Here is a 57,671-nt window from a genome sequence, read left to right as displayed (position 1 = left end):
TGACAAGGTCAGCAGCGGCGTGGAGCTGTCTACCATCACCCTGTCCGGCTCCATGAAGAACGCGGCGGGTATTGAGGTCGCGGGTACATTCTCCTGGGATGATGGCGACCAGACCGTGGAGCGCGGCAAGTCCTACGCCTGGACCTTTACCCCAGATGATACTGACCACTACAACAAGGCCACAGGTACGGCTGTGGTGTGGCCCAGCTCCTCCGGCGGAGGCTCCAGCTCCGGCCGTTTCACCGTCAGCGTGGACAGCGGAAAAAACGGCTCCGTCACCGTCAGCCCCAAGCGGGCCGAAAAGGGCGACACCGTAACCATCACCGTGAAGCCCAACGAGGGCTATGAGCTGGACAAACTGGTTGTCACCGGCAAGAATGGCGGCGAAATCAAGCTCATCAACGAGGGTGGCGGCAAATACACCTTTAAAATGCCCGCCTCCAGGGCGGAGATTGAGGCGAGCTTCGCAAAAATTGAAGCCGAGCCCAAACTCCCCTTTGCCGACGTGAGCAGCGGCGACTGGTACTATGACGCGGTGGTCTATGTATATAAAAACGGCCTCATGGACGGCACTGGCCCCGCCGCTTTTGCGCCCACTACAGTGCTGACCCGCTCCATGGCGGCCCAAGTGCTCTGGAACCTGGCGGACAGCCCTGCCGTCCCCGGTACGGCAGGCTTCACCGACGTGCCGTCGGACGCGTGGTACGCCGGTGCGGTCAACTGGTCGGCGTCCCGGGGGATTGTGACCGGGTACAGCACCGGGGCCTTCGGCCCGGAGGACGCAGTGACACGGGAGCAGTTGGCGGCCATGCTGTACCGCTATGCGGGCACGCCGGAGCCCACGGGCAGTCTGGACGGCTTTAACGACAAAGACGCGGTTAGCGATTACGCGGCAGATGCCCTGTGCTGGGCGGTGGACGAGGGTCTGCTGACCGGCAAGGGCGGCGGTTGGCTCGACCCCGCCGGCACCGCCACCCGTGCCGAGATGGCCGCCATTCTCATGCGCTTTACAGAATCCCACAACTAAGCACAGAAGCCCCCCGGATCAGGGATTAATTCTTCTAGGGACACAATGCGACCTCTGGACAACGCAGTTGGTGCGGGTAAACAAAAAAGATAGTAAGTCATGAAGTTGACTTACTATCTTTTTTATCTTCTTAGTCCGCAAAAAGAGGAGTAGAGAGATAACGGTCACCTGTATCCGGCAGCAATGCCGTGATGGTCCTTGCCTCTATTTTCGGGCCGCTTGGCGGGTTGGAGCGCAGCCCAAACCGCAGCACCGGAAGAGATGCCAGCCAAAACGCCTTCGGATTGACCAAGCCCCTTACTATTGCCAGAGGTAGGCCCGATGATCACAGAACCGGGCTTTCATTTTCCGCTGGCCGCAGCATCGTCGATCATGGCTTTTGCGATACGGTCCTTGATGCTGCCAGCGGGATTGAAGTATTCGAGTTTGCCGAGCAGGTTGGCCTCCAGCCCTTCGCTCTGCTCAATAGGGACGAGATTCAGAGGCGGTGTTTTCCCGATCAATTGGTCCTCAAAATATAGATATTGCTCATTTTGTCAATAGGGCCGCTCCAAAAAGGCTATTGATTTTCCTATTAACCATGCGCTATAATAGGTTATAATGAGTGCAAGGAGACTTTAAAATGCTGATTTCTACGAAAGGGCGGTATGCACTGCGCGTTATGATTGATCTTGCTGAGCACCAGACGGACGGCTATATCCCACTGAAAGAAGTTGCTCAGCGGCAGGATATTTCAGAGAAATATCTTGAAACCATCATCAGGCTCCTTGTCAAAGCAAATATTCTCAGCGGACTGCGGGGCAAGGGCGGCGGATATAAATTGACAAAGTCGCCTGACCAGTACACTGTTGGCGCTATTTTACGACTTACGGAAGACTCCCTGGCGCCGGTTTCTTGTCTCGGACCAGGCGCAGCGGTCTGTGCCAGAGCAGCGGAATGCCGCACTTTACATATGTGGCAGGGTCTAGATAAAGTAATTAACGAATATCTGGACAATGTTACCATTGCAGATTTGATGAAGTCCGGTGCTGCTGGAGATAATTATGTAATTTGATTAGGTAACAGAATGAGCCGGTAGGATATCCTACCGGCTCATTTTTCCTCATATTGCTCCAAAAATCAGTGCTCTGTACCGTTTTTTTGCAACCGGGCACCGTATCTGGAAAACAGCGTGGATGTTGTTGAATATACTCTTTTTAATGCCGGGATTGCTTCGTTTCAACCCACAGAGCAGTGTTTTGTTTTCCTGACGTTTAGAACTGCCGCCTCCGTTGTCACAGATTGAGCCGTTCTCCTCAAAAAGGTTCCACCCTTTTCGCAAACTCCATCTGAGCCGTAACAATCCAAACAGTACAGGGTGATATTACTGGTAAACTACAGGGGGATATCTTTCCCTTGGAACCGAAAGCTCGCGTCATTGAGCATAGCGGTGGAACCGCAGTCATACTTCGAAATCTGATAGTCCAATGGATTTTTCATGGAACCAACTCTTTGTAACATTGGTCGAACACCTGCAAAAATTCGTCAAGCTCCTCTCGTGTTGTCAAATGACTGAGGCTCACTCGCCAGGAGGACAGCGCATTTTTTCGGTCCCCGCTGACGGCAAATACCGCTTTGGATGGCGTCCCCTCCGCGGAACAGGCCGACTTGACGGAAACACATACGCCCCGCTCACTCAAAACACGTTGAAATACCGTGCCTTTAAGCCCCTGAACGCTGAGGTTGAGGATATGCGGTACCGCGCCTTCCGGACTGTTGATCCGGACTGACGGATAGTGCAGCAGTGCAGTCTTTAGGTATTCGTTCAACTGCCGAACACAGCGGATCCGTTCTTCCTGCTGCGTCAGCGTCAATTGAAGCGCTTTTTCAATGGAAACAGCCAGTGCCAAAGCCGGTGTACCACTACGGTAAAGCGTTGTGCTGGAACCGCCGTGAATCTGAGGCTCGATAATCACACTGCTCTTTTTCAGGAGAAGTCCGCTGCCGTTGAGACCGTAAAACTTGTGAGGAGCGATGCTCATGGTGTCCACACCATCCATCACCAGCTCCGTTTTTCCTATCGCCTGGGTGGCATCCACATGAAGACGGCAGTTTGGAAAATCTTTTAGAATCTCCGTAATTTGACGGATTGGCTGCACTGTCCCCAGCTCACTGTCCACCGCGCAGACTGACACCAGGATCGTGTCCTTCCGCAGCAGATCACCCAGTTGCTCCAGGTCAATGGTTCCATCCCGCTGGATATCCAACAAATCTACTTCCCAGCCCTGCTGCTGTAAAGCCGTAAGTGTGCCGCCCACAGATGCGTGTTCCAGTACGGTGGAGATCATGTGTCTGCCGGTATTTCGGGAAGCCTGGGCAATTCCCTTGATTGCCAGGTTGTTCGACTCGCTGGCTCCGGAAGTGTAGATAATCCCGGCGGGTTCCACACCGAGAAGTCCAGCAATATGATCTGTCACTCGGGCCATCTCCTCGCAGGCTGCACGTCCAGCGCAATGCGTTGAGTTCGGATTTCCGATATACGTTTGCTCCGCTTTACAAAATGCCTCTAGCACAGCAGGATCGACTGGTGTGTTGGCGGAGTAGTCAAGGTAAATCATGGCGTCTCTCCGGTAAAACTGTAATTTTGTCTCCAGAGTGAATCATCCCCTCCTGCAAAACAATGGCGAAAACCTTCTCCCGGCGCCACACTGTCTCCGATCCGCCGCCAAATCACACAGCTTGCATGGAACCTCACCGCCAATTTAAGTAATCCTCAATTGGGTATCACCAGCTTAAAGCGTTGTTCCAACCGGGAGATTATTTAAAGTAATCCCTCTCGTTAAAATGTTGTCCGCAAAGCTCCTTACAGGAACGTTCAGTGAAGCGGATTTCACCTTTTCCACGCTTTCTGCCCCACGGTTTTTCTGGTTGCAAAAGTGTGGCGATTCACACTTGTCCGGCATACCCGTCCATCATCACTCAGACCAAATTCGCCAACGCCGCCAATACCACCCCCAGCAACCCGGGCCTGATACAGTTTTTCCATGTCCTCCCGGTGGAAGAGACGCTGTGTCCTCAAAAATTGATTCAGCATCGTTGCTTATGCCTCAATTCTTGTATTTCCACTCATTCAATCACTGCCTGACCTTTTGTGGTCAGAACCATACTTCCACTCGGAATCTGAGCAGAAAGACGCCGTAAATCGACCTCTGTTTGGGTCAGTTTCAGCGCACCGCAGCTTCCGCAGCAGCAGGCGCCGCAGTGGTCATGTCCGCCGTTCAACATATGGCTGTCCAAGCCTGAGCCTGTATTTTGTGAATCAGCGTTTCGTTGGCGGCGCCTGGCAGATCGTGCCGCCGCCAACAACGACATCTCCATCATACAGAACCACAGCTTGTCCAACGGTAACAGCCCTCTGCGGCGCATCGAATTCCAGCCTAACACGGCCGTGTTGCTCCGGGTACACAGCAGCCCACTGTTCCGCCTGACGATATCGGGTTTTGGCCTTCACCCGCATGGGCTGCTTTAATTGCGGGATGGAGATCCAGTTCATATCTTCCGCAAGAAGCATACTGCTATACAGCGCGTTTTCCGGCCCCACTGTGACCGTATTGGCAGCCATATCCTTTCCGCAAACGTACACAGGTTCACCCATGGCAAGACCAAGTCCTTTTCTTTGCCCCAAGGTGTAACGGACAGCCCCGCAATGTCTGCCGACCGGCTGGCCCTCCAGATCAAGAAACGCTCCTGCCGGGTAGTGTTTTCCGGTATACTGTTCCATAAACTTGACATAGTCCCCGTTCGGAACGAAGCAAATGTCCTGACTGTCGTGCTTCCAGGCGTTGCAGAATCCCAACTGTTCCGCGATCTCTCTCGCTTCCTTTTTCATTTTGCCGCCCAAAGGAAACTGTATGTGGCTAAGCTGATCCTGTGTCAGCATATACAGCACATAGCTTTGATCCTTGCTGTCATCCAGCGCTTTTTTCAAAAGATACCTGCCGGACACTTCGTCATATTCAATGAGGGCATAGTGTCCGGTGGCCACATACTCCAGCCCCTTCTCTTCAGCAAAGCGAAGCAGTTTATCGAACTTCATATACCGGTTACAATCAATGCATGGATTCGGTGTCCCGCCCGACTCATATGTTCGGATGAACTTTCCGATGATCTGGTTCCTGAAGTCCATGGTAAAATCCAGCACTTCATAGGGAATATCCAGTTGAAACGCCACCTCACTGGCGTCGTCGATATCCTTCTGCGAGCAGCAGGTATGGAACTGACTCAAGCCGATGTCCGCGTTGCGGTAAAGACGCATGGTCGTTCCCTCGCAGCGATATCCTTGCTCACGCATCAGCCATGCCGCGACAGAGCTGTCCACACCGCCGCTCATTGCAATCAGGGCACTCTTTTCTCTATTAGCTGACATCTTCTACTGCAGTTCTTCAGGAACCCACCACAGGCCGTCGTTGTTCTCCTCCAGATAGGCCTTAAATCGGTCAGAGTGATAAGCGTCCACAATGGCCTGCGCCCAGTCAGCATTTTTGTTTCCTTCCTTGACAACAACCTGTAGGATAAGGTGATCAAGAATGTCCTCGGTTGCCAGTGCAGCAGAGGGGTCAATCCCGGCATTGTAAACAATGCTGCCGGTAATGATTACATAGTCAAAGTCCTGTATGGCTGCGGGGATGGTTAAAGACTTCATTTCCACAAATTCCAGATTCTTGGGGTTCTCCACGATATCATCCTGTGTCACGGCAGAGGGATCTACGCCGCTATCCAGAGTGATCCAGCCGATCTTTTGCAGCAGGACATAGGCCCGAGCGGTGTTGGAGGCATCGTTGGGGACGGCAATTTTTGCGCCGTCAGTCACTTCATCCAGAGATGTGTGGGTCCCAGAGTAAATACCGGCGGGAACGGTAGGGATGGGACTGATGGGAACCAGATCACCGTTGTTATTGGAGTTAAAGTTTTCGGCGTATGCCGTGTGCTGTTCCACGTTCACATCCACATCGCCGTCGTTCAGGGCGATATCGGCAGTCAGCAGGTCGGAAAAGTCGACTCCTTTCAGCGTGTAGCCCTGCTCCTCTAGGATGGGAACGATCGCTGCTTCGAACAATTCGGTGTAGGGACCTTGAGACTTGCCGTAGACGATCTCCGTCTTTGCGGCGGGATCGGCGGAGGATGCTCCAGAGTCCGGTGCGCTGTCCGTGGAGCTGTCACTGCCGCCGCAGGCAGTCAAACTCAGAATCAGAATCAGGGACAGTACCAATGCAAAAAACTTCTTCATAGGATTAACCTTCTTTCACGACTCGACACTAATATGAATCACACATTATCTGTGCTCACGCAGACGGCGGGAAACACGGTTGCCTGCCATCTGCAATAGTTGTACCAGGATGACCAGAGCAATGACAGTAACTATCATCAACGGGGTATTCATCTTTTCATAACCATAGGTCAATGCCAGATCGCCGATACCGCCTCCGCCGCAGTAACCAGCCATAGCGGAGGCGCCCAACAGGCCGACGGTTCCTGTGGTCAAGGCCAGAACCATCGAACCCAGCGCTTCAGGCATCAGAAAACAGCGGATGATCTGCCAGGTTGTGGCTCCCATAGCCTGGGCCGCCTCCAGAATGCCTGGGGATACCTCCAGTAAACTGTTCTCAATCAAGCGGGCTAAATAGGGACTGATATAGACCACTAACGGAACCAAAGCGGCCGTGCTGCCAATCGTCGTACCCAGAATAGCGCGGGTAAGCGGCATGATGGTAACCAGTAAAATGATGAACGGAACACTCCGTACCACATTGATGTAGAGGCTGACGATACTGTGTAGAACTTTATTTTCCACAAGGCCGCCCTTGCGGCAGAGCACCAGCACCAAGGCGAGCAAGGTACCGAGCACGGTGCCAATCAATAGTGCAATACCCACCATGTATAGTGTTTGACCGCCATTAAGCAGCAGTCGCTCGACAGATACCTTAAAAATTTTTGTTTCCAACAGAGCTTCCATCAGTCGAATACCACCCTTTCGCGGAGAACTCCAGCCGCGTCGATCTGTGCTTCGGCCTGGAGCAGCTTGTCATCGGAACCAAACATTTGCAGGATGAAAATACACATGATGCTTTCCCCAAACTCCTGAACGGTTGCACCAAGGATATTAACCTCCACGCCGACAATCTGGCAAATCTCGGAAATGACCGGTTTTTTGACGCTGGCGCCGATAAATTTCAGCCGGTCAATCACATAGTGCCGCGTTTCTGTCTGGAGCAAATCCAGAATGCTCTTGGGGATCTGATCGTTGATAACCGTGCGGACAAACTCCTGTGTCACCGGAGCATGAGGCTGGCTGAACACATCCAACACTGTTCCCTGTTCCACGATCTGCCCGTTTCCCATGACGGCAACCTTGTTGCAGATCATCTGGATCACCTGCATCTGGTGGGTGATCAGCAGAATTGTCACGCCCATCTTTTTGTTGATGCGCTTTAGGAGGCCGAGGATGGATTCTGTGGTCTTGGGGTCCAGTGCACTGGTGGCTTCATCACACAGGAGAATTGCGGGTTCTGTTGCCAGCGCCCTGGCAATACCCACCCTTTGTTTCTGTCCGCCGGAAAGCTGAGTGACATAAGTATCTCGTTTGTCGTGCAGCTCCACGATATGGAGCACTTCTTTGACGCGTTCAGTGATCTTCTCCTTGGGGATGCCCTCCAGGATCAGTGGAATCGCAACATTCTGGAATACGGTTTTGGACTCCAATAGGTTGAACTGCTGAAATACCATGCCAATTTTACGGCGCATCTTCCGCAGCTCAGCTTTGGAGAGCGTGCTCAGTTCCCGGCCAGCCACGGTGACTGTGCCGGTATCCGGTTTTTCCAACTGGTTGACCATGCGGAGCAAAGTGGATTTTCCTGCGCCGGAGGAGCCGATAATCCCATAGATATCTCCTTTCTCCACATGAACCGACACATCCTTCAGCGCATCCACCGTACCGCTGGGGCCGACATATCGTTTGCTAATATGTTCTAATTGAATCATGGCTTCTCCTGCCTTCCAAGCCACCACAGGGCGTATCCCACATATAAGCCTGCTCCCAAGACAAGTGCATTCTCATCCAAATCAAAGTTTCCGTTGTGGAGGCTGTTCAATGTGCTGGGCAAGTCTGTGTTTGCTGTGCCAATATAGGCGTAGCACCCTGGTACAAAACGTTGATACTCAGCAAAGTTATCGCCGCCCAGGGACAAGGGGCGATTGGTGACGACCTGAATATGGTCTCCCAGCCCCTTTGCCACTTCTGCCGCCTCACGGCTGACCTGCGGATCATTAATCAGAGCGGAGGTAATATCCGACCAAATCACCCTGGCTTCCGCGCCACTGATGGCTGCAATCTGCTCCGCGGTCTGGTCGATCCACTCCCGCACCTGCAGACGCGTCTCCTGAGAGATCGTGCGGGTGGTCCCCTCCAGCTCCGCATATTCCGCAACGGCATTGTAGGTCGTTCCAGCAGCAAATTTCCCGACGCCGAGGAGCACTGGCTCCACAGGTGAAGAACGCCGGGCAACCAATCCCTGGATTGCTACCACGATCTGACTGGCGGCATACAGGGCATCCGCGCCCAACTGCGGGGTGGAGACATGGGCTGCCTTGCCATGGACTAGGATACGGAAATGATCCACTGCGGCATTGTTCAGTCCGGGCGTAAGTCCAATGGTGCCAAGGGGCAGATCCGGAGCACTGTGCAGGCCCAGAATGCGCTCCGCGCCATCCAGGGCTCCGGCATTTATAAAATCCGGAGCGCCTTTGCCGGTCTCCTCCGCCGGCTGGAACAGAAAACGGAGCTCTCCACCAAAGCGGTCACGATTTTGGGAGAGGACTTTCGCGGCACCCAAGAGGCTTGCTGTGTGGGCATCGTGCCCACAGGCGTGCATGATTCCGTCTGTCTGAGAACGGTACTCCACATCGTTGGTTTCCTGAATGGGCAGCGCGTCAATATCCGCCCGTAAGGCTACGACTCCGCTGCCGCTTTGAGTGCCTCGCAAAATCCCCAGAACACCGGTAGCTCCGATCCGAGTATGAGAAATTTCGAACCGCTCAAGCTCCTGTTCGATCACCCCAGCAGTACGCCTTTCCTGCAGGGATAATTCCGGATGACGGTGAAAATCCCGACGTAAGCTAATCATATATTCTTTTTCAGCACATACCTGCTCACGCAATTCATTCAAACTGATACCTTCTTTCGCTGGAATCCTTCCGGTCCAAAAAATTATTACGTTTGGGGACGCTTCCGTACGTACATCGTCCGCACCTAAAACTTTTCCATAGCAGTTCTTTAAATATATATAGACTGCATCTTACGTTTCCTTCCGTGAGAAAATAAAGAGCGGGGCATCCGTTTCTCATGGATACCCCGCTTAATTGCACACAAAGCACAGCCTATCGTATCAAACGCAGGCGAGGTATGGAAATGATTCGATTTTTATAACAGTGCATAATTTGACACATACACATCATAGTCAAAATCCTTTCCAAAACATAAAATTGTGCTTTACTTCAAATTTGCAATCAGCATTTCACAGCGGCAAAGCCCTTTTCCAGGTCGGCAATGATGTCATCAATATGCTCGGTGCCGATAGAGAGGCGGATGGTGTTGGGCTTGATGCCCTGGTCGAGCAGCTCCTCAGCAGAAAGCTGGCTGTGGGTGGTGGTGGCCGGATGGATCACCAGGGACTTCACGTCGGCCACGTTTGCCAGCAGGGAAAAGATTTCCAAACTGTCGATAAACTTGTGGGCTTCCTCCTGACCACCCTTGATTTCAAAGGTGAAGATGGAGCCGCCGCCGTTGGCAAAATACTTCTCATACAGCGCGTGGTCGGGATGCTCGGGCAGGGAGGGATGGTTCACATGCTCCACCTTGGGATGGTTTGCGAGGAACTCCACGACCTTCTTGGTGTTCTCTGTGTGGCGGTCCAGACGAAGAGACAGGGTCTCCACACCCTGCAGCAGCAGGAAGGCGTTGAAGGGAGAGATGGCGGCGCCGGTATCCCGCAGCAGGATGGCCCGAATGTAAGTAACAAAAGCGGCGGGACCGACAGCGTCCACAAAGCTGACACCGTGGTAGCTGGGATTGGGGTTTGCAATGGGCGCGTACTTGCCGTTGGCCTTCCAGTCGAACTTGCCGGAGTCCACGATGATGCCGCCCAGTGTGGTGCCGTGGCCGCCGATGAACTTGGTGGCGGAGTGGAGCACAATATCAGCGCCGTGCTCAATAGGGCGGACCAGATAGGGCGTGCCGAAGGTATTGTCGATGACCAGAGGCAGACCGTGCCTGTGGGCGATGGCTGCAATGGCGTCGATGTCTGGAATGTCAGAGTTGGGGTTGCCCAGAGTCTCCAGATAAATTGCCTTGGTGTTATCCTGAATGGCATTTTCCACTTCTGTAAGATCATGAGAGTTGACGAAGGTAGTGGAGACACCGAACTGGGGCAGGGTGTGGGCCAGCAGGTTGTAGCTGCCGCCGTAAATGGTCTTCTGCGCCACGATGTGGTCGCCAGCCTGGGCCAGCGCCTGAATGGTATAGGAGATGGCGGCGGCACCAGAAGCGGTAGCCAGAGCCGCCACGCCACCCTCCAATGCTGCGAGGCGCTTTTCCAGCACATCCTGGGTAGAGTTGGTCAGGCGGCCATAAATATTGCCGGCATCCGTCAGCCCGAAGCGGGCCGCCGCATGGGCGCAGTTGCGGAAGACATAGGAAGTGGTCTGGTAAATCGGTACTGCACGGGAATCCGTAGCGGGATCGGGCTGTTCCTGACCAACGTGAAGCTGCAGGGTTTCAAACTTATAATTGTTATTCATGGTTTATACCTCTTTCAGTTTATAGTTTGATTTTAGATACAAAAAGACCGGGGCGTTATTCGCTCCCGGACAAAGAGATATGGCCATGTAATGATCTTATCAAATCACAACAAAGTGAGTGGAGGACATACCGATCCACCCGGCCAAATCCAGTGCCCGGGAGTTCAGCATTCGTCCACAGCGGAAATTGCTGCGCAACAGTTGTTGAAACAGATTGCTCATTTTGCACGCCCCTCTAAAAACCAATTTACTCAGTTGGTTTATGGGATTATACTACCACCTATTTCCTATGATGTCAATAGGTAATTTCATGATTGATTGATCTGATATAAAGACCTGTTAAAGAACCGACCAGGGCAAAAAAGGAGCTATTCACACGAACGGCCCCTTTTCCTTGCTTATGAAATGCACGATTGCTGAATATTTTGAATAATATGCTCCATCAGCGCCACCCGGCGGAACGGGGTCATGAGGTAATAACCGTCGGTGTAGGGGAAGATCTCTTTGGCAATCGCCGTCGAAACGGTGACCGCCAGAGCTTCCGCTGCATCACGGTCCTTCCCTTCATATAAATGAATGATCTCATCGCACACCCGCATGCCTGAAATCTCATTGTTCAGAAAACAGGCGTTTCGGTGGCTCACCACGGGGAATATCCCGCCCAGAATCTTGCCCTGCAGAGTCTTGTGTGCCAATTTCAGGTTGTCCAGCGCCTCGGCGGACAACACCGGCTGTGTCAGAAAGCCGGAAACACCACATGCCTCTTTCTCCTGTGCCCGCCGCAGTTCCACATCAAAATTGCGGGCGTTCAGATTCAGAGCGCCATAGATACGAAAGGGGGTACGCAGGGTATTTTCATTCAGCATATGGACAAAGCGGGCCAGCTTGCGGGAGTTGAAATTGAATACGCTTTTGACTTCGTTCCGATCCTCGGTAGGGATAGGGTCGCCGGTGACCACCAGCACATTGTGTACCCCTTCCATGGACAAGCCCAAAAGCAGAGCCTTGGTAGCATTCAGATTGCGGTCACGGCAGGTCATATGGGGCAACGGCTCTATACCAATATCCCGCTTGATTTTACAGGCCAACAGGCTGCTGTCCGCCCGTGGGCGACCGATGGGACAATCTGCGATCGTCACCGCATCGGCCCCCGAGCCCCGCAAGGCCTGCACCCCCTCCCAAAAGCCCGCGCTGTCGTCATCTACGGGTGGGTCCAGTTCCACGGCAATGACACGCTTACCCGCCTCCAACTTCTCCCAAAGGGAGTTGGACGCATTGGCCGCAGGTTTGAGCAGCTTTTTCGGAGCAGAAACGGTGCACTTAGGAAGCGGCTCTTTCAAAGCCTGCGCCGTCTGGGCAATATGTTCCGGCGTAGTACCGCAGCAGCCGCCTACGATGGAGGCGCCAGCCTGAACGATTTGTGCAATCTGCCCTGCAAAGTAGTCAGGCTGACCGCCGAATACCGTGCGGCGGCCCAGCACGGTGGGGTAACCGGCGTTGGGCATGACAGTCAGAGGCTTATCGCTCAGCTCCAGGGTCTGAATGTATTTCAGCAAATGGCGGGGGCCAGAAACACAGTTAAAGCCCACTGCATCCACCCCAGCCAGTTCCGATGCAAAGCGATACAGCTCGCTGCCCAAACGTCCGGCGCTGGTCATCCCACTATGGTCCACGGCAAAGGAAACCATAAGAAACGCATCCGGATTTTTTTTCTTGAGCCAGCCAGCCAATTCCGGGAGCCCCTCGTCACCAGACAGCGTTTCCACCAGAAAATGGGTCACCCCCTGTTCCAGAAACCACTGCGCCTGCGTCTGGTATAGATCTGCCGGGGCGCGGCTGTGGTCACGGGGCGCGGGGCCCAGATCTGCAAATACATAAGCCCCATAGGGTTGAGCGGCTTGCCGTGCCAGGTGGCAGGCCGCATTTACGATGTCGCAGGCGGTTTCATCGTTCCCATCGGAGAGATCTCCACTGATGGCAAAGGTATTGGTCTTGATGGCCCGGCAGCCGGCCTGCAAATAAGCGCGGTGGATGCGCAGAATTTCCTCCGGGCGGGTCAGGTTGGCCCGTTCACAGCGTTCCTCAGCCCGGCCCGGATGGGCGGCGAAATAAGTGCCCATAGCCCCGTCAAACAGCAAGGGCTTTCCCTGCGATAAATAGGTGCGGATATCCATCATCCCATGACCTTTCTGGTGATCTCCACCGACTGGTGGGCATCCTTGGCGTAGTAGTCCGCATTCATTTGTTTGGCGCATTCCGGCGTCACCACCGCGCCGCCCACAAAGATGACCGGGGGCTCCTCCATAGTGTGCAGCAACCGGATGGTCTTTTCCATGGCGGGCAGTGTGGTGGTCATCAGGGCGGACAGGCCCACCAGGTGCACCCCCTGCTCCTGAACCGTCCGCAGGATGGTCTCCGGCGGCACATCCCGGCCCAGATCCAACACCTCGTAGCCGTAATTTCCCAGTACGGTTTTCACAATATTTTTGCCAATGTCATGAATGTCACCCTGCACAGTGGCAACGATGAGTTTTCCCTTCTTCACGGGCACACCGCCCTTGGCGGCGATAGAGCTCCGGATGACCTCGAATACTGCCTGTGCCGCCTGGGCGGCGCTGAGCAGCTGGGGCAGGAATGCCGTACCCTTGTCATAGTCCTCTCCCACCTTGTCCAGTGCGGGGATCAGGTGGTTTTCTACCAGAGACAGCTCATCCTCGGTCTCCAGCGCTTTGGCAGCCAGCTTTCCGGCATCGGCCTTCAACCCACGGATGACCGCATCGCCCAACGTCAGGGCATCCGCCTTCGGCGCTGCCTGCACGGCAGGGGACTCCGCCGCGAAACGGGCAACATAGGCTCGGCACTCCCGGTCCTCTCCGGAGAGTACACGGTACGCCGCCACCGCGTCCATCATCTCCGTTTGATTTGGGTTGATGATGGGCAGAGTCAGCCCGGCATGCATGGCCTGAATCAAAAAGTTCTGCGTGATCAGCTTGCGGTTGGGCAGGCCAAAGGAGATGTTGGACACGCCCAGCACCACCTGCAGCCCCAGCTCCTCCCGGATGGTCCGCACCGCTTTCAACGTCTCCGCAGCCTGCTCCTGCTGGGCCGAGACCGTCAGGGTCAGGCAGTCAATCCACACATCCTCTCTGGGGATGCCGTGGTCCAAAGCAGCCTGCAGAATGCGGCAGGCGATGGCGACCCGCTCTTCCGCTGTTTTGGGGATGCCGTTTTTATCCAGCGTCAGACCCACCACGGACGCGCCGTACTTCTTCACAATAGGCAGCACACGCTCCAGAACCTCCGGCTCTCCGTTGACAGAGTTCACCGCAGCCTTGCCGTTATAGACCCGCAGCCCTGCCTCCAGTGCGTCCGGGTTGGAGGAATCGAGCTGAAGCGGCACAGCGATCGCGCTTTGCAGCTTCTTTACCACTCTGGGCAGCATAACCACTTCATTCACACCGGGGAAGCCTACGTTCACATCCAGGATGTCCGCTCCGGCATCCTCCTGCTGGACACCCACATCCAGGATATAGTCCAGGTCATTTTCCAGCAGCGCCTGCTGGAAACGCTTTTTCCCGGTGGGGTTGATACGCTCACCAATCACCCGCACACCATTCAGTCGGATGGGTGTCACAGGGGTACAGACAAGACCGGTGTTGTTATAGTGCCGGGATACGGGCTTTTTTCCTTCCAGAACTGCCGTCAGCCGACGAATGTATTTCGGGGATGTACCGCAACAGCCGCCCACGATGGAGATACCAGCCTCCACGCAGGTCAGCAGAGCCTGGGCAAAGTCCTCCGGTCCCATATCATAGTGTCCATCCACCGGGTCCGGCAGGCCCGCGTTAGGCTTGGCAATGACCGGCAGGCGGGTATTCTCACACAGTTCTTTCAGCAGCGGCGCCAGCAGGTCTGGCCCCAGCGAACAGTTCAGTCCAATAGCGTCCGCACCCAGGCCCTCCAGTGTACGGGCCATGGAGGCGACCGTACAGCCGGTGAAAGTCCGGCCGCCGGCATCAAAGGACATGGTGACAAACACCGGCAGGTGGGCGGCCTCCTTGGCCGCCAGCAGGGCAGCCTTGGCCTCGTACAGGTCTGTCATGGTTTCCACCACGATTAAGTCCGCGCCGGCCTTTGCACCAGCTTCCGCCATTTCGCGGAACAGGTCATATGCCCGCTCAAAAGACAGCGTACCCATAGGCTCCAACAGCTCGCCAAGCGGGCCCACATCCAGCGCCACCAGGGTACCGGTACCGGCCGCCGCTTTCTTTGCCACGGCGATGGCCGCACCCACGACCTCCTCCACACTGTGGCCCGTCTTGGCCAGCTTTAAGCCGTTGGCACCGAAGGTGTTGGCATAAATCACCTGGCTTCCGGCGGCGATGTACTCTTTATAGACGGAATCCAGCAGCTCCGGCTCCGTCAGATTCAGCAGCTCCGGCCGGCCTTGGGGAGACAGTCCCCGCTGCTGGAGAACGGTGCCCATAGCGCCGTCCAGGATCAAAAATTTGTTTTGAGGTATCTCAATTCCCACAGTGTTTTCCTCCCACGCGCAATTTGCAGGTCTCACGCATCGAACAATATGCGCATCCACGGATGCGGGCCATCTGGGGCCAGTCGGACAAGCCGATGATGGCGGTGACTGACTTGGATGGGTTCATCAAATAGCTCTCTGTTACATACAGTCCAAGCCGCCTTTGGGTATCCAGTGCGGCGCAGATCTTCGGCTGCAAAGACAACGGCAGATCTCCGTACCCGGGACTGAACCGGTCCGTTCTGTAGCGGTTCGGAAGACAATGCGCCAGTTCCTGCTCCACCTGGTCGCACCCGGCCTCCACCCAGGCGCTGCCGCAGGCAGCCAGAATGACTGCCCTGGACATATCACGAGCCTGTTCCCTGCGCAAAAGGGTTTCAAACTGCGTCCCCAGAGTGCACGCCATCAGCACGGCCTGATCGCACTGCTCCAGCATTTTCGCTGCGTCCGCGCCCGGAAGGGTCAGCTCGGCCTCCGGCAGCAGGAATCCGGCCTCTGTTTTTTGAAGGGAACACACGCGGTAGGTGTATCTGGGCTGTATAGCAGCCGTTAACTTGTCTGCGACAGCAGCCACACTCGCCCGAATGGACTCGGCTGCTTGTCCGCCGATGCCCAGATAACGCAACGCCTCGTCCACATTCAGCTTCACACGTTTCCCCTCCTTTTTCTTCTCTTATCACTGCTTCCATGCAGCGCAAGCTTTCCCACCAATCAATATGGATTAAATTAGTATAGCAACAATCTCCTACTACGTCAATGGGTTATCCGGCTTCGGTTTACTTGTTTTGCACGAAACCTACTTTGCGCACCTATAAAATTATATAAAGAGGGCGGTTGTCTCTCATTCCCCGCCCTCTCGCACAGCTCGGTTCCATTTGTATCCCTATAATCCTCAACAGAAAAAGTTCCGTGTGTTTCACTTAATCTACATATGTTGTTTATCTTGACATTTGTTTTTGTCTGTGCTACACTTCTTCCCATCCCAGAATAAGGAGCGGATCCCATTGAAACAAACCAGCCAGCCCCGGGAAGATCTGCGGCAGCGCCGTACCCGGAAGCTCCTCGCCGACGCCCTGCTCTCCCTGCTGGAGGAGCGTCCGCTGAGTGAAATCTCGGTGGTGGATATCTGCCAGCGCGCCATGGTCCACCGCACCACTTTCTACGCCCATTTCGATGACAAGCTGGCCCTGCTGCGCTATGCTGTGGACGAACTACAGAAATACTTCGAGCCGGTGGACCCCTCCCTGGACCCACGTACCGGGCCCCGGGAGTATTTTATGGTCCTTTTTCACAACGCGCTCTCCTTCCTGAAGTCCCACAGGGGGATGTTCCTCACCGTCCAGGGCGCAGCAGAGTTCTACGTGCTGGACGAGATCATTACGGATGCGCTGAAGCGAAAGCTGTCGGAGAGCGCCCCGGCCGCCGGGTTTGACCCGGAGCTGACGGCCCGCTTCTATGCCGGCGGCCTGCTCGCCCTGATCCGCTGGTGGCTCTCCAGCGGTGCAGACGTTCCAGACGAAGTGCTGCTTCGGCATGTAGAGCACTTCATTCCTCAACCCGAGCTCCCGGTTTAGAAAGGCGGAATCCCACCCATGTCACAAACATCAAGCTCTGAAACCCCTGTAACCAAGCTGGCGCGGTTCATTGTCGACAAGCGAAAGGCCTTCTTTCTGGTCTTCCTGGCGGCGGTGCTCTTTTGCGGCAGCTCTATTGACAAGGTGGTGGTCAACAATGACATCACCTCTTATCTCCCCGCCGAAACCGAGACCCGACGGGGGCTGACCCTTATGGACGAGGAGTTCACCACCTACGCCTCCGCTCAGGTCATGCTCTCCAATGTGACCTACCGCCAAGCCGAAAAGGTAGCCGCTCAATTAGCGGAGCTGGATGGCGTGTCCTCCGTCGCCTTTGACGACAGTACCGACCACTTTAAGGACTCCTCCGCCCTCTTTTCCGTCTCCTTTACCGGTGAGGAGGGCAGTCCGGAGGCGGACGCCGCCCTCGCGGCCGTAAAGGAGCTGGCAGCGCCCTACGATCACTACGTCTTCCCCAGCGGCGATCCGTACGACTCAGACAGCCTTATGCAGGAGATGACGGTCATTCTGGCCATTGCCGCCGCCGTCATCGTAGCGGTACTCCTGTTCACCTCCAAGAGCTATCTGGAGGTCCTGGTCTTTCTCATTGTGTTTGTGGTCTCCGCCATCCTCAACATGGGCACCAACTTTCTCTTTGACTCGGTTTCCTTCATCACCAACGCCATCGCCGTGGTGCTCCAGCTTGCCTTGGCCATCGATTACGCCATTATCTTCTGCCACCGCTATATGGAGGAGCGGGACAACGGTCTGGACGCCCGAGAGGCGGACATTGCCGCCCTGAGCAAGGCCATCGTGGAGATCTCCTCCTCCTCCCTCACCACTATCTCCGGCCTGGTGGCCCTGATGCTGATGCAGTTCCGCATCGGCTTCGACATGGGTATCGTCCTGTCCAAGGGCATTGTCTGCTCCATGCTGTCGGTGTTTCTGCTCATGCCCGGTCTGCTGATGCTTTTCAACCGGGGCATCGAAAAGACCCGCCACAAAAACCTAGTGCCCTCCATCGCAGGCTGGGGCCGCCTCATCATGAAGCTGCGCTTCGTGCTTCCGGCGGTGTTCGCCGTGTGCGTCATCGGCGGCATTTACTGCTCCAACCAGTGCGACTATGTATTCTCCACCAATTCCACCAACTCAGGCAACCGTCCGGAGACCCGTATTGCCATGGACAAGATCAACGAGACCTTCGGCTATACCAACACCATTGCCGTACTGGTTCCCCGTGGGGACTACGACAGCGAGGGTGCGGTGCTCCGCCGGGTGGAGGCCCTGGACAACGTGACGACCGCCACCGGCTTGGCCAACATTGAGGTGGAGGACGGCCGCTACCTCACCGACAAGCTGACCCCCCGGCAGTTTGCCGAGCTGGCGGGCGTGGACATCGAGCTGGCCCGGCTGCTCTACCAGGCTTACGGCCTGAGCGTGGAGGAATACGGCGCTATCTTTCAGGACACGGACGACTATTCCGTGCCCCTGCTGGATGTGTTCCAGTTCCTGCTGGAGCAGAAGGACAAGGGGGTTATCCGCCTGAGCGGAGAGCAGGCCAGCCAGGTGGAGGAATTGCAGGATACCCTGGACGACGGACTCCAGCAGCTCCAAGGGGAACAGTGGACCCGGATGGTCTTTACTGCCGATCTCCCCGAGGAGGGGGCGGAGACCTATGCCCTCCTGGACCAGATCCGCGCCATTGCCGCGGAATACTACGGAGACGATGTGGTGCTGGTGGGCAATTCCACCAACGCCCGGGATCTGGCCGCCTCCTTCACCGGGGACAACCTGAAAATCAGTGTGCTCACCGTGCTCTTTGTGGTGGTCATCCTGCTGTTTACCTTCAAGTCCGCTGGGCTGCCCATCCTGCTGGTGCTCACCATCCAGGGCTCCATTTGGATCAACTTCTCCTTCCCCTTCCTGACGGGCACCAACCTGTTTTTTATGAGCTACCTGATTGTCAGCGCCATACAGATGGGCGCTACCATTGACTACGCCATCGTCATCACCAACCGCTACTTACAGCTCAAGACCGTGCTTGACCGTCGGGCCGCCGCCGTGGAGGCGCTCAACCAGAGCTTCCCCACCGTGCTTACTTCCGGCTCCATCATGACTGTGGCCGGCTTTCTCATCGGCAAGCTGTCCACCGACACCATTATCTCCTCCATCGGCGATACCCTGGGCCGTGGCACCCTGACCTCCATCGTCCTGGTCATGACTGTGCTGCCCCAGCTCCTGGTGCTGGGCGACGCCCTTATCGAGCGCACCGCCATTACCCTCAACCGGGACCGGAAACAGCGCTTCCAGAACGGCACCATGCGTCTGGACGGACATGTCCGGGGCCACGTGTCCGGTTTCATTGACGGCGAGTTCAAGGGCGTGCTCCACGGCAGCGTGGATGCCCTCATTGAGAGCAAGCGGCAGGAACTGGATGAAACGGAGGAATAACGCCATGATGAACTATGCAAAACGGGGCGCCGCCCTGCTGCTGGCCCTGGTATTCTGCCTGGGACTGCTGCCCCCCGCCGGCGCGGAGGGGGATACCATCACCATTCATGATGCCAGCGGGCTGCTCAAGCTGGCCCAAAGCTGCACCTCGGATACCTGGTCTCAAGGGGTAACCGTGGTGCTGGCCGCCGACATTTCCCTGGCTGGTACCGGCTTTTCCACCATTCCCGTGTTCCGCGGCACCTTTGACGGGGCCGGACACACCATTTCCGGCTTCGCCTGGCTGGACAAGGGTTCCAAGGTAGGCCTGTTCCGCACGCTGGGCGAGGGGGCTGTCGTAAAAAATCTGACTCTGGACGGGGTAGTGGCCCCTGGCGGCTCCCAGTCGCAGGTGGGCATCCTGGCCGGTGAGAACCACGGCACAGTGGAACAAGTCACCGTCACTGGCGATGTGACGGGAGATGAGGACGTGGGCGCACTGGTAGGCGTCAACGGGAGCTCCGGCGTGGTGCGGAGCTGCACCAACCGGGCCTCTGTCACCGGAAACACCAACAGCGGCGGCATTGCCGGGCGCAATGAGGGCATGATCCAGAGCTGCACTAACCTGGGGGAAGTCAACACTGGTGGAAACGATGCCGCCACCAACAGCGGAGGCATCGCCGGGCGCAATACCGGCACCGTGGCCGACTGCACCAATCACGCCGCTGTGGGCTACGCCCACACCGGATACAACACCGGCGGCATCGCCGGGATTCAGAACGGCGCGCTGCTTCGCTGCTTCAACGATGGTGAGATCCTGGGGCGTAAGGACGTAGGGGGCATCGTGGGCCAGTTTGAGCCCTACGTGACCCTCACCTACGGAGAGGACCCCATGGAGCGGCTGGACGGCGCCCTGGCCTCCCTTTCCACCCTCATGACTCAGCTCTCCGGCCAAATCCATTCCTCAGCCGGAGATGCAGTGGACGATATCTCCGCTATCCATGGCTCCCTCTCCGCCATCCAGGACGTAATCCACGGAACGGGCAGCGATTTCAACACAGACACCTCAGCCGCCGCCGACCAGGTCTACGACGCGGTCCAGACCATCAACGGGGCCATGAGCGGCCTGCTGGACGAGGTGGACCGCCTCACCCGGCGGGCCAGCGCCGATCTGGACGAGGTGGGCAACCAGCTCACCGCCCTACGCAAGGGGCTGAAAAATCTGACCGGCACTCTGGAGGACAGCCTGTCCGACACCGGAGACAGTCTCTCCTCCACGCTGGACGCACTGGAGCGGGAACACAGCGGTCTTGTGTCGGAGCTGCGTCAGATCGCGGACGAGACCGACCGGCTGGAGTCCTTTGTCAAGGACGCCCTCCAGGCTGCGGCCCGCCTGGATCTGGCTGGCATCCTGGATGCCTATAAGCGCTGGGATGTGGGTTCCATCGATTTCAACGGGCACCTCAGCCGCATCAGCGGCCATCTGGAGGCCATGGGTTCCGACACGTTCCACTTAGCGGACCGTCTGACAACGCTGTGGCAAGAGGCCGGAGATGAGATGGGCGACGCCCGCCGTGACATGGACCGGGCCGCCCGGGCGCTGGAAAAGGCCCTCGATGCCCTGAACGGCCATGTCAAGGACTTCAGCCAGGGCAGCGTGGAGCAGCTCCGGGTGGTTAACCGCCAGGCCGATATCATCGAGGATGTCCTGAACGGCTATCTGGACACCTTGGGCGACAAGGGACAGGAGCGCCTGGACGAGCTGGACGGGCACTTGGATGACATCAGCCAGCGGGTGGATCAGATGACCCAGGGGGCCGGCCAGGCCAACCAGGAGCTGCATGCCACCACCACTACTATCATCGGGCAGCTTGACGAGGCCCGGAAAGCCATTGTGGAACTGACCGAGGTTCCGGAAAAGACGGTGAAGGAGAACACTTCGGCCGAGGGGGCCCAGAGCGGCCCGGGCCGGGTGGTAGGCTGCCGGAATGAGGGCGGCATCCAGGCCGACACCAACGTGGGCGGCATTGCGGGAGCGGTCTCCCCTGAGCTCTCACTGGACCCCGAGGAGAATCTGGAGCTGGACAGTGAAAATCTGCTGGTGGATACCACCGCTCTGCTCAAAGCGATCCTCTACCAGTGTGACAACCGTGGCCCCGTCACCGCCAAGAACGAGTGCGCCGGCGGTGTCCTGGGCCGGGGCGAGGTGGGCGCTGCCCTCTCCTGCACCAGTATGGGACCCGTGGGGGCCGACGACGGCTCCTTTGCGGGCGGTATCGCGGGGCTCTCCCGGGGAGTGCTCCGCTCCTGTGCAGCCCAGGCCGACGTAACCGGGGACAGCAGCCTGGGCGGCATTGCCGGCGAGGGCAGGGATATCGCGGACTGCATCGCCATGACCCGCATCGACGGCAGCGGCGAACGTCTGGGCGCGGTGGCCGGCTGGGCTGACGGCACAGTTTCCGGCAACTATTACCTTCAGGAGAAGGCAGTCGGAATTGACGGCATCGACTATGCCGGACAGACCGCCCCCCTCTCCTTTGGCGCCTTCTCCGCCCTGGAGGGAATTCCGGCGGACTTTCTCACCTTCCGCGTCACCTTCCAGGCCGGGGAGCAGGTGGTGGACACAGTGGAGGTGCCCTACGGCGGCAGCCTGGACCCCGCCGCCTTCCCGGAAGTACCCAGCGACGGCGGGCGCTATGGCGCCTGGGCTCCCTTTGACCACAACCACATCACCCGGAGCCTGACGGTGGAGGCGGTCTACGAGGACTGGGTGACCACTATCTCCTCCGGCGGAGAACGCCCCCTGCTTCTCGCCGAGGGAGCATTCTCTCCCGATGCACGGCTGGAGCTGGCACAGCGGCCGGAGCCGGTAGACGGCGCTGCCGCCTATGACTACCAGATCACGGACGGGGCGGAGCTCCCTGACACCGTGACGCTGCGGGTATGCGCCGACGGTCTTAGGGGCTCTGTGCGCGCTGCCCTGCTTCAGGACGGCTCCGCCGTCCCTATCGAGGCGGAGCGGGATGGCAGCTATCTGGTGCTCACCGCCCCCACCGCCGGTACTCTGCTGCTCAGCGCCTCCGGAAGCGGAACCCTTCTCCCCTGGGTACTGGCCGCCGCGGCTGCGGCGGTACTTCTCGCCCTGCTGTTCCTCCGCCGCAGACGGAAAAAAACAAACGCAGCTGCCTCTGTTTAGGCCAAAACAGCGCCCCGTGGCAAAAGCCATGGGGCGCTGTTTCATGCTACAGCAGCAGAAGAAGGGTGCCGCAGGTGAGCACGAGCAGCCCGGCGGCAGCCCGCCGGCTCAGCCGCTCACGGAGCACCAGGCAGGAAAAGCCAACCGTCACCAGAATGCTCAGCTTGTCGATGGGGGCCACAACGCTGGCCGGCCCCTCCTGGAGCGCCCGGTAGTAAAACATCCAGGACAGCCCGGTAGACACGCCGGACACAGCCAGAAACCCCCAGTTTTTCCGGCTCAGCGTCGAAATCTCCCGCTGGAGCCCCAGCCCGAGCACCAGAGCCCAGGCCATTGCCAGCACTACCATGTTGCGGATGGCGGTGCCGACATAGGAGTCCACGCCGGTCATGCCGACCTTGCCCAGGATGGAAGTCAGGCTGGCGCACACGGCGGAGAGCACCGCCCAGGGCAGCCACCCCCAGCCGGAGGAGGCCCGTTCCCGGGGCTTCCGCTGGAGCATCCCCAGGGTGCCGGCCAGGATCAGCCCCATCCCCAATAAAGTATTCCAGTGGGCCGCCTCTCCCAGTAACAGGATGGAGAGCAGCATGGTCAGCACAGTGCTGGATTTATCCACGGGGGCCACCTGGTTGACCTCCCCAAGCTGGAGCGCCCGAAAATAGCACAGCCAGCTCCCTCCGGTGGCCAGACCGGACAGGATGAGAAACAGCCAGCTCCGCGGTTCAAGCGCCCCGACTGCGCCGCTGGAGCCCGCCACCCAAACCATTGCCCAGCCGAAGAGCGCCACCACAATGGTGCGCAGTGCCGTGGCCAGATGGGAATTGACTCCCTCCATGCCCAGCTTGGCCAAGACGGCGGTCACTCCCGCAAAGAACGCGGAGGCAAAGGCATATAGAATCCACATACGCGCCTCTGGTCAGCCCTGGCCGCTGTAATCCCTCCAGCGGCCGCTGACGGACTCAATACAGATTTTCCAGATGGCCACCCGGGCAAAGCTGTCGTCAATCACCTGTTCCACCCGCTCCAGGCAGTCCGGGCTGTACTTGCGGCAGAGAGCCCAGAGGGCCTCCCGCATCTCCGTCTCGTCTGTGGCCTCTCCGGCGGTGCCGCGTACCACTGCGCACTGGTACTCCGTCTCATAGATGGCCTGGATCACCCGCTGGTGTCCCACCGCGGTCAGGCAGACCTGCGGATGGGTCCGCAGACAGTCCACCTTCTCCCCCGCCTTTGCGCAGTGGAAATAGATCTTCTCCCCCACCCGTACCCCGTTGAGGGGGATGCAGTAGGGCTTTCCCTCTCCATCGGTCATGGCCAGAACCATGTATTCACACTGATCCAGAGCCTCCAGCCCCTTCTCCGGATTTGCGTCTCGCTTCATTCGTGTTTCCCTCCTTTTTTCTAATCATACCGCCAGATCACCTGGTGGGCAATAAAAATATTTTTGCAAAACCTATTGACATTTGAACAATCAAGCATATAATAACACATGAACAATAGCTCATATGTTTTAGAACGGATGTGATCGGATGCCGGAACCCAAGGATGTGGAACGCTGCGAGTACATGCATGTGCATGAGGCCATCGTGAACCAGGTCAACCAGAACATGCCGGATGAGGAGGTTCTCTACGACCTGGCGGAGCTGTTCAAAATCTTCGGCGACTCCACCCGCATTAAAATCCTGTACGTCCTCTTTGAATCAGAGATGTGCGTCTGCGACATCGCCCAGCTCCTGGGCATGACCCAGTCCGCCATCTCCCACCAGCTCCGCTCTCTCAAGCAGAGCAGGCTGGTCAAGGCCCGCAGGGAGGGCAAGACCGTATTCTATTCTCTGGCCGACGGGCACGTGCGCACCATATTGGACCAGGGGATGGAGCACGTGGCGGAGCTGCTGCCTCTGCATATTCTATAAAGAAATGGAGACTTTACCATGAAAAAGCACTTTAAGCTCATTGATCTGGACTGTGCCAACTGCGCCGCCAAGATGGAGGCCGCTATCAAGAAGCTGGACGGCGTCCACGACGCCACCGTCAGCTTCATGACCCAGAAGCTGACTCTGGACGCCGACGACACCCGGTTTGATGAAATTCTGAACGAGGTCGTCAAGGTGTGCAAAAAGGTGGAGCCAGACTGTACCATCGTCCGCTGACCGCACCAGGGACGGCCTACGGCGGCCGTCCCGGATTTTTTCAAAGGAGCGATGTCCTATGTCCAAGAAGCAGAAGCGAATGCTCTTCCGCGTCCTCGCCAGCGCAGTGCTCTTTGCGGTCGCACTTCTCCTGCCCACGGAGGGATGGCTGCGGCTGTTCACCTTTCTGATCCCCTATGCCGTCATTGCCTGGGATGTCCTGTGGCGGGCCGTGCGCAACATCGCCCACGGCCAGGTCTTTGATGAAAACTTTCTGATGTCCTTGGCCACTGTGGGCGCCCTGGCCACCGGTGAATACCCCGAGGCCGTATTCGTCATGCTGTTCTACCAGGTGGGCGAGCTCTTCCAGAGCTATGCCGTGGACCAGTCCCGCAAGTCCATCACCTCCCTGATGGATATCCGGCCCGACTACGCCAACATTGAGGTGGACGGTCAGCTCCGGCAGGTAGACCCCGAGGATGTGGCGGTGGGTGACACCATCGTCATCAAGGCCGGCGAGCGCATCCCCCTGGACGGCGTGGTGCTAGAGGGCACCTCTAATGTGGACACTGCGGCCCTCACCGGCGAGTCCCTCCCCCGGGAGGCCCAGCCCGGCGACGATGTGATCTCCGGCTGTGTCAACCTGTCCGGCCTGCTGCGGGTTCGGGTCACCAAGGCCTTTGAGGAGTCCACTGTGGCTAAAATTCTGGATCTGGTGGAGAACTCCTCCAGCAAGAAGGCCAAGGCAGAAAACTTCATCACCAAGTTCGCCCGATACTACACCCCCGCCGTGGTGCTGGCCGCAGTGGCTCTGGCCCTCCTGCCCCCCCTGTTTACCTCCATCCAATGGGTGGACTCCATCCAGCGGGCTTTGAACTTCCTGGTGGTCTCCTGCCCCTGCGCCCTGGTCATCTCCGTCCCCTTGTCCTTCTTCGGCGGCATCGGCGGGGCCTCTAAAAACGGTATTCTGGTAAAGGGCGGCAACTATCTGGAGGTACTGGCCAAAACGGAACTCGTGGTCTTTGACAAGACCGGCACTCTGACCCGCGGCGTGTTTAACGTCACCGCCATCCATCCCGACCACTGCGGCGAGGCGCAGCTTCTGGAGCTGGCCGCCCTGGCGGAGAGCTACTCCGACCACCCCATCTCCCGCTCTCTCAAGGAGGCCTACGGCAAGGAATTGGACACTTCCCGGGTATCCAATGTGGAGGAGCTGTCCGGCCGGGGCGTGCGGGCCACAGTGGACGGCCGCCAGATCTGCGCCGGCAACGACAAGCTGATGGAGGACATCGGCGTGAGCTGGCACCCCTGCCACCGGGTAGGCACCACCGTCCACGTGGCCTCCGATGGGGTCTACCTGGGCCACATCGTCATCTCCGACGAGGTGAAGCCCGACGCGAAGGAGGCCATCACTGCGCTGAAGGCCTGTGGTGTGCGCAGAACCGTCATGCTCACCGGCGACGCCAAAGCCGTGGGTGAGTCAGTGGCACAGGAGCTGGGCCTGGACGAGGTACACACCCAGCTCCTCCCCGCCGACAAGGTGACCCGTGTGGAGGCTCTGCTGGGCGAGGTCTCCCCCAAGGGCGCCCTGGCCTTCGTGGGCGACGGCATCAACGACGCCCCGGTGCTCTCCCGGGCCGACATCGGCATCGCCATGGGCGGCCTGGGCTCCGATGCCGCCATCGAGGCCGCCGACATCGTGCTGATGGATGACAAGCCCTCCAAGCTTGCCGACGCCATTCGAATCGCCCGGCGCACCCTGGCCATCGTCCGTCAGAACATTGTCTTCGCCCTGGCCGTCAAGTTCCTGGTGCTGGCGCTCAGCGCCGCCGGTGCGGCCAATATGTGGGAGGCGGTGTTCGCCGATGTGGGCGTGTCCGTCATCGCCATTCTCAACGCCATGCGGGCGCTGAAAACGGTAAAATAAGCAATAAGAAATGCCTGGAACCACATGGTTCCAGGCATTTTTCACTATGTAAAGGCAGGGCGGAGCGGTTCTGCGGCTCACCCCTTCGCGACCCGGTCGGCTTCGATCAGCAGCTTGACGGCCTCGATGCCTACCTCCAGGGCGGCGGACAGATCGTGGCTCTCCTCCTGATCCAGCCCGGCAGCCTCCCGCTCCTGGTTCCAGATGACGTGGAAGCAGGAGCCGCAGCGTACCCCCAGGGCGGCGGCGCAGCAGAACAGGGCGGCGGACTCCATCTCGGAGGCCAGGACACCCAGGCGCTTCCACGCCTCCCACTTGTAGAGCAGCTCCTGGCTCACTGGCATCCGCTTGGGGTCATGCTGTCCATAGAAGGAATCCTTGCACTGCACCACGCCGGCGTGCCAGGGCTTGCCCAGGTTTTTGGCAGCCTGCACCAGGGCAGTCTGCACCTCATAGTCGGACACGGCGGGGAACTCGATGGGGGCGTACTCCCGGCTGGCCCCCTCGTGGCGGACCGCGCCGGTGGCGATCACCACATCGTCGCTCTTAACGGGCAGGGCGATGCCGCCGCAGGTGCCCACCCGGATGAAGGTGTCCGCGCCGATGTTGTGCAGCTCCTCCATGGCGATCACCGCAGAGGGGCCGCCGATGCCGGTGGAGCAGACGCTCACCTTCTCCCCCAGAAGGGTTCCGGTATAGGTGGTGTACTCCCGGTTGCTCTGTACCTTCACCGGGTTATCAAAGTAGGCTGCGATCTTCTCGCAGCGGCCGGGATCACCGGGCAGGAAACAGTAGCGGCCCACGTCGCCGGCCTTACATTTGATATGAAATTGCAGCTCGTGTTCGTGCATGATAATCCTCCTTGTTCTGACAAAAAACTATTTTTATAGACTAAAAGCGCAAAAAACGCTTTATATCTTCTTATAAGTCTTTATAAGATAACAGCGGAAACCTTGATATATAAGGGTTTGCGCCGTTTTTGCTTAAATCCTGCCATATCTCTTTACAACTTCCTTTTGTAAGCGCGGGCGTCAAAAAAGCGTCAAGCAACAAAGCACTGACACGCAACAAAATACCATTTTGAGGGACGGAGTACAAAACCATTACCCACTTTGTTTTTACATCTACAAAGCCGCATAAATACTGCATTTCAAACCGTCTACTACGTGACTATTACTCATACTATAGGGAGTGCGAAAGCACTCGTTGCTTTCGCACTCTTAATTGCCGCATAAACGGGGACAGGCGGGCTTGTCAATGGCGGCGTAGCCGTTCATCTTGCCATTGACAAGGTCGGCTGGCTCTGCTATTCCTGCGTGTCACTCAATCTTCCAGATAAACTGAATTTTAAGAAGCAATTACATTCCAACTATTTTTCTAATAGTGTTCGCTGTCCTTATCGTTAGTTTGGTACTGATATTTGCACTTGCTGTCTTTGACCACCAATTTGTTTCTTGATAATCTTTTCGGCTGAAAGACCAAAATACAGCTTCTTTGTAGTTCTTTATCTGTTCTAATTCGTCATTAGGTTCTCCAATCTCGTTGAATACATCAGTAAATGTAGTTGGGTGCATAATAAAAATCAGATTATCATAGATTTCCTTATTTTCATTGCCCCACCACTTAGGTGCATTATGTAAAATATCCTCAAGTTCTTCTTTTGATATGACAAAAACAGGAATATCAAAACCAAACTGATTTTTTATCATTGTTTCAATCTGAGTTGTAAAACGTCCTATATTATCTTCATCACTTGAAAAAATCACATTTCCGCTGTTCAGATATGTCTTAACTTCTCCAAATCCCAATTTTTCAAAGCATTTCTTTAATTCTGCCATTGGAACCTTATTTTTTCCACTTATATTGACACCACGCAAAAACGCGATGTATCTTTTCATATTAGCCGGCACCTCCACACACTATCCTTTCAGATTTTTCAGAGCAGCGGGATTATTTGAGATAATCATTCCAACAGTCTGACATTTTTCTAAATCCGGGCAGTCGCCACATGTCGTCACACCTTTTTTCAACGCACATTGACGAATACCGCAAAGAGTATCGCAATATACAGTTTTAACCCCATCAACACGACAACCTTCACAGTTGATATGTTCAGGCAGAATAGGAGCATTATTTAACTCGGCCCATAGTTTTGCAGTTTTATCACGCAACGCCTGGTCGTCATTGATTGTTGCAAGATATGCGTCGCATTTTTCACAGTCCAACCCGCAGTATGCAATCATATTCCTCATGGTTATGTACCTCCCCAAATTCAAATTTACCGCTTGATTTAGATTATACTCTATTCCTATCAATTTTCCACTTCATTCAGAACACGTTCTTGGATAGCTATTTTGCAAATGCAATGAGGGTTTGGGAGCATTCCCAACAAGCAGTATTTCGGAAGAGGGTACCCTCTTCCTATGCTTGCTACGGAACTTTTTGGCTTTAAAAAGCGGAATGGAAAGGAACGAAAATGAGACTTTAATGCAGCAAAGGGAAAACAGTCATTTGCTCACAAGTGGAGCATAATCCCCATATCTTCTTGTTTCTTTTTATTAGTACCCGTGGAGCATGGGCGTCAAAAAAGCGTCAAACAGCATTTTTAGACTGCTTATATAGGAAAACGAAAAGTCGTTGAAACATAGTATCCATACGGTTTCTTGGTATTTCCCCATTGTCGCAACAAACAGGGCATTCCACTATTTTTTATTATACCTCCTTTTTTCCATCATTGCAAGATATACAAAAGCATCCTAGCTTTTGTAACCTTTTGTTGTTGCTTTTTTTGTATGCAGCTTTTAAAATAAGGAACTGTGAATTTCCCCTGACAGGAAAGGTGTGTACCGGATGAAGAAGGCCGTGCTATTTGCCCTGATCGCCCTTTTGGGCGGGCTTGCACTGGGCACCCTGTTCGGCAGCGGGATCTCCTCTGCCAGCCTGAACTCGGTCCGTGCCACCGCAGCGGAGTATCCCGCAGTTTCCGCGCTGGACGCTATTGAGGTAGAGGGTAGATCTACCCTCTACCAGGCCGCGCCGGCCGACGCCGGCACCTCCTGCCTGTCCGACCGTGCCGGACAGGTTCTCGCCGCGCTGAAGGAGAGCGATTATGAGGCCCTGGCCGCGCTGGTGCACCCGGAGAAAGGGGTTACCCTGACGCCTTACTCCACGGTGGAGCCCAGTTGTGACCGCAATCTCCTCCCCGCCCAGCTCGTCCTCTTGCCCGAGGACGACATCCCTTATGTGTGGGGTATTGAGGACGGCACCGGCGCCCCCATTGAACTGACCGGACGGGAGTATTTTGAGCGCTACGTCTTCAATGCCGACTATACTGCCGCCCCTGAGACGGCGGTAGACACCGTTCTGATGCAGGGAAACGCGCTGGAAAATGTGGCCTCCGCCTATCCGGAGGGACGTTTTGTGGAGTATCACTTTCCCGGTCTGGACGAACAGATGGCCGGATACGACTGGTGTTCTCTCAAACTGGTGTTTGAATGCTATCAGGGTGACTGGTATCTGGTCGGCCTGGTGCACAGTGAATGGACGGTATAAAAGCCGAAAAAGAGCCCCTCTCCCTGTGGAGAGGGGCTCTTTTTCGGCAAATTACGCATAATGTCCTTGCATGCGTGTTAAGATTGCGTTAAGATTAGCATGCAATGTGTTGTGGGGCACCTCCGGGCGCTCTGAAAGGATGTATGGAGCTTGAAAATCATCATCGTGGGCGACGGCAAGGTGGGCTTTACCCTGGCCGAGCACCTCTCTCAGGAGGAGCACGATATCACCGTAATTGACACCAACGACGCCGCTCTCCGCCACGCCTCTGAGGCCCTGGATGTCATGTGTGTCAAAGGCAACGGCGCGTCCATTTCCGCCCTGAGAGAGTCGGGTGTGGATGCTGCGGATGTGCTGATCGCCGCCACCAGTATGGATGAGGTCAACATGGTCTGCTGCCTGACCGCCAAGCGGCTGGGCGCCAAGTATACGATCGCCCGGGTACGCAATGTAGAATATGCTATGGAGCTCTCCCTGCTGAAGGAGGCCCTGGGCATTGACCTGGTCATCAACCCGGAAAACGCCGCGGCGGCGGAGATCGCCCGTCTGCTCCGCTTTCCCCCTGCCGCCAATCTGGAGACCTTTTGCCGGGGTCGGGTGGAGCTGATTGGCTTCCGGGTGCGGGAGGAGGACTTTCTGGTGGGACATCCCCTGTCCGCCCAGAGCGGCCAGCTCCAGTCCCTTCCTATGCTGTTCTGTGCCGCCGAGCGGGCGGAGGGAGATGTGGTCATCCCCGACGGTTCCTTTGTGCCCCAGGTGGGGGACCGGCTCTATCTGATCGGCCAGCCTACCGGCCTGACCGCCTTCTTTCGCCTGCTGGGGCGGCACAATCCCAGGTGCCGCAACGTATTTCTGGTGGGCGGCGGACGAATCGCACACTACCTCACCGCCATTCTGGAGCGGCTTGGCATACACGTAAAGATCATTGAGCGCAGTCTGGACCGCTGCCGCCATCTCAGCGAGGTACTGCCCAAGGCCACGGTCATCTGCGGCGACGGCACCGACCAGGAACTTCTGGAAGAGGAGGATGTGACCGCCTCCGACGCCTTCGTAGCCCTCACCGACCGGGATGAAGACAACCTCATTATCTCCCTCTACGCCATGCAGCAGGGCATACCCAAGGTGGTGGCCAAGTCCAACCGCCAGAATTATGCCGGCATCGCCCACGCCGCTGGGCTGGACAGCGTGATCTCCCCCAAGCTGCTGACCGCCGGGCAGATTCTTCAGGTGGTACGCGGTATGCAGAACTCCAAGGGCAGCGTCATGAACGCCCTCTACAAGATCGCCGACGGCCACGCCGAGGCTATGGAATTTGTGGCCAATGCAACCACCCGAAACCGGGACACCCCCCTGCGAGAGCTGCGCCTGAAGCCTGGCATCCTGGTCGCCGTCCTGGTGCACCAGGGCCGTATCGTAATCCCTGACGGCTCCTCTTCCATCGCCGCTGGTGACACCGTGATCGTCATATCCCGCAACCACGGGATTCTGGATCTCAACGACATCTTTGAGGACTCCCTTCTGGAGCTGGGAGGCGACGCATGAACTTCCGCCTGGTCTTCAAGTTGACGGGCAAGACCCTGCTGGTAGAGGCAGGCGCGCTGCTCCTCCCCCTGCTGGTCTGCCTGTTCTACCGCGAAAATCCCCTTCCCTTCCTCCTGTCCATTGCCATGACGGGAGCGGTGGGGCTCGCCCTTTCCCTCATACGCAGCAACGACCACTTTTTCCCCCGGGAGGGCTTTTTCGCCGTGGCCCTCATCTGGCTGCTGATGAGCGCCTTCGGCGCCCTCCCCTTCTTTTTCAGCGGCTTTTTCCCCTCCTATGTGGACTGCTTCTTCGAGTCGGTCTCCGGCTTCACCACTACCGGCGCCTCCATCTTGACCGCAGTGGAGCCCCTGCCCAGAGGAATCCTTTTCTGGCGCTCCTTCATGCACTGGATGGGCGGCATGGGGGTGCTGATCCTCACCATCGCCCTGCTGCCCAGCCTGGGCGGACGGACCCTGCATGTGATGCGCGCCGAGAGCCCCGGGCCCATTGTGAGCAAGCTGGTACCCAAGACCAGCCAGTCCTCCAAAATCCTCTACGGCATCTACTGCGCCCTCACTCTGCTGGAGGTCTTCTGCCTGCGAATCGCCGGCATGCCGTGGTATGACAGCCTGGTTCACTCCTTCGCCACCGCGGGCACCGGCGGCTTCTCCACCAGAAACCTGTCTATTGCGGCCTATGAAAGCCCCGCCATTGAGGTCATCATCACGCTCTTCATGCTGATCTTCTCCATCAACTTTGCCCTCTACTTCCTGCTGCTCTGCGGCAAGGTACACCAGGCGCTCCGCAGCGACGAGCTGCGCTTCTTTCTGGCCGTGGTGGCTTTCAGCACCCTCCTGATCTCCATCAACATCTGGCCCATGTATCCGGCGGACGGCTCCGCCGTGCGCCACGCCGCGTTTCAGGTGGGCTCGATTATCTCCACCACCGGCTTCGCCAGCACTGACTTCAACCTGTGGCCGGAGTTTTCGCGGATTCTGCTGGTGCTGCTCATGTTCATCGGCGCCTGCGCCGGCTCCACCGGCGGCGCCATCAAGTGCTCCCGCGTTCTGCTCCTGCTCAAGTGCATCCGCCGGGAGATCCGGCAGGTGGTGCACCCCCGCTCCGTCAACGTGGTCAAGCTGGACGGCCGGGTGGTAGATGAGGACAGCCTGCGCTCCGTCCAGCTCTTTTTTGCAGCCTATCTTTTCATCGCCCTGGGGGCCACGCTGCTGGTGTCGGTGGACAACTTCTCCTTTGGCACCACCTTCACCGCCGTAGTCTCCTGCATCGGCAATGTGGGCCCCGGACTGGAGCTGGTGGGCCCCATGGGCAACTACTCCGCCTTTTCCGGCTTCTCCAAGCTGGTGCTCTCCCTGTGTATGCTGATCGGGCGCCTGGAGGTTCTGCCTGTTCTCGTTCTCTTTAGCAGAAATGCATGGAAGCGTTCTTAAACCAATCATTCGTTTTTGTCGAAAGCGTCAAATCCTAGGATTTGACGCTTTCTTATCTTAAGATATACTTGCCAAATCACCCCTTTTTGCGTTAATATTATATTGTCTCTTAACGCTGGAAGCCTTGTGTTACAAGGCTTCCAAAGAAAAAAAGGAGTGGGGAAAGTTGTTGGAAAACCTGTTTTGGGTCGGCTTAGTAGGTGCATTAATTGCATTAATCTTCGCCTTAACCCAAGCCAAGAAGGTGCTCAAGTTCTCAGAGGGCACCGAACTGATGCAAAAGCTGGCCGCATCCATCCGTAAGGGCGCAAATGCCTACCTTAAGCGCCAGTATACTACCGTTGCAAAGATCTTTATCATTGTCTTCGTCATTTTGTTAATTTTGGCAGGAGTCGGGATGCTGGACAACTGGTTTATCCCCTTCGCCTTCCTGACCGGCGGCATCTGGTCCGGCCTGGCGGGCTTTGTGGGCATGAAGATTGCCACCTCCGCCAACGCCCGCACTGCCAACGCCGCCCATGAGAGCCTCAACCGGGGCCTGAACGTGGCTTTCTCCTCCGGCGCGGTCATGGGCTTCACCGTGGTGGGCCTGGGTCTGCTGGACGTGTCCATCTGGTTCCACATTCTCAAGTACATCGCAGGGTTTGAGGCCGCCCAGATCGCCCAGACCATGGTCATGTTCGGCATGGGCGCCTCCTTCATGGCCCTGTTCGGCCGCGTGGGCGGCGGCATCTTCACCAAGGCCGCCGACGTGGGCGCCGATCTGGTGGGCAAGGTGGAGGCCGGCATCCCCGAGGACGACCCCCGTAACCCCGCCACCATCGCCGACAACGTGGGCGACAACGTGGGCGACGTGGCCGGCATGGGCGCTGACCTGTATGAGTCCTACGTGGGCTCCATTCTGGCTACCTTCGCCTTGGGCGCCTCCGCCTACGCCGCCGATGGCCTGACCTGGAACGCCATGCTTCTGCCCCTCATCATCGCCGTGGTGGGCGTGGTGTGCTCCGTCATCGGCACCTTCCTGATCCGCACCAAGGAGAACGCCACCCAGAAGTCCCTGCTGGCTACTCTGCGCAAAGGCACCTACACCGCCGCCGTGCTGGCCGCCGTCATCGCCGCCCCCGTCACCTATTACATCATGGGCTCCTGGGGCCCTTACATCGCCATTCTGGCGGGTCTGGTGGCCGGCTGCGCCATCGGCTATTTTACCGAGTACTACACCTCCGACACCTATAAGCCCACCCAGGGCCTGGCCGACTCCACCGAGACCGGCGCCGCCACCACCATCATCGGCGGCATCTCCCTGGGCATGAAGTCCACCGCCGCCCCCATCGTCATCATCGGCGTGGCCATCATCGTCTCCTTCCTGGCCGCCGGCGGTTCCCTGACCACCAATGCGGCCAACTATGGCGAGCTTTTCTCCAAGGGCCTGTATGGCATCGGCATCGCCGCGGTGGGCATGCTGTCTACCCTGGGCATCACCCTGGCCACCGACGCCTACGGCCCCGTGGCCGACAACGCCGGCGGCATCGCCGAGATGAGCGGCCTGGGCGAGGAGGTGCGCAACCGCACCGACGCCCTGGACTCCCTGGGCAACACCACCGCCGCCACCGGCAAGGGCTTTGCCATCGGCTCCGCCGCCCTCACCGCCCTGGCCCTGCTGGTCAGCTATGTGGACGTGGTGAAGGTCAAGGTGGACACGCTGGATCTCTCCATCACTAACCCCGCCGTTCTGGTGGGCCTGTTCGTGGGCGCCATGCTCACCTTCCTCTTCGCCGCCCTGACCATGAGCGGCGTGCAGCGGGCCGCCCAGTCCATCGTGGTGGAGGTGCGCCGCCAGTTTAAGGAGATCGCCGGCATCATGGAGGGCAAGGCCGACCCCGACTACGCCTCCTGTGTGGATCTCTGCACCAAGGGCGCTCTGCATGAGATGGTGGTCCCCTCCCTGCTGGCCATTGTAGTGCCCGTGGTCACCGGCCTGATCCTGGGCGCAGAGGCCGTGGTGGGCCTGCTGGGCGGCGTCACCGTCACCGGCTTCGTGGTGGCCGTGTTCATGTCCAACGCCGGCGGCGCCTGGGACAACGCCAAGAAGTACATCGAGAGCGGCACCCATGGCGGCAAGGGCTCCGACTGCCACAAGGCCGCCGTCATCGGCGACACTGTGGGCGACCCCTTCAAGGATACCTCCGGTCCCTCCCTCAACATCCTGATCAAGCTGTGCTCCACCGTTTCCATTGTGTTCTCCGGCCTGATCACCAGCATCCATCTGCTGGGCTGAAAATCCTGACCTCAGCGCGCGGCATGCCAAAACATGCCGCGCGTTTTTTTACATTGTGACGATTTTGGAAAATTATACTTGACAAACTTTATCCAAAATGATATGTTGTAGCCAGACCAATCAGAAAGGAGTGGAGCGGCTGTGATTACCCGCGAAACCGATTATGCCCTGCGCCTGCTGCGCACCCTGCGGGATGGGGAGCGCCGTACAGCGGCGGAGGCGGCGGAGCGGGAGCTGGTCCCCCAGTCCTTTGCACACAAGATTCTCAAAAAGCTTGCCAGGGCCGGATTTGTGGAGGTAGCCCGCGGCGCCGAAGGTGGCTGTCGCCTGTCGGCAGAGCTCAACCGGGTCACTCTCTACGACCTGATGACCGCTATGGGAGAGGATTCCCGCCTAAGCAGTTGTATGGATCCCACCTATTCCTGTCCCTGGCGGGCCAGCCATGGCGGCTGTACGGTTCACTGCCATCTGACAGGCATTCAGGAAAAGCTGAATGCGGAACTGAAGGCCCACACTTTGGAGGACATTCTGGGTCCGGCAGACTGATTTTTTCGCCTACAAATTGGACTAATTTTATCCACTTTTAATTATGTGTAAGGAGGAAGCAACATGTTGTTCCAGACGACCCAAGCGCATGAACAGTTGCGCGCCAAGATCCGCGCCTTCGCCGAAGAGGAGGTCAAGCCCATCGCCTTCTCCCTGGATCAGGCCAATGAGTTTCCGGCCGAAGCCGTAAAAAAACTGGGGGAGCTGGGCCTGATGGGTATCCCCTACCCCAAGGAGTACGGCGGCGCGGGGCTGGATGCCATTAGCTACGCCATCGCCGTGGAGGAGCTGTCCCGGGTAGACGGCGGCACGGGCGTGATTCTGTCCGCCCACGTGTCCCTTGGCTCCTGGCCGATCTTCGCCTTCGGCACCGAGGAGCAGAAGAAGAAATATCTGGTGCCCCTGGCCAGAGGTGAAAAAATTGGCGCCTTCGGCCTCACCGAGCCCAACGCCGGCTCCGATGCCGGCGGCACCGAGACCACCGCCGTGGACAAGGGCGACCACTGGCTGCTCAACGGCGGCAAAATCTTCATCACCAACGCCCCCAAGGCGGACACCTATGTGGTCTTTGCCGTCACCACCCCGGACATCGGCACCCGGGGCATCTCCGCCTTCATTGTGGAGAAGGGCTGGAAGGGGTTCGAGTTCGGCGACCACTATGACAAGATGGGTATCCGCTCCTCCTCTACCGCTGAGTTGATCTTTAATGATGTGAAGGTACCCAAGGAAAACCTGCTGGGCAAGGAGGGTGACGGCTTCAAAATCGCCATGGCCACCCTCGACGGAGGCCGTATCGGCATCGCAGCCCAGGCCCTGGGCATCGCCCAGGGGGCCTATGAGTCCGCCCTGGAGTACTCCAAGGAGAGGGTTCAGTTCGGCAAGCCCATCGCCGCCCAGCAGTCCCTGGCCTTCAAGCTGGCGGACATGGCCACCAAGCTGCGCTGTGCGCGGTTCCTCATCTACTCCGCCGCCGAACTGAAGGAGCACCACGAGCCCTACGGCATGGAGTCCGCCATGGCCAAGATGTACGCCTCGGACATTGCCCTGGAGGTCACCAACGACGCGGTGCAGATCTTCGGCGGCACTGGTTTCCTCAAAGGTATGGACGTGGAGCGGATGTACCGCGACGCCAAGATCACCACCATCTACGAGGGCACCAATGAGATTCAGCGGGTGGTTATTGCCTCCCATCTCATCGGCAAAATCTCCAAGGGCAGCGGCGGCGGCAGCCGCTCTGTAGCCAAAAAGCCCGCCCCCATCACCGGCGTGCGCAAGCGCCAGCTTTTCCGGGACGGAGCGTCCGAGGACAAGGTGGCCGCCCTGGTGGAGGCACTGAAGAAGGACGGACACGACTTTACCGTGGGCATCCCCATGGACACCCCCATCAACCAGGCCGAGCGGGTGGTTTCCGCCGGTAAGGGTATCGGCGACAAGAAGAACATGAAGCTCATTGAGAACCTGGCGAAAGCTGCCGGCGCCGCGGTGGGTTCCTCCCGCCCGGTGGCCGAGACGCTCAAATATGTTCCTCTGAGCCGCTATGTAGGCATGTCCGGCCAGAAGTTTACCGGCAACCTATACATCGCCTGCGGTATCTCGGGCGCCACCCAGCATCTGAAGGGCATCAAGGACGCCTCCACCATCGTGGCCATCAATAAGAATGGCAACGCCCCTATCTTCAAGAACTGCGACTACGGCATCGTGGGCGATGTCAACGAGATCCTGCCCCTGCTGGCCGCCGCCCTGGACACTGGTGAGAAGCAGCCAGCGCCCCCCATGGTGAAGATGAAGCGGCCCCCCGCCCCCAAGCCCGAGCCCATCGGGAAGCGCTACGTGTGCGGCGGCTGCGGCTATGAGTACATCCCTGAGCTGGGCGACGAGGACGCCGAGATCGCCCCCGGCACCCTGTTTGAAAACCTGCCCGAGGACTGGGTCTGCCCCGAGTGCGCCGAGGGCAAGGATCAGTTCATTGAGGCCTAACGAACAGAAGGAGGAATCGCAATGTATTGCGTGCGCAAGGTAACCGACGATCTGTATTGGGTGGGGGCCAACGACCACCGGCTCCACCTGTTTGAAAACATCCACCCCATCCCCAGAGGGGTTTCCTACAACGCCTACCTGCTGCTGGACGAGCAGTCCGTCCTCTTCGACACGGTGGACTGGTCCGCCTACCGCCAGCTCCAGGACAATCTGGACCACCTGCTGGGCGACAAGCCCCTGGACTGGCTGGTGGTCAACCACATGGAGCCCGACCACGGAGCCAGCGTGGAGCAGATCCTCCGCCGCTACCCCAAGGTGAAGGTGATCTCCACTGAGAAGTCCTTCATGCTCATGCGGCAGTTCGGCTTCCACCCCGACGAGCACGAGTGTGTCGAGGTGAAGGAGGGGGACACCCACTGCTTCGGCAAGCACACCGTCACCTTCGTGGGTGCCCCCATGGTCCACTGGCCCGAGGCCATGGTCACCTTTGACACCACCAACGGCGCGCTCTTCTCCGCCGACGCCTTTGGCTCCTTCATCGCCCTGGACGGCAAGCTCTTCGCCGACGAGGTCAACTTCGACCGGGACTGGATCGACGAGGCCCGCCGCTACCTCACCAACATCGTGGGCAAGTACGGCCCCCACATCCAACTGCTGCTGGGCAAGGCCGCCGGCATTCTGGACCAGATCAAGTTCATCTGCCCCCTTCACGGGCCCGTGTGGCGCAAGGATCTGGGCTACTTCATCGACAAGTACGACAAGTGGAGCCGCTATGAGCCGGAGGAAAAGGGCGTCATGATCGCCTACGCCTCCATGTACGGCAACACCGAGGCCGCCGCCCAGGCCCTGGCCGCCAGGCTGTGCGAGAAGGGCGTTACCAACGTGTCGGTGTACGACGTGTCCAACACCCACGTGTCCTACCTGATCTCCGAAGCCTTCAAGTACAGCCATATCGTACTGGCCTCCGTCACCTACAACCTGGGCATCTACCCGGTGATGAAGAGCTTCCTGGAGGACATGAAGGCCCTCAACCTCCAGAACCGCACCTTCGCCCTTATCGAGAACGGCTCCTGGGCCTGCAAGTCCGGAGATCTCATGCAGAAGTTCATCGATGAGGAGATGAAAAACATGACCGTCCTCAACGAGCGGTTGAGTATGGCCTCCTCTCTCTCCGACGACAAGGCCGTGGAGCTGGATGCCCTGGCCGACGCCCTCGTGGATTCGATTCAGGTATAAAAAGCAAGCAAGAGCACCGCGGAAGCTGGCTTCCGCGGTGCTCTTGCTTATATACACTTTTTTCGCAGGAGAAAGGTGACGGCAAACCAAACCGCCAGATAGAGGGTGATGGACGCCCCGGCGGAAGAGCCGATATAATAGGAGGTCATCAGCCCCGCCAGGCCGGAGATCACCGCCCCAAGCAAGGAGAACAGGTGATACTGCCGCATGTTCCGGGCCACATTCCGGGCGGCGGCGGCGGGGAGCACCAGCAGGGAGTTGATGACCAGCAGGCCCACCCAGGTCATGGATACCGTGACCACCACGGCGATGGCGGCGGAGAACACCGCCTCCTGCCAGAACACCCCCACCCCCCGGCTGTCCGCCAGGGCAGGGTGGATGGAGGACAGCATGAGCTGATTGAAGGAGCACAGCCACAGCAGTACCACAACCAAAAGGATCACCGCCAGCAGGGCGATCTTGGCGGGCTCCACGCTGAGAATGTCACCGATGAGCAGGCTGTTGTACTGGGTGAAGCTGCCGCCGCCGAAGGTGGCAATAAAGATACCCAGGGCCACGGCGGTGGAGGAAAAGACGCCGATAACCGTGTCGCTGGCCATATTGGACTTTCGGCGCACATAGGTGAACAGCAGGGCAAACACCGCCGCCAACAGCACCGCCATCCACAGGGGATCGGCCAGGCCGCACAGGGTGCCGATGGCAATGCCGGTAAAGGCGGAGTGGCCCAGCGCGTCGGAGAAGAACGACATACGGCTTGTGACCACCATGGTGGAGAGCAGGCCGAACAGCGGCGAGATTACCAGCACCGCCAGCAGGGCGTTGCGCATGAACTGCCAGTGAAAGGGCTCCAGGAGCCCGGCCAGGAAATCCATCAGCCCCTCCCTCCTTTCCCCAGGTTCCCTTTCCCCAGGTTCAGGTGAAAGACCTCCTGGAACTCCGGCGAGGCCAGCACCTCATCCGGCGGCCCCACCCGCAGCACCGTGCCCTTGAGGAGAATCACCTTGTCGGCAAACTGGCCCAGGGTGGCGAAGTCGTGGGTGGACAGGAGGATGGACAGGTCATAGCGGGTACGGATCTCGTCCAACATGTCCAGAAGCTGCTTCTCCCCGTCAATGTCCACGCCTGAGAGGGGCTCGTCCAGCACCAGAATGTGGGGCAGCGGCTCCAGCGCCAGGGCCAGCAGCACACGCTGGAGCTCGCCGCCGGAGAGGGCCCCAATCCGCCGGTCCAGCAGGCTCTCCCCATGCACCCGGGCCAGACATGCACCCACTCTGGCCCGCAGGCTCCGGGGGGAGGGCAGGAACACCGGATAGCGGGAGATAGCGGCGGAGAAGAAGTCGAACACGCTGACCGGGTCTCCCCGGTCAAAGCTGGGAGACTGAGGCACGTAGCCGATCAGCGGCCGGGTCTTGTCGCCCCCTGCCCGTTGGAACTCAATGGTCCCGGTGTGAGGCACCTGTCCCAGGATGGTACGGAAAAGAGAGCTCTTTCCCGCCCCGTTGGGGCCGATAAGGGCCACGATCTCCCCGCAGTGCAGGTGGAAGGAAACATCTCTCAATACTTCCTCCCCGCCGAAACTCACCCCAAGGTCGGTGGCTTTAAGACAGCAGGTACCGGCACAGCCGGGCCCTGTGGTTCCGTGCTTGTGTACGCTCATCCCAATGCCTCCGCGATGGTGTCGATATTTTTCTGCATAGCGTCGAGGTAGGGCTGGATGCCCGTGCCGTCGCCGCTCATGATCATGTCCAGTTGGTACACCGCACAGCCGGTCTCCCGGGAAATGGCCCGGGCGGTAGCTTCAGAGCCATTGCGCTCGGTAAAGATAGCTGGAATTTCATATTCCCTCACCAGATCCACAACCTCCTGGATCTCAGCTGCGGAGGCCTCCGCCCCCTCCTCCTCCTCGATGGACTTCAGTAGGTTCAGGCCGTTGTCCAGAGCAAAGTACTGAAACCCGTCGTGGAACGTGATCAGATAAGGACAGGCTAGGTTCTCCATTCGTGCGTCATCTTCTGGCACCAAGGCCGCAGCCGCAGCGGCATTTTCACGGTAGCAATCCAGATTTTTCTCGTCCAACGCCCCTAAGCCATGAAGAATATTATTCATCATAACCAGTGCTGACTCTTCACACATCCAGATGTGGGGGTCGTACTCGGTGTCATGGTCGTGGCCCTCGTGGCCCAGGGCGGGCAGGAGCTCAATGCCCTCCGAGCAGTCGATCACCGCCGCGTCAGAGGCCGCCAGGGCGTCGCCCATAAAGTCCTCCAGCCCCGCACCGTTCATCACAAGCACATCGGCCTTCTCGATGGCCCTCATGTCACTGACGGTGAGCGTGTAGTCGTGGAGGCAGGAGGTGGGCTGGTTGACCAGCAGGCTTACCTCCACATCCTCCGCCCCCTCGGTCACCGCTGTGGTGAACAGGTAGACCGGGTAGGTGGTGGCCAGGATGTGAAGCGTGCCGTCGTCCCCCGGTTCGGCGGCAGGAGTACAGGCAGAGAGCAGAAGGCCAAACAGACACGCTCCCGCAAGGATTTTTTTCATATACTTCCCCTTATCTCAATAAAACAGGCGATACGCCGGGTAATTCCTACCCGGCATATCGTATTATACCGTATTTTGCCGCCCGTGTAAAACAAATCTTCTCACCGGGCCAGAAATTCCACCGCCCAGTGGAGAGGAAGATAACCCACGGCATAGCTGGCGATATTGGCGCAGGCGGCGTAGGCCGCCCGGCGGAGCCCGCTGTACTCCTTCAGCAGGAACACATAGGCAATCAGCTCCACCAGCAAAATAGGCACCTCCGCCACGAGGAGCACCAGATACTGAAGGGCAGAATCGCCGATGGAAACCAGGTCTGTCGCGATCCACAGGTGGAGCCCCGCCTGGGTGACTAGGTTGACGGCGAGGAACACCAGCCAGTCCCGCCGGGCTCGGAAGCCGAACAGCCACAGCAGCCCACCCTCCACCAGCAGGGTGGGCACCAGGGTGGATAAAAACTGGACGCCGTAGAACCCCGCCGGGGAGGTGGCCCTTGTAATGGAGTTGGTCTCCCAGTCGTACGTCAGATGGGTGTAGAACACCGTGCGGGTAAAGGGCTCGTCCGTGGCCTGGGCCCCGTCTGGGCCGGAGACGGCGATACGAAAGGCGCGGGGCAGGCCGTAGTAGGTAAAGCGATGGGTACCGTCCTCCCCCGGCCGCAGATCTCCGAACAGTGGAACGCTGGTGCCTCCCGCCAGGGCGGGGTACCAGCCGTCCACCTCCCAGTCCCGCAGCCCTTGGAGAAGATTGGGGTCGTAGTCTGCCGGATCGATGTTTGCATGGTCGCCGGGGTCGGTGACGAGCAGATCCAGGTAGTACTCCCCCGCCGGGGCGTTGACCACCGTGATGGTGACGGCGGGCTTGGGCCCGCTGTCGGCGGAGGCGGTGCCTGGGAGCACCATCAGGCAGAGCAGAACACACACAAGCAATGCAAGGAGATGCCGTCTCATACAAGTCCTCCCTCCTTCCCAACCATACGGCCACATGTAAAGGGCTCCGGAAAACGGCGGGCCGATGAGGGCATCGGCCCCTACGCTTCCCCGCTTTTTCAGGGGCGGGCGGCCACAGGCCCCCCCTACTTGGCGTAGTAGTTGATCAGGCAGCCCGCCAGCACGATGTCCCGCTCCTCGCGGGTCATGCCGGGAAGCTTGAGGGTGACGGGCCGCTCCGTGCCGTTCTGGAGGAGGACGGCCGATACCTCCTCCGCCCCGCCGTCCACGGCGGCGCGGATGCCGGGCAGGTAGATCCGGTCGCCTGGCTGGAGGTTCCAGTCCTTCACGTCTTCGGCGATAAAGGGCAGCATGCCCCAGTTGACCACGTTGGAGCGGTAGCGCTTGGTGGCGTACTCGGCGGCCAGGTTGGCCGCGCCGCCCAGCACCCGCTGGCAGGAGGCGGCCTGCTCCCGGGCGGAGCCGTCGCCGGGCTTGAGGGCCATCACCAGGGAACCCAGGCCGGTGTCCGCCGGATCATGGCCCAGCAGGGCCTCCCCCACCCTGGGATCGCCGGGATTGGTGCGGCGGAGCCGTTCCACCGCCAGCACCTCCTTGGCCCGGGGCACGTACTGGGGGTCCTTGCGGCTGAGGGCGAACTCGGAGAGCTTGACTGGGTTGGAGCGGTAGGAGGAGGTTTCGCCGGAGGGAATGAGCTCGTCGGTGGTGGTGACGGGGTCATAGATGGCCGAGCACACCGTGAGCAGCAGATTCTCCGGCAGGGCCACCTGCTCCGGCCAGTCGGCGATATTGGGGCCGAACACCAGCTCCTGGCCGGGGTCGGGCCGCCCCACGCCAAAGTAGACCCGGGCCTTGTAGGGGGTGTCGTCGTAGGCGAAGGGCTCCTCGGCGGGGTCGGCCGGGGGCGCGGGCAGCTCGTCGGCCCCGGTGAGCACGCCGCCGTTGAGGGCGGTGGCGGCGATGCTCCGGGCGTCCATGAGGGCCACGTAGGACACCTGCCCGTCGGAGGGCTTGCTCCCCTCCCGGTTGGGGAAGTTGCGGGTGGAGTGGCGGATGGAGAAGGCCCCGTTGGCGGGCACGTCGCCCGCGCCGAAGCAGGGGCCGCAGAAGCAGGAGCGGATGGAGGCCCCGGCGGCCATGAGGGAGGCGATGTAGCCCCTCCGGGTCAGCTCCAGGTTGACGGGCTGGCTGGTGGGATAGACCGACAGCCAGAACTCGCCGGAGCCGATGGCGCGGCCGTCCAGGATCTGGGCCGCCCGCACGATATTCTGGTAAGTACCGCCGGAGCAGCCGGCGATGACTCCCTGATCCACCTGGAATTTGCCGTCCACAATCTTCTCCCGCAGTGAGGCGGGCCGGTTCTTGAGCTTGAGCTGGCGCACCGTGTCCTCGTCCACCTGGTGGAGCAGCTCGTCCATGTTCTCCTGGAACTCCTGAATGGTGTAGGCGTTGGAGGGGTGGAAGGGCAAGGCGATCATGGGGCGGATCTTGTCCAGTTCCACCTCAATGAGTCCGTCGTAGTAGGCCCCGTCGGCGGGGGACTGGGGCTTGAACGCCTCCCCCCGGCCCAGGGCGGCCAGGTGCCGCTTCAGGGTATCGTCGGCGGGCCAGACGGAGGACAGGCAGGTGGTCTCGGTGGTCATCACGTCGATGCCGGAGCGGTAGTCCATGGACAGATTGGCCACGCCAGGTCCGAAAAATTCCATCACCGCGTTCTTGACCACTCCGTCTTTGAAGGTGGAGCGGATGAGCTCCAGCGCCACGTCCTGGGGGCCCACACCGGGAATGGGCGTGCCGGTGAGGTAGACGGCGACGACCTTGGGATAGGCGATGTTGTAGGTCTTTTTCAGCAATTGGCGGGCCAGCTCCGGTCCGCCCTCGCCGATGGCCATGGTGCCGTAAGCGCCGTAGCGGGTGTGGGAGTCGGAGCCCAGGATCATCCTGCCGGGGGCGGCGTACCGCTCCCGCATATAGGAATGAATGACGCTCTGGTGGGCGGGGACAAACTCGCCGCCGTACTTCTTGGCCGCCGACAGTCCGAACACATGGTCGTCCTCGTTGATGGTTCCCCCCACGGCGCACAGGGAGTTGTGGCAGTTGGTGAGCACATAGGGCAGGGGGAACGCCTGCATGCCGGAGGCCCGGGCGGTCTGGATGATGCCCACGTAGGTGATATCGTGGGAGGCCATGGCGTCGAAGCGGATGGCCAGCTCCTCCATATTGTCTCCGGTATTGTGGGCCTTCAGAATCGCGTGGGCCATGGTGCCCTCCCTCGCCTTTTCCGGCGCGGGCAAGCCGGCCGCGGGGCCGTCCTTGGCCGGGACAAAGCCCCCGTTCTTGTAGTACACGCCCTCACAGGTGATCTTCAGCATGGGTATTCCCTCCGTTGCTTTGTATTTAATGTTTATCATAACAAGTTTTGCCGCAAAACGCAAGGGATTTGCCCACATTTACAGTAGCGTGTCAAAGTGCTTGCCATAAATTTATGTCAACCTTTTTTGCGGTCCTTTCTTGACGGCACCTGTGGAATAAGGTAGAATATTAGCATCTATCGCCGAGGAGTTCTGCCATGAAAAAAGCCGTTTCCTTCCTGCTCACCCTCGCCCTGCTGGCGGGGCTGCTGTCCGCCTGGGCGGCCGGTCCCGCGGGGACCCTCTCCGTCTACTTCTACGACGAGACCACCCAGCGTTATGGTGAACTGACCCAGACCGACCGGGTCAGCCTGACGCTGGACGGCTCGCCTCTAACACCGGACGATGTACCCGCCCTGGTGCAGTACCCGGTGGGACAGAACGGCCGCACGCTGGTACCCGTCCGCCTGATCGCAGAACGGCTGGGCGCCTCGGTAACCTGGGTGCCGGAAACCCGTCAGGTCATCCTCCTGCGGGAGGAGAGCACCATCGTACTCACCCTGGGCTCGGCCACCGCATTGGTCAATGGCCAGGCCATGGAGCTGCCCGGTGGCGTGCCCGCTGGCGTGGTTAAGTGGGAGGGCCGGGAGAGCACCATGGTCCCCCTGCGCTTTGTCTCGGAGCAGTTGGGCGCCACCGTGGACTGGGACAACGATACCTTTACCGCTATCCTCACCTCCCCCGGTACCCCGGAGCCGGAGCCCACGCCGACACCGACGCCGACCCCCGAGCCCACGCCCGACACGCCCGCCGCCGGGGACAAGGGGTATATCACCGGCATCTCGGTGGACGCCTCTTCCCACGTGGTGACCATCGCCACCGACCATATACCGGAATACCGGGTGGTGGATCTGGGAGACCGGGTAGCGGTGGACCTCCTGGGCGCGGTGTTTTCCGGCGCTCTGGAGGGCGAGGCCGCCCTGCCGGTGGACAGCGATGTGTTCTCCTCGGTGCGTTACAACCAGCATGGGGACGACTTGGGGTATGGCTATCCCCACACCCTGCGGGTGGTGCTGGACCTCAAGGGCGGTGCCAGCTACGCCAAAAACATCACCGTGGAGGCGGGCAGCAGCGGCGTGCGCATTACCGCCACTCCCTCCGTCTCCCCCGAGCTGCCCCCCATTGACCCCAACAAGTACACCGTCGTACTGGATGCCGGCCACGACGGGAAAACGCTAGGCGCGGTATATCCGGATGCCAACGGGGTGGACATCTATGAGAAGGATCTCACCCTGTCCATGGTCTACAAGCTGCGGGACATCCTTCTGAATGAAGGCTATAACGTGGTGCTCACCCGGGACGGGGAGACCGCCGGAGACCTGTACGAGCGCTCCGAGCTGGCCAACCGGGTCAACGCCGACCTGTTCGTGAGCATTCACTGCAACTCCGCCCCCACCGTCCCCACCTTCCAGGGGCTCTATACCTATTACTACCCCACCAGTAGCCGGAGCAAGGCCTTTGCCCAGGCCGTGCAGGACGCCGCCTGCGCGGCCAGCGGCGCGGTAGACCGCGGTATCGCCTCGGCCAACTTCGTGGTCCTGCGGGAGACCAACATGGCCGCCGTACTGGTGGAGACCGGCTTTATGACCAACGTAGAGGAACTCACCCGCCTGTGCGACGAGACCTATCAGCAGAAGCTGATGGAGGGCGTGGCACGGGGTGTCGGCGACTACCTGAACTCCCTGCCGCGTAAATAAACGCAGCGCCCGGAGCCGTTTGGTTCCGGGCGCTTTGTATCATGCCCTTCGCAGGCCCTCCCAGCAGGCCATGATGAAGCAGTGGGGCAGGAACTTGCTGGCCACACGCTGGACCAGGGCGGGCAGGCCGCAGGTAGTGACGGCCAGCAGGCGGCTGTTCCGCAGGGCCCGCCGGGCCACGGTCTCCGGCCGCTGGGCGAAGGGAAAGCTCCGTACGGTGCGCCCGTTTTTTGTATCTCTGGCCACGTCCATGAAATCGGTCCTGATCCACCCTGGGCACACCGCCGTCACCCGGATGCCCCGCGGCGCCGCCTCCCAGCGCAGGGCGCGGCTGTACCGGAGCAGAAATGCCTTGGTGGCGGCGTAGACATTGAAGCCGGGCAGGGGCTGAAAGGCGGCGGAGGAGCAGATCTCCAGCACCCGGCTTCCCCGCCCCATGTAGGGGAGCACGGCGGCAGTGAGTGCGGCGGCAGCCCGGCAGTTCAGGTCGATCATGCCACAGGTCTCCTGGAGGGTGAGTTCGGCGCAGGTGCCGAATTTGCCGAACCCGGCGGCGTTGACCAGCACCGCCACCTCCGGCTCCTCCTCTCTCATGAGAACCCGCAGGGTCTCCACGCTCTCCAATCGGGTCAGATCCAGGGCCAGAGGCCGCATCGGGGTGCGCAGCTCCGCCGCCAGCGCCTCCATCCGCTCCCCCCGGCGGGCCACACCCCAAATCTCATCCAGCCCGCCCAGCGCGTCCAGCCGCCGGACAAAGGCCATCCCCAGGCCGGAGGAGGCCCCGGTCACAATGGCAATTTTCATGCGCTCCCCTCCTTTTTCCCTATTGTACACGTAATCCGCCGCCCTATGCAAGCATCCCGGCCCCCAAAAAGGGGCCGGGACGTGTGAGTTTACTGCTTCCCGATCGAGTTGGCCATCAGGGCCCCGTACTGCTCGCCGGTGAGCGCGCAGTGGTAGAAGAGGTCGAAGTATTCGGTCACCTCGGCCTGGAGGTCGTAGTCCGCCGCGTCGGGGTAGAGGAGCTTTGCCATCCACAGCATACCCAGATACCGCTGGACGGAGGGCGGAAAGCCCATCCAGTTGTAGGGGCCCATGGGGGCCTCATAGTAGCTGCCGTTCTGGATGGCGGTGAGGCTCTGCCACAGCGGATCATCCCCCACGGAGGCATAAACGCTGTCGGGAGCGAAGAGGATTACGTCAGGATTCCACAGCATGAGCTGTTCCATGTCCACCTCGTTTCCGGTACCCTTGGAGGAGGGGGAGTCCACCACCGCCAGGTTGTTGGACAGCAGGTCGATGATCTCGGCGTGGTAAGACCCCTGGGCGATGACGTTGAGGCCAGCGTCGCCGGTGATGTAGAGCAGGTTCGCCTTCTCCACGTGCTCCGCCACGTCCTTGACCATGGCGTAGGTCTCGTCGCAGTAGGCGGCCAGCGTCTCGGCCTCCTCCTCCATGCCCAGCAGCTCGCCCAGCTTCCGATAGGCGTCGCCCATGGTCTCAATGGTGGCGGACACGTGGACGAAGGGGATGCCGGTCTGCTCCTGGAGGGCATCCAGATCCTCCACGATGGTGTCCTTGGGCTCGCCCACGTCGATGACCACCTGGGCTCCGGAGCCCAAGAGGGTCTCCAGATTCAGCTCGCCCTTGCCGCCGTAGAGCTGGCCCAGCAGGGGCAGATTGTAGTACTCAGTGGCCAGGTACTGCTCGGCGCTCGCGTCCCACTCGTCGGCAATGCCTACCAGCTTGTCGGGGCACAGGGCGAAGAGCACCATCTGGGCCAGGGGGCCGGAGACCGCCACACTGGTGATCTCCGCGGGCACCTCCACGGTGCGGCCCACGGAGTCGGTGAAAGAGGCGGAGCCGTCCTCGGGCTGGGCGGGGGTGGACACCGCCGGCGCGGGGTCTGCGGAGGGGCTCTCCGCGGGCGCGGGGGCCGCCGCAGGCGGCCAGCCCTAGGAGCATACTGAGGGCCAGGAGGGTACAGAGCAGCTTTTTCATGGTATCATCTCTCCTTTTCTTTGTCTGGTATCTCGCAGGCCTGGAACCAGAGCAGGCCGATGGGCTCGTTTACCGGGAAGTACCACGGAAATTCCGGGTCGTCCCGCCGCTGAAGGCGGCTTTGCAGGGCCTCGGGTGTCAGCTCCGCCGGATCGTCCCGGCTGTGTGTGCGGAAAAAGACCGCCGCGTCCTCCAGGGAGCGGAAGGGCTGGCCCATATCCAGCTCTAAAACCCGGCTCTGGTAGGGGATGCCCCTCTCCTTCAGCGCCCGGCACAGCTCCTCAAAGCCCTGCCGGGGGTGGTCCTTCCCCCTGGAAAAGCGGTGATCCCGGCCGCAGCGTTTGAGCACCGCCACCGTGCCGGTACACTGCCGCCGGGCGGCGGAGAGGATCTCATCCGTGCGGCCGAAGAAGCAGAACACCATAGCGTCGTAGGGCTCCTCCGGTGTGTCGGCCAGCACATCGCACCGCCGGGGCTCCACGTTTGGGGGGAGGGGCTGCGCCTCCAGATGGCGGATGGCCTCGGCGGACAGATCGGCCGCCACCACCGCGCCGCAGTAGGGGGCCAGCGCCAGGCTCAACCCGCCGAGCCCGCACCCCGCGTCGCACACCCGCGCCCCCGGGGGGAGCACCTGAGACAGGGCCGCGGCCATGGCCGCACAGCTCCCGTTGACCCGGATGGCGTCGGCCATGAAGCGCACCATGTCGGGGGTCCACAGGACAATGGACTTGCGCACCGGGGCGATGAGTACCCCGTCGCCGGTGCGGACAAAGCGGGCGGGCACGCCGTAGAGCTTCCGCATCAGCGCCTCGTCCAAGGCCTGGTCAGGGGGGCCGTCGGCGGCCACCCGGCCGTCGTGGAGGGCCACCACCCGCTGGGCATAGAGCATGGCATGCTGTGGGTTGTGACAGGAGAGCAGGACAGTGTACCCCCGCAGGGTCAGGGCGGATACCCGCTCCAGCACCCGCACCTGGTTGCCGAAGTCCAGGGCGGAGGTGGGCTCGTCCATCAGCAGCAGCCGGGCCTGCTGGGCCAGGGCCCGGGCCGCCAGTACAAGCTGCTGCTCTCCACCGGACAGCTCCGCAAAGCTCCGGTGGGCGTAGTCCGCGATCCCCAGCTCCTCCAGGGCCTCCATGGCGATGGCCCGCTCCCGCCGGCCCGGCGCGGAGAAGAGGCCCAGCCGGTGGTTGGTGCCCATAAGCACCAGCTCCAGCGCCGTGTAGGGAAAGACCATATGGCTGGTCTGAGGAATGTAGGCGACTTTTTGGGCCAGGGCGCGGGGCGTCAGGGACGACACGTCGCCGCCGTCCACCCGGATGCGCCCCTGGTAGCCGGGCAGCAGGCCCAGGATGCAGCGGAACAGGGTGGTCTTTCCCGCCCCGTTGGCCCCCAGGACAAAGACCAGCTCCCCCGGCTCCGCCCGCAGGTCCACCCCCCGCAGCACCTCCCGCTTTCCGTAGGAGAAGCACAGGTGTTCCACCTCCAGCATCACCGGCCCCCCCCTTTCCGCAGCATCAGATAGAGGAAGAAGGGCGCGCCCGTGAAGGCGGTGAGGATGCCGATGGGGATCTCGGTGGCCAGCAGGTTGCGGGAGAGGTTGTCCACCAGCAGCAGGAAGGCCGCCCCCGCCAGCATGGAGCAGGGCAGCAGCACCTTGAAGTTGCTCCCCACCAGCTTGCGGCACAGGTGGGGCACCACCAGCCCCACCCATCCGATCATGCCGCTGACCGCGATGGAGGCGGCGGTGACCAGCGTGGCGCACACCACCGTCAGAAAACGCAGCCGGGGGGCGTTGACCCCCATGGCCCTGGCCTCGTCGTCCCCCAGGGTGAGCAAGTTGAGCTTCCACCGCAGGAGAAACAGGGGGAGCAGTCCGGCGGCCATGGCGGGGGCGATGCGGGCCACATCGGCCAGACGGGTGCCCGACAGGCTGCCCATGAGCCAGTAGGTGATCTCCGGGAGCTGGTTGGTGGGGTCGGCCACCAGCTTGAGGTACGAGGTGGCAGCGGTGAACAGGGAGCTGATCACCATGCCCGCCAGCACCAGGTTGAGCACCCGGTCCCCGGGCGCCCGCTGTCCCACCAGGTAGACCAGCACCACCGTGGCCAGGGACCAGAAAAAGGCGGACAGGGTGGTGCCCTGGTTGCCCACCCCCACCAGGATGGCCAGCGCCGCCCCGAAGGACGCGCCGGAGGAGGCCCCCAGCACGTCCGGGGAGGCCATGGGATTCTGAAACACCCCCTGGTAGGCCGCCCCGGCGCTGGACAGGCAGCACCCCACCAGGCAGGCCAGAACGATGCGGGGCAGGCGGATGTTCAGGACGGCGGCGTACTCATGGTCCGTCCACGTGGGCTCCAGCGGCAGGAGCGGGGAGAGCAGAATCCGGCAGGTGGTGCCGGCATCCACCCCATACCGCCCCAGGCAGAAGGAGAGGACAAACAGCGCCGCCAGCAGTACGCCCAATGCCAGCAGCACCCGGCCGCCGGTGTGTTCTGTTTTGGACAAGGGCCTGCACCTCCTCTCTCACCTCAATCTAGCAAATGGGCCAGCTCGGCAGGAATTTCCGCCCGGTTCTCCACCGTCAGCGGGAGCAACCGGACATCCGCCCGGCGGGAAACAGGGCCCCAGAAGGGGCTTTTTTCGTGGGGGCGCAGCACCCCCAGCACCGGCGTGGGGCCGTCCAGCAGGGTAAAGACCGCCCGCTGGAACACCGGGGAACACCGCTCCAGGAAGCCAAGCTCGTCCATCAGCAGCAGGGAGCGCCGCCCCACCGGGGCGGACAGCAGACGCTCCCCCGCCGCGTCAAAGGCGGCCCGGTCGGCCCTCACGCCATGGGGCTCCATCGTGGCAACGCTCAGGGTCTCCCCCGTCTCCAGCAGCTCCAGCGCCAGATGGCCGCCCACCCGGTCCCAGCGGGTACGGAACCCGCCGGGGGCCTCCGGCCGCCCCGCCAGATAGCGGGCGATGGCGGTGGACTTTCCGCTCTGGAGCGGGCCGGTCAAAAAAATGTGCATCACACAGCATCTCCTCTTTATTGGGGCAAAACAAAACGCCGCATCCTGAAAAAGGATACGGCAATACAGGGCGGTCCCTGTGCAGAGGGCCGCCGCGGACTGTCGTTCCTTTTCAAACACGGAAGGCGCCGCTGTTTCCCGCGGCACCCTGCGGCCCCGGCCGGGGCCATCGGTCCGCCCGCCCTAGGTCACCCCGTAGGCGGACGGACTCGGAACAGTATACATTTGTACCTATAGACTAGCGTTTTCGCCGGAATTTGTCAAGCCGCAGACAGTTCTTTATACCACAAAGCGGTAGCCCAGCCCCCGCACCGTCTGGATGTAGGCGGGGCAGGCGGGATCCTCCTCAATCTTGGCCCGCAGGCGGTTGACATAGACCATGATGGCGTTCTCGTCGATGATGGCCTCTCCCCAGAGCAGATCGTAGAGCATATCCTTGGAGAAAATGCGGTTGACATTGTCGATAAACAGCTTCATCATCGCGTTCTCCTTTGCGGAGAGGGGAATTTCCACCCCGTTTTTATAAAAGCGCAGGGTGCTGGTGTTGTAGGTGAAGGGTCCGGCGGTGATGAGGCTGTCCGCCCCAGGCAGGCCGTTGCGGCTACGGCGGATAAGGGCCTTTACCTTCGCCCCCAGAGTGACGGGGTTGAAGGGTTTGGTCACATAGTCGTCCGCCCCGATGTCCAGGCCATACAGAGTATCATAGTCCTCCTTGCGTCCGCTGACGATGATGATGGGGGTCCGGACGCCCCGCTGCCGGAGGGTCTGTACCACCTGAAAACCGTCCATCCCCATTAGATTCACGTCCAGCAGGATCAGGTCGTACGTCCGCTGCGCCGTCCGCTCCAGGGCCTCCTCTCCGGAAGCCACCGTGTCCGCCTCGATTCCGTTGCTCCGGATGACCTTATAGAGCATGGTGAGGACGGCTTCATCGTCGTCCACAATCAGCACCGTATCCGCCACTGTGCTTCTCCCCCTTTACAGCCGGTTTGAAATCCAGTATGATTTCAGTATAAAGAATCTGCCGGAATTTGACAAGGGGGTGTGTGGTATGGAGGGGCAAAAAAAGCGTCGGCCTCCTGTTCTTCTTCTGATGATCCTGGTTCTTTTCCTCACCGTTGGCGGCCTGGCCCTGGCCGTGCAGAGCTTCGGCCGCTACGACACCCTCCTGCTGGAGCAGTCGGACAGCCAGCTCTACGGACTGGCCCGTTCGGTGGACCGCAGCGTTTCGGGCGCCCTAGAGCAATTTATCGGGGAGCTGGACTACCTCATCCGGCTGGAGAACTTTACCGATGCGGAGGCCGACTGCCTCGCCGGGCAGCCGGAGGAGCTCCTTCAATTGCTCCAGAACAACCCTCTTATCCGTGAGGCCCTTATCACCGACTTTCTCTGTCTCCAGAACGGGCGGGTGCTGCTCTCCGCCTCTGGACGCACCGGCTATACGTTTCCCGTCGGGGGCAGCCTGGACGAGCGGGACCGTGTCCGCCCCTGCGTGGCGGAGAACGGCACCGTCTATCTCTCCTTCCAACTGGAGGGGGAGCGGGGGCTGTGGTACGCCGCGCTGGTGGACCTCTCTCTCTTTTACCGGCAGGTGGCCGGCGGCCTCACCACCTCTCCCCGGGATCAAATCCTCCTTCTGGACGCGGGCGGCCAGGTCCTGCTCCACCAGACCGGTCAGGAGATACGTGTGGAGCTGGCGGCGGACGGTCTCGCCGGGGAGCCTGGCCTGGGCTTTCTGCTCCAGTGCCAGAGGGAGGGCCAGGAGGGAGCCTGCTTCTATGAGGCGGAGGGCTACACCGCCCGCATGGCGGTGATCCCCGCCGCAGGAAACAACGGCATCTTCGCCGTAGGCGTTTCCGAAGACTTCGACCAAGTGTCGCGGCCCATCCGCCGCTCCGCCCTTCTGCTCACCACCGGCGGCGGACTGGTGATCGCCGGAGTGCTTTTGCTGGCGGGTCTCAACCTTCGCTCCGGGCGGCGCAACGAGCGCGCCCAGCGGGAGCTGGCCCTGCTCCAGGAAAAGAACGCCGCCATGGAGGCCCTCAACCGCAAGAATCAGGAGCTGGCCCACCATGACCGGCTCCAGACCATCGGCACACTCACCTCCAGTATCGCCCACGAGTTTAATAATCTGCTCACCCCCATCATGGGCTACTCCATTCTGGTGCTGGAGCAACTGCCCTCTGATGCCGAGGAGCTGTATGATAACGTGCTGGAGATCTACAACTCCTCCCGCAAGGCCAAGGAGATCATCGCCCGGCTGTCCGACCTGTCCCGCAAAAACACCTCTCTCACCTTCCAGTATGTATCCCCCGATGAGCTGGTGCGCAAGGTGCTCGCCGTAGCCTCCCCCGCCCGGCCGCCCCATGTGGAGGTGCGCACCGATCTCGCCTGCCGCCACCTGTGGCTCCGGGGCAACGAGATCCAGCTCTCCCAGATGCTGCTCAACCTGATCCTCAATGCCTACCACGCCATGGAGCCCGGCGGCGGAGCCCTCACCGTGGCCACCCGGCCGGAGGGGGAGTTTCTCTGCTTCCAGGTCTCCGACACCGGCTCCGGCATTTCGCCGGAGGTGCTCCCCCACATCTTTGAGCCCTTCTTTACCACCAAGGAGCGTGGCAAGGGCACCGGCCTGGGACTGGCCATCGTCCGGCAGGTAATGGAGGAGCACAAGGGGACCATCGCCATCGACACCGCCCCAGGCCGGGGCACCACCATGCTCCTCCGTTTCCCCACCATCACGCCGCCGGAGGAGGATACCTGAACTCCAATACGTCCCCGCACCGTGCGGGGGCGTATTTTTTGTGTATACCTTAACAAATATTAAGGTTCTATCTATGTCCTGTTAAGGCTTATTTGTTATTCTTTTAACAAACAGTGGGAAAGGGGGTATACTATGCTGATTACCATTGGGCACACCTATGGCAGCGGCGGTTTGGAGATCGGTCGGCGGCTGGCCGCCCGGCTGGAGATCCCCTGCGGCGACGCGGAGGCCGACGAAGGGGCCGTCCGCTCACTGGCGGGACGCGGCTCCTGCGTGGTGGTGGGCCTGTGCGCCGACCATGTTCTGTCCGGCCAGCCGGGGCTGAACAGGATTTTTATCCACTGCGGCATGGATCAGCGGGTGGAGCGGCTGATGCGGGAGCGCGGCCTGTCCCCGGCGGAGGCCACCCGGGAGGCGCTGCGCCAGGATCGGGAACGGGCCCGGCTCTATGGCCTGTATACCGGAGCCAAGTGGGGCGAGGTGGGCCGGTATGATCTGACGGTGGACAGCGGTCCCTTGGGGGTATCCGGTACCGTGGAGCTGTTGAGTCAGTTCATCGCCCTGAAAACCATGCGCCGGCGAAGCAAGGAGGCCGCACATGCTGGAACAACTGATTGAACGTATCCTGCCCACTATCATTGCGGCGCTGGAGCTGATGGGTATCTTCATTGTGGCGGTCTCGGCCTTAAGCGCCTTCGGCCGTTACCTGAAAAGCCTGTTCACCCGCACCCCCTGCGACGTCAAGTTCGCCCTGGCCAACGGTCTGGCCCTCAGCCTGGAGTTCAAAATGGCCGCCGAGATTCTCAAGACCGTCTTGGTGCGGGACCTCAAAGAGCTTCTGGTGCTGGGCGCCGTCATTCTGCTGCGGGCCCTGCTCTCCTTCCTGATCCACTTTGAGATGAAAGGAACCCATCCCCCTAAATAAGTTTCGGAGGTATCGACATGAAACGAATGCTTGCCCTGCTCCTGACCCTGACGCTGGCCCTGGGCCTGCTGGCCGGCTGCGGCACCACAGTGGTGGTGGCCGTCCCCGGCGGTATCCCCGTCAAGACCGGCCTGGCCCTTCTCACCTCTGTGTCCAGCAGCAAGGACGCTACCGCCGACGCCGACGGCCTGGCCCAGGCGGACATCACCGTGGTGGCCGTCACGGTGGGCGATGACGGGATCATTTACGACTGCGTTATCGACTCCATCCAGTCCAAGCTCAATTTTGACACCTCTGGCGCGCTTCTCTCCGACCTCACCCTCACGATCCCCTCCAAAAACGAGCTGGGCGCCGACTATGGTATGGGGAAGATCAGCTCCATCGGCAGGGAGTGGAACGAGCAGGCCCAGTCCCTGGCGGACTATGTGGTTGGCAAGACCATCCCTGAGGTGAAAGGCATTTCCATTAGTGAAGAGGGCAAGCCCACCGGCGCGGACCTCACCGCCTCCGTCACCATGTCCATCGGAGGATACATCAGCGCGATTGAGCAGGCTGCGGCCAATGCCTCCCATTTGGGGGCCTCCAAGGGCGACCGGCTGGTGCTGACCACCACCACCAATGCCGCCAAGAGCACGGACGCTACCAGCGATGCCGATGGCCTGGCCCAGGCCTACGCCACCGTGGGAGCCCTCACCCTGAGCGGGGACACCATCACCAGCATGGTCATCGACGCGGTACAGGCCAACGTGAATTTTAACGCCGCCGGGACCATTACCACCGACCTCGCCGCCGCGCAGCCCTCCAAGAATGAACTGGGTGCCGACTACGGCATGGGGAAGGTCAGCTCCATCGGCAAGGAGTGGGACGAGCAAGCCGCCGCCTTCGCTTCCTATGTTACCGGCAAGACCGTGGCCGAGGCCACTGGTATCGCCGTCACGGAGGAGGGCAATGCGGGCGACGCCGATCTCGCCGCCTCCGTCACCATCGGCGTGGGCGACTTCCTGACCCTGGTGGAAAAGGCAGGGGCCTGAGATGCGTCGCCTGCTCCCCCTGCTTCTGTCCGTCCTCCTGCTGGCCGGCTGCGCATCCCCTGCCGCGCCGGAGGAGGAGGGTGCGAAGCGGTATGAGGCCACCTTTCTCACCCTCTTTGACACCGTGACCACCGTGGTGGGCTATGCGGAGAGTGAGGAGGACTTTCAGGCCACCGCCCAGTCCCTCCATGACGCGCTGCTGGAGTACCACCAGCTCTACGACATCTACAGCGACTATGACGGTGTGGTCAACCTCAAGGCGGTAAACGACGCCGCCGGCGGGGCGCCCGTGGTTGTGGACCGCAAAATCATCGACCTGCTTCTCTTCTGCCGGGACCTCTGCGAGGGCACCGGCGGCCAGGTCAATGCCGCCTTGGGGGGCGTGCTGGCCCTGTGGCATGACGCCCGGGAGGCTGGCATCAGCGATCCCGCCTCCGCCGCCCTCCCCGACGCCGCCGCTCTGGCGGAGGCCGCTCGCCACACCGACTTCTCTTCTGTCATCATTGATGAGGCCGCCTCCACCGTGCAGATCACCGACCCCGCCCTCCGGCTGGACGTTGGGGCCATTGCCAAGGGCTATGCCGTGGAGCAGGTATGCCGCGCCGCGCCGGATGGGCTGCTTCTCAGCGTGGGGGGCAACGTCCGGGCCACCGGCCCAAAGCCTGGAGGCGAGAACTGGGTAGTTGGCATCCAAGCCCCCGACGGGGAGAGCGGAGCGTTCCTCCACACCCTCTACGTCCGCGATGTGTCGGTAGTCACCAGCGGCGACTACCAGCGCTACTACACCGTGGGCGGCGTGCGCTACCACCACATCATCGACCCCACCACCCGCCGCCCCGCCGCCTACTGGCGGGCGGTCACCGTGCTGTGCGCCGATTCCGGCCTGGCCGACGCCCTCTCCACCGCCCTGTTCACCCTCCCCCAGGCGGAGGGGCAGGCCCTTCTGGACCGCTACGGGGCCGAGGCCATGTGGGTGGACGCCTCCGGCGGCGAGGTATTCAGCCCCGGTTTTTCCTCCTATCTCCGCACCTGACTTCAAAAATGAGGTGAAAGCATGAGACATCTGTTCTGGGGCGGCGTACATCCCGCCGGCCGCAAGGAGCTCTCCCGCGGCGCGGCCCCCACCCCCGC

At 60.0% G+C, this 57,671-nt stretch carries 48 protein-coding genes, 1 pseudogene and 1 riboswitch (1 of these 50 running past the window's edge); of the genes and pseudogenes, 21 read left to right on the top strand and 28 right to left on the bottom strand.

Going from position 1 to position 57,671, the window contains the following annotated elements; all coding sequences use genetic code 11:
* On the top strand, positions 1-1,027 hold the end of the coding sequence (locus ACESY8_RS06455) for an S-layer homology domain-containing protein (protein WP_434307993.1). 1,283 nt of this gene lie to the left of the window's left edge; the window shows 1,027 of its 2,310 coding nt (coding positions 1,284-2,310); its start codon lies beyond the left edge, outside the window; its stop codon occupies positions 1,025-1,027.
* 344 nt (positions 1,028-1,371) lie between these two features.
* Here ACESY8_RS06455 and ACESY8_RS06450 read toward each other — a convergent pair.
* A pseudogene (locus ACESY8_RS06450) lies at positions 1,372-1,530 on the bottom strand (pyridoxal-phosphate dependent enzyme); the annotation flags it as partial.
* Positions 1,531-1,649: 119 nt separating this feature from the next.
* Between ACESY8_RS06450 and ACESY8_RS06445 the strand changes: the two are divergent.
* Positions 1,650-2,081, top strand: a complete 432-nt coding sequence (locus ACESY8_RS06445) for an RrF2 family transcriptional regulator (RefSeq protein WP_007488247.1) — start codon at positions 1,650-1,652, stop codon at positions 2,079-2,081.
* Between the two features lie 421 nt (positions 2,082-2,502).
* Here the strand turns inward: ACESY8_RS06445 and ACESY8_RS06440 are convergent, their stop codons facing one another.
* The 11 genes from ACESY8_RS06440 to ACESY8_RS06390 form a co-directional block, all read right to left on the bottom strand.
* A complete protein-coding gene (locus ACESY8_RS06440; protein ID WP_054338557.1) occupies positions 2,503-3,624 on the bottom strand; it encodes a cysteine desulfurase family protein in 1,122 nt (373 codons plus the stop codon).
* Positions 3,625-3,896: 272 nt separating this feature from the next.
* On the bottom strand, positions 3,897-4,052 hold the full coding sequence (locus ACESY8_RS06435) for a hypothetical protein (protein WP_153810763.1): 156 nt from the start codon (positions 4,050-4,052) through the stop codon (positions 3,897-3,899).
* Positions 4,053-4,325: 273 nt separating this feature from the next.
* A complete protein-coding gene (gene mnmA, locus ACESY8_RS06430) occupies positions 4,326-5,396 on the bottom strand; it encodes a tRNA 2-thiouridine(34) synthase MnmA (RefSeq protein ID WP_243427596.1) in 1,071 nt (356 codons plus the stop codon).
* Between the two features lie 39 nt (positions 5,397-5,435).
* Positions 5,436-6,293 carry a MetQ/NlpA family ABC transporter substrate-binding protein gene (locus ACESY8_RS06425; protein WP_054338555.1) on the bottom strand — a complete coding sequence of 286 codons (858 nt, stop codon included), beginning with the start codon at positions 6,291-6,293 and terminating at the stop codon, positions 5,436-5,438.
* Between the two features lie 45 nt (positions 6,294-6,338).
* Positions 6,339-7,019, bottom strand: coding sequence for a methionine ABC transporter permease (locus ACESY8_RS06420; RefSeq protein WP_007488239.1), 681 nt, complete (start codon positions 7,017-7,019; stop codon positions 6,339-6,341).
* Positions 7,019-8,071 carry a methionine ABC transporter ATP-binding protein gene (locus tag ACESY8_RS06415; RefSeq protein ID WP_338154747.1) on the bottom strand — a complete coding sequence of 351 codons (1,053 nt, stop codon included), beginning with the start codon at positions 8,069-8,071 and terminating at the stop codon, positions 7,019-7,021. The genes ACESY8_RS06420 and ACESY8_RS06415 overlap by 1 nt, the downstream gene beginning before the upstream one ends.
* The gene (locus tag ACESY8_RS06410) at positions 8,041-9,228 is read right to left on the bottom strand and encodes a M20 metallopeptidase family protein (RefSeq protein WP_227127182.1); all 1,188 of its coding nucleotides are present in this window, start codon (positions 9,226-9,228) and stop codon (positions 8,041-8,043) included. Before ACESY8_RS06410 ends, ACESY8_RS06415 begins: the two co-directional genes overlap by 31 nt.
* A 340-nt stretch (positions 9,229-9,568) precedes the next feature.
* A complete protein-coding gene (locus tag ACESY8_RS06405) occupies positions 9,569-10,858 on the bottom strand; it encodes an O-acetylhomoserine aminocarboxypropyltransferase/cysteine synthase family protein (protein ID WP_007488234.1) in 1,290 nt (429 codons plus the stop codon).
* Positions 10,859-11,256: 398 nt separating this feature from the next.
* Entirely contained in the window at positions 11,257-13,035 is a 1,779-nt protein-coding gene (locus tag ACESY8_RS06400; RefSeq protein ID WP_204681641.1) for a bifunctional homocysteine S-methyltransferase/methylenetetrahydrofolate reductase, read from the bottom strand.
* Complete coding sequence (locus ACESY8_RS06395; RefSeq protein ID WP_054338553.1) at positions 13,032-15,392, bottom strand: homocysteine S-methyltransferase family protein; 2,361 nt, start codon at positions 15,390-15,392, stop codon at positions 13,032-13,034. Before ACESY8_RS06395 ends, ACESY8_RS06400 begins: the two co-directional genes overlap by 4 nt.
* Entirely contained in the window at positions 15,382-16,041 is a 660-nt protein-coding gene (locus tag ACESY8_RS06390) for a vitamin B12 dependent-methionine synthase activation domain-containing protein (RefSeq protein WP_434307983.1), read from the bottom strand. Before ACESY8_RS06390 ends, ACESY8_RS06395 begins: the two co-directional genes overlap by 11 nt.
* Positions 16,042-16,396: 355 nt before the next feature.
* Here ACESY8_RS06390 and ACESY8_RS06385 point away from each other — a divergent pair, with 355 nt between their 5' ends.
* The 3 genes from ACESY8_RS06385 to ACESY8_RS06375 are packed head-to-tail and all read left to right on the top strand — an operon-like array spanning position 16,397 to position 22,592.
* Complete coding sequence (locus tag ACESY8_RS06385; RefSeq protein ID WP_024723102.1) at positions 16,397-16,966, top strand: TetR/AcrR family transcriptional regulator; 570 nt, start codon at positions 16,397-16,399, stop codon at positions 16,964-16,966.
* 18 nt (positions 16,967-16,984) lie between these two features.
* Positions 16,985-19,417, top strand: coding sequence for an efflux RND transporter permease subunit (locus tag ACESY8_RS06380; RefSeq protein ID WP_009256709.1), 2,433 nt, complete (start codon positions 16,985-16,987; stop codon positions 19,415-19,417).
* A gap of 4 nt (positions 19,418-19,421) precedes the next feature.
* On the top strand, positions 19,422-22,592 hold the full coding sequence (locus ACESY8_RS06375; protein ID WP_498794668.1) for an autotransporter outer membrane beta-barrel domain-containing protein: 3,171 nt from the start codon (positions 19,422-19,424) through the stop codon (positions 22,590-22,592).
* 46 nt (positions 22,593-22,638) lie between these two features.
* On the opposite strand, the gene ACESY8_RS06370 is transcribed toward ACESY8_RS06375, so the two are convergent.
* Positions 22,639-23,496 carry an EamA family transporter gene (locus ACESY8_RS06370; RefSeq protein ID WP_204681630.1) on the bottom strand — a complete coding sequence of 286 codons (858 nt, stop codon included), beginning with the start codon at positions 23,494-23,496 and terminating at the stop codon, positions 22,639-22,641.
* A 12-nt stretch (positions 23,497-23,508) separates the two neighbouring features.
* The gene (locus ACESY8_RS06365; RefSeq protein WP_204681631.1) at positions 23,509-23,970 is read right to left on the bottom strand and encodes a pyridoxamine 5'-phosphate oxidase family protein; all 462 of its coding nucleotides are present in this window, start codon (positions 23,968-23,970) and stop codon (positions 23,509-23,511) included.
* Positions 23,971-24,118: 148 nt separating this feature from the next.
* Here ACESY8_RS06365 and ACESY8_RS06360 point away from each other — a divergent pair, with 148 nt between their 5' ends.
* From ACESY8_RS06360 to ACESY8_RS06350, 3 genes are read left to right on the top strand one after another with little or no spacing between them, the layout of a single operon-like run.
* A complete protein-coding gene (locus tag ACESY8_RS06360) occupies positions 24,119-24,502 on the top strand; it encodes an ArsR/SmtB family transcription factor (RefSeq protein WP_007488219.1) in 384 nt (127 codons plus the stop codon).
* 18 nt (positions 24,503-24,520) lie between these two features.
* Entirely contained in the window at positions 24,521-24,739 is a 219-nt protein-coding gene (locus ACESY8_RS06355; protein WP_007488217.1) for a cation transporter, read from the top strand.
* Between the two features lie 58 nt (positions 24,740-24,797).
* Positions 24,798-26,645: a heavy metal translocating P-type ATPase gene (locus ACESY8_RS06350; protein ID WP_065534835.1), complete on the top strand. Its 1,848-nt coding sequence runs from the start codon at positions 24,798-24,800 to the stop codon at positions 26,643-26,645.
* Between the two features lie 77 nt (positions 26,646-26,722).
* Here ACESY8_RS06350 and udp read toward each other — a convergent pair whose 3' ends face one another.
* The 3 genes from udp to ACESY8_RS06335 all read right to left on the bottom strand — a co-directional run bounded on the left by udp (position 26,723) and on the right by ACESY8_RS06335 (position 28,897).
* Positions 26,723-27,496, bottom strand: coding sequence for a uridine phosphorylase (gene udp / locus ACESY8_RS06345; RefSeq protein ID WP_204681633.1), 774 nt, complete (start codon positions 27,494-27,496; stop codon positions 26,723-26,725).
* Positions 27,497-28,003: 507 nt separating this feature from the next.
* Positions 28,004-28,543 carry a DUF1697 domain-containing protein gene (locus tag ACESY8_RS06340; protein WP_204681634.1) on the bottom strand — a complete coding sequence of 180 codons (540 nt, stop codon included), beginning with the start codon at positions 28,541-28,543 and terminating at the stop codon, positions 28,004-28,006.
* A 21-nt stretch (positions 28,544-28,564) separates the two neighbouring features.
* Positions 28,565-28,897, bottom strand: a complete 333-nt coding sequence (locus ACESY8_RS06335; RefSeq protein ID WP_082382847.1) for a DUF3795 domain-containing protein — start codon at positions 28,895-28,897, stop codon at positions 28,565-28,567.
* A 598-nt stretch (positions 28,898-29,495) separates the two neighbouring features.
* Here ACESY8_RS06335 and ACESY8_RS06330 point away from each other — a divergent pair.
* The 7 genes from ACESY8_RS06330 (at position 29,496) to ACESY8_RS06300 (ending at position 39,209) form a co-directional block, all read left to right on the top strand.
* A complete protein-coding gene (locus ACESY8_RS06330) occupies positions 29,496-30,197 on the top strand; it encodes a hypothetical protein (RefSeq protein WP_009256704.1) in 702 nt (233 codons plus the stop codon).
* Positions 30,198-30,347: 150 nt separating this feature from the next.
* Positions 30,348-31,739 carry a Trk system potassium transporter TrkA gene (gene trkA / locus ACESY8_RS06325; RefSeq protein ID WP_007494932.1) on the top strand — a complete coding sequence of 464 codons (1,392 nt, stop codon included), beginning with the start codon at positions 30,348-30,350 and terminating at the stop codon, positions 31,737-31,739.
* On the top strand, positions 31,736-33,172 hold the full coding sequence (locus tag ACESY8_RS06320; protein ID WP_055269595.1) for a TrkH family potassium uptake protein: 1,437 nt from the start codon (positions 31,736-31,738) through the stop codon (positions 33,170-33,172). Before trkA ends, ACESY8_RS06320 begins: the two co-directional genes overlap by 4 nt.
* Positions 33,173-33,341: 169 nt before the next feature.
* Complete coding sequence (locus ACESY8_RS06315; protein WP_024723105.1) at positions 33,342-35,450, top strand: sodium-translocating pyrophosphatase; 2,109 nt, start codon at positions 33,342-33,344, stop codon at positions 35,448-35,450.
* A 141-nt stretch (positions 35,451-35,591) separates the two neighbouring features.
* On the top strand, positions 35,592-35,996 hold the full coding sequence (locus tag ACESY8_RS06310) for an RrF2 family transcriptional regulator (RefSeq protein ID WP_021631762.1): 405 nt from the start codon (positions 35,592-35,594) through the stop codon (positions 35,994-35,996).
* A gap of 63 nt (positions 35,997-36,059) precedes the next feature.
* Positions 36,060-37,973 carry an acyl-CoA dehydrogenase family protein gene (locus ACESY8_RS06305; RefSeq protein ID WP_081032327.1) on the top strand — a complete coding sequence of 638 codons (1,914 nt, stop codon included), beginning with the start codon at positions 36,060-36,062 and terminating at the stop codon, positions 37,971-37,973.
* A 21-nt stretch (positions 37,974-37,994) separates the two neighbouring features.
* Positions 37,995-39,209 carry an FprA family A-type flavoprotein gene (locus ACESY8_RS06300; protein WP_054338551.1) on the top strand — a complete coding sequence of 405 codons (1,215 nt, stop codon included), beginning with the start codon at positions 37,995-37,997 and terminating at the stop codon, positions 39,207-39,209.
* A 47-nt stretch (positions 39,210-39,256) separates the two neighbouring features.
* Here the strand turns inward: ACESY8_RS06300 and ACESY8_RS06295 are convergent, their stop codons facing one another.
* From ACESY8_RS06295 to ACESY8_RS06275, 5 genes are all read right to left on the bottom strand, one after another.
* The gene (locus ACESY8_RS06295; protein WP_007494586.1) at positions 39,257-40,081 is read right to left on the bottom strand and encodes a metal ABC transporter permease; all 825 of its coding nucleotides are present in this window, start codon (positions 40,079-40,081) and stop codon (positions 39,257-39,259) included.
* On the bottom strand, positions 40,081-40,866 hold the full coding sequence (locus ACESY8_RS06290) for a metal ABC transporter ATP-binding protein (protein WP_024723107.1): 786 nt from the start codon (positions 40,864-40,866) through the stop codon (positions 40,081-40,083). Before ACESY8_RS06290 ends, ACESY8_RS06295 begins: the two co-directional genes overlap by 1 nt.
* Positions 40,863-41,750: a metal ABC transporter substrate-binding protein gene (locus ACESY8_RS06285; RefSeq protein WP_007494583.1), complete on the bottom strand. Its 888-nt coding sequence runs from the start codon at positions 41,748-41,750 to the stop codon at positions 40,863-40,865. Before ACESY8_RS06285 ends, ACESY8_RS06290 begins: the two co-directional genes overlap by 4 nt.
* 101 nt (positions 41,751-41,851) lie before the next feature.
* Positions 41,852-42,697 (bottom strand): hypothetical protein, encoded by an 846-nt coding sequence (locus ACESY8_RS06280; RefSeq protein WP_054338550.1) that lies wholly within the window; start codon positions 42,695-42,697, stop codon positions 41,852-41,854.
* A 125-nt stretch (positions 42,698-42,822) separates the two neighbouring features.
* Positions 42,823-45,069, bottom strand: a complete 2,247-nt coding sequence (locus ACESY8_RS06275; protein WP_498794667.1) for a hydratase — start codon at positions 45,067-45,069, stop codon at positions 42,823-42,825.
* Between the two features lie 197 nt (positions 45,070-45,266).
* Between ACESY8_RS06275 and ACESY8_RS06270 the strand changes: the two genes are divergently transcribed.
* On the top strand, positions 45,267-46,805 hold the full coding sequence (locus ACESY8_RS06270; RefSeq protein WP_498794666.1) for an N-acetylmuramoyl-L-alanine amidase family protein: 1,539 nt from the start codon (positions 45,267-45,269) through the stop codon (positions 46,803-46,805).
* 39 nt (positions 46,806-46,844) lie between these two features.
* Here ACESY8_RS06270 and ACESY8_RS06265 read toward each other — a convergent pair whose 3' ends face one another.
* The 6 genes from ACESY8_RS06265 to ACESY8_RS06240 all read right to left on the bottom strand — a co-directional run bounded on the left by ACESY8_RS06265 (position 46,845) and on the right by ACESY8_RS06240 (position 52,783).
* Complete coding sequence (locus ACESY8_RS06265) at positions 46,845-47,609, bottom strand: SDR family NAD(P)-dependent oxidoreductase (RefSeq protein WP_009256692.1); 765 nt, start codon at positions 47,607-47,609, stop codon at positions 46,845-46,847.
* Positions 47,610-47,698: 89 nt separating this feature from the next.
* Positions 47,699-48,697: an ABC transporter substrate-binding protein gene (locus ACESY8_RS06260; RefSeq protein WP_498794665.1), complete on the bottom strand. Its 999-nt coding sequence runs from the start codon at positions 48,695-48,697 to the stop codon at positions 47,699-47,701.
* A gap of 113 nt (positions 48,698-48,810) precedes the next feature.
* Positions 48,811-50,295: an ATP-binding cassette domain-containing protein gene (locus ACESY8_RS06255; protein ID WP_498794664.1), complete on the bottom strand. Its 1,485-nt coding sequence runs from the start codon at positions 50,293-50,295 to the stop codon at positions 48,811-48,813.
* Positions 50,295-51,311: a FecCD family ABC transporter permease gene (locus ACESY8_RS06250; protein WP_054338543.1), complete on the bottom strand. Its 1,017-nt coding sequence runs from the start codon at positions 51,309-51,311 to the stop codon at positions 50,295-50,297. Before ACESY8_RS06250 ends, ACESY8_RS06255 begins: the two co-directional genes overlap by 1 nt.
* A gap of 23 nt (positions 51,312-51,334) precedes the next feature.
* On the bottom strand, positions 51,335-51,820 hold the full coding sequence (locus ACESY8_RS06245) for a nucleoside-triphosphatase (protein WP_204681155.1): 486 nt from the start codon (positions 51,818-51,820) through the stop codon (positions 51,335-51,337).
* 89 nt (positions 51,821-51,909) lie between these two features.
* A riboswitch (molybdenum cofactor riboswitch) is annotated at positions 51,910-52,047 on the bottom strand.
* 52 nt (positions 52,048-52,099) lie between these two features.
* Positions 52,100-52,783: a response regulator gene (locus ACESY8_RS06240; RefSeq protein WP_054338542.1), complete on the bottom strand. Its 684-nt coding sequence runs from the start codon at positions 52,781-52,783 to the stop codon at positions 52,100-52,102.
* 88 nt (positions 52,784-52,871) lie between these two features.
* On the opposite strand from ACESY8_RS06240, the gene ACESY8_RS06235 reads away from it, so the two are divergent.
* The 5 genes from ACESY8_RS06235 (at position 52,872) to ACESY8_RS06215 (ending at position 57,573) form a co-directional block, all read left to right on the top strand.
* A complete protein-coding gene (locus tag ACESY8_RS06235; RefSeq protein WP_054338541.1) occupies positions 52,872-54,584 on the top strand; it encodes a sensor histidine kinase in 1,713 nt (570 codons plus the stop codon).
* Between the two features lie 132 nt (positions 54,585-54,716).
* Positions 54,717-55,202 (top strand): cytidylate kinase-like family protein, encoded by a 486-nt coding sequence (locus tag ACESY8_RS06230; protein WP_054338540.1) that lies wholly within the window; start codon positions 54,717-54,719, stop codon positions 55,200-55,202.
* Positions 55,183-55,509 carry a DUF1622 domain-containing protein gene (locus ACESY8_RS06225; protein ID WP_007494552.1) on the top strand — a complete coding sequence of 109 codons (327 nt, stop codon included), beginning with the start codon at positions 55,183-55,185 and terminating at the stop codon, positions 55,507-55,509. Before ACESY8_RS06230 ends, ACESY8_RS06225 begins: the two co-directional genes overlap by 20 nt.
* 17 nt (positions 55,510-55,526) lie before the next feature.
* A complete protein-coding gene (locus ACESY8_RS06220; RefSeq protein ID WP_498794663.1) occupies positions 55,527-56,540 on the top strand; it encodes a hypothetical protein in 1,014 nt (337 codons plus the stop codon).
* 1 nt (position 56,541) lies between these two features.
* Positions 56,542-57,573, top strand: coding sequence for an FAD:protein FMN transferase (locus ACESY8_RS06215; RefSeq protein ID WP_054339494.1), 1,032 nt, complete (start codon positions 56,542-56,544; stop codon positions 57,571-57,573).
* Positions 57,574-57,671: the final 98 nt, after the last annotated feature.

The sequence above is a fragment of the Clostridium sp. ATCC BAA-442 genome, from assembly GCF_964239415.1.
Taxonomy (GTDB): Bacteria; Bacillota; Clostridia; order Oscillospirales; family Oscillospiraceae; genus Flavonifractor; species Flavonifractor plautii.
Note: the sequence above shows the minus strand (reverse complement) of the source record. Positions and strands in the feature narration are given on the sequence as shown.

What these genes read in the sequence shown, in the direction of transcription:
- ACESY8_RS06305 (WP_081032327.1), top strand. Translation starts at nt 36,060, where the DNA reads ATGTTGTTCCAGACGACCCAAGCGCATGAACAGTTGCGCGCCAAGATC.
- ACESY8_RS06220 (WP_498794663.1), top strand. Translation starts at nt 55,527, where the DNA reads ATGAAACGAATGCTTGCCCTGCTCCTGACCCTGACGCTGGCCCTGGGC.
- ACESY8_RS06340 (WP_204681634.1), bottom strand. Translation starts at nt 28,543, where the DNA reads ATGAAAAGATACATCGCGTTTTTGCGTGGTGTCAATATAAGTGGAAAA.
- ACESY8_RS06350 (WP_065534835.1), top strand. Translation starts at nt 24,798, where the DNA reads ATGTCCAAGAAGCAGAAGCGAATGCTCTTCCGCGTCCTCGCCAGCGCA.
- ACESY8_RS06300 (WP_054338551.1), top strand. Translation starts at nt 37,995, where the DNA reads ATGTATTGCGTGCGCAAGGTAACCGACGATCTGTATTGGGTGGGGGCC.
- ACESY8_RS06420 (WP_007488239.1), bottom strand. Translation starts at nt 7,019, where the DNA reads ATGGAAGCTCTGTTGGAAACAAAAATTTTTAAGGTATCTGTCGAGCGA.
- udp (WP_204681633.1), bottom strand. Translation starts at nt 27,496, where the DNA reads ATGCACGAACACGAGCTGCAATTTCATATCAAATGTAAGGCCGGCGAC.
- ACESY8_RS06225 (WP_007494552.1), top strand. Translation starts at nt 55,183, where the DNA reads ATGCTGGAACAACTGATTGAACGTATCCTGCCCACTATCATTGCGGCG.
- mnmA (WP_243427596.1), bottom strand. Translation starts at nt 5,396, where the DNA reads ATGAGCGGCGGTGTGGACAGCTCTGTCGCGGCATGGCTGATGCGTGAG.
- ACESY8_RS06235 (WP_054338541.1), top strand. Translation starts at nt 52,872, where the DNA reads ATGGAGGGGCAAAAAAAGCGTCGGCCTCCTGTTCTTCTTCTGATGATC.
- ACESY8_RS06270 (WP_498794666.1), top strand. Translation starts at nt 45,267, where the DNA reads ATGAAAAAAGCCGTTTCCTTCCTGCTCACCCTCGCCCTGCTGGCGGGG.
- ACESY8_RS06335 (WP_082382847.1), bottom strand. Translation starts at nt 28,897, where the DNA reads ATGAGGAATATGATTGCATACTGCGGGTTGGACTGTGAAAAATGCGAC.
- ACESY8_RS06365 (WP_204681631.1), bottom strand. Translation starts at nt 23,970, where the DNA reads ATGAAGCGAGACGCAAATCCGGAGAAGGGGCTGGAGGCTCTGGATCAG.
- ACESY8_RS06285 (WP_007494583.1), bottom strand. Translation starts at nt 41,750, where the DNA reads ATGAAAAAAATCCTTGCGGGAGCGTGTCTGTTTGGCCTTCTGCTCTCT.
- ACESY8_RS06280 (WP_054338550.1), bottom strand. Translation starts at nt 42,697, where the DNA reads ATGAGACGGCATCTCCTTGCATTGCTTGTGTGTGTTCTGCTCTGCCTG.
- ACESY8_RS06275 (WP_498794667.1), bottom strand. Translation starts at nt 45,069, where the DNA reads ATGCTGAAGATCACCTGTGAGGGCGTGTACTACAAGAACGGGGGCTTT.
- ACESY8_RS06360 (WP_007488219.1), top strand. Translation starts at nt 24,119, where the DNA reads ATGCCGGAACCCAAGGATGTGGAACGCTGCGAGTACATGCATGTGCAT.
- ACESY8_RS06320 (WP_055269595.1), top strand. Translation starts at nt 31,736, where the DNA reads ATGAACTTCCGCCTGGTCTTCAAGTTGACGGGCAAGACCCTGCTGGTA.
- ACESY8_RS06400 (WP_204681641.1), bottom strand. Translation starts at nt 13,035, where the DNA reads ATGATGGATATCCGCACCTATTTATCGCAGGGAAAGCCCTTGCTGTTT.
- ACESY8_RS06245 (WP_204681155.1), bottom strand. Translation starts at nt 51,820, where the DNA reads ATGCACATTTTTTTGACCGGCCCGCTCCAGAGCGGAAAGTCCACCGCC.
- ACESY8_RS06290 (WP_024723107.1), bottom strand. Translation starts at nt 40,866, where the DNA reads ATGAGCGTACACAAGCACGGAACCACAGGGCCCGGCTGTGCCGGTACC.
- ACESY8_RS06330 (WP_009256704.1), top strand. Translation starts at nt 29,496, where the DNA reads ATGAAGAAGGCCGTGCTATTTGCCCTGATCGCCCTTTTGGGCGGGCTT.
- ACESY8_RS06435 (WP_153810763.1), bottom strand. Translation starts at nt 4,052, where the DNA reads ATGGAAAAACTGTATCAGGCCCGGGTTGCTGGGGGTGGTATTGGCGGC.
- ACESY8_RS06255 (WP_498794664.1), bottom strand. Translation starts at nt 50,295, where the DNA reads ATGCTGGAGGTGGAACACCTGTGCTTCTCCTACGGAAAGCGGGAGGTG.
- ACESY8_RS06405 (WP_007488234.1), bottom strand. Translation starts at nt 10,858, where the DNA reads ATGAATAACAATTATAAGTTTGAAACCCTGCAGCTTCACGTTGGTCAG.
- ACESY8_RS06215 (WP_054339494.1), top strand. Translation starts at nt 56,542, where the DNA reads ATGCGTCGCCTGCTCCCCCTGCTTCTGTCCGTCCTCCTGCTGGCCGGC.
- ACESY8_RS06440 (WP_054338557.1), bottom strand. Translation starts at nt 3,624, where the DNA reads ATGATTTACCTTGACTACTCCGCCAACACACCAGTCGATCCTGCTGTG.
- ACESY8_RS06380 (WP_009256709.1), top strand. Translation starts at nt 16,985, where the DNA reads ATGTCACAAACATCAAGCTCTGAAACCCCTGTAACCAAGCTGGCGCGG.
- ACESY8_RS06445 (WP_007488247.1), top strand. Translation starts at nt 1,650, where the DNA reads ATGCTGATTTCTACGAAAGGGCGGTATGCACTGCGCGTTATGATTGAT.
- ACESY8_RS06230 (WP_054338540.1), top strand. Translation starts at nt 54,717, where the DNA reads ATGCTGATTACCATTGGGCACACCTATGGCAGCGGCGGTTTGGAGATC.
- ACESY8_RS06265 (WP_009256692.1), bottom strand. Translation starts at nt 47,609, where the DNA reads ATGAAAATTGCCATTGTGACCGGGGCCTCCTCCGGCCTGGGGATGGCC.
- ACESY8_RS06425 (WP_054338555.1), bottom strand. Translation starts at nt 6,293, where the DNA reads ATGAAGAAGTTTTTTGCATTGGTACTGTCCCTGATTCTGATTCTGAGT.
- ACESY8_RS06295 (WP_007494586.1), bottom strand. Translation starts at nt 40,081, where the DNA reads ATGGATTTCCTGGCCGGGCTCCTGGAGCCCTTTCACTGGCAGTTCATG.
- ACESY8_RS06375 (WP_498794668.1), top strand. Translation starts at nt 19,422, where the DNA reads ATGATGAACTATGCAAAACGGGGCGCCGCCCTGCTGCTGGCCCTGGTA.
- ACESY8_RS06355 (WP_007488217.1), top strand. Translation starts at nt 24,521, where the DNA reads ATGAAAAAGCACTTTAAGCTCATTGATCTGGACTGTGCCAACTGCGCC.
- ACESY8_RS06370 (WP_204681630.1), bottom strand. Translation starts at nt 23,496, where the DNA reads ATGTGGATTCTATATGCCTTTGCCTCCGCGTTCTTTGCGGGAGTGACC.